This window comes from Methylobacterium sp. P5_C11 (genome assembly GCF_054049775.1).
Genome location: NZ_JBFULS010000046.1, coordinates 1 through 46,733, shown reverse-complemented (window position 1 = coordinate 46,733; position 46,733 = coordinate 1). Strand labels below are relative to the sequence as shown.

Here is a 46,733-nt window from a genome sequence, read left to right as displayed (position 1 = left end):
CGCTTACGCCACTTCGCGACTGTCTTGGGGTTCAGTCCATGCTGGGCGGCAAGATCTTTGAGCGGAGCTTTCGATCGCTGTAGCGTTGCTCTGACCGCGTGCGTGGTCGTGGCGCAGCCGTGAAGAACCTGTCCCATAACGCCTCCCGGTGTGCGGCGGTTACAGCTAAATTGATGCCACCACACCGCGGGACTGCACAGCTAGGCCCCATGCGGTCATCCGTGCTGAATTCCGCGTCGGCAGCCTCAACTGCCATTGGATCGGCCGGCTCGGCTGTCGGGGCCGAGGCCGGCCCAGCTCTGGCGAAAGCCGCGAGGAAGGCCACGCCGAGGGCGCGCTGCGGCCGCCTACTCATCGGCCGCCACGGCAAACGCCGCGTCGCTTGTAGCCCGCCGCGGCTCGTAGCGCGCTTCGCCATCCGCGAGCGCCGCGAGGCCGACGGGCCGCGCTGTCAGTGGGGCGATGCGGTCTAGGAATGAGCGGAGCGGTATCTGCAGCAGCCGGACACGCTTCGACGTAGCGGAACTCCCAAGGACGCCTGTCCGCGAAAGCACAGCAGCCAGTCTTGCCGTCTCTCGTCTGATGATGACAGTGCTTCCCGCGCATTAGGCTTATACGCAATCTCCGAGATAATTACCCCACCATCAAAATGAGTATATTGTTCAACTCACTGCCGCCGTCATCACAGTAGTAAAATATTTCGATATCTGGCGGAGGCTGGGAATGGCTTGGAGGTTGATATTATTTGCGGCATTTTGCGTCTTGAGTGCCAGGGCATATGCCAACGGTGAAATATCCGTAAACATGGCTTTGATCTCCAACGGCGATCTCACCGTGTTTGGGACTTTGAACCCGCCCCATGCTGCAAACGTCAGCTTGGACGATAAATATGATGCTCGTTCTGATCAGGATGGACGCTTCTCGTTTCGAATCCCCTACCATCCAGAAAAATGCGTCGTCACGCTCAAGTCCGATACTGTCAGCCGGCAGGCAGTCGTTGGTTATTGCTCCCAACCGCACTTCGTTCAGGTTGCGGCGGTCGCTGCGAAGCCTGCGCCTCTGACGCCTGCGGCCAACAGTCCGAAGGGAGAGGTCGGGCCGCGTGGTCCGCAGGGGGCCGCTGGCCAGCAGGGTCCGGAGGGTCCGCAGGGCGAGCGTGGCGCAAGGGGCGATCAAGGTCCGGCCGGCCCGGCTGGGCCTCCTGGTCAGGTTGGACAGGTGGGTCCGAAAGGGGAGAAGGGAGATAAGGGCGAGCGCGGGCCGGCGGGACCCGAAGGCAAAGCAGCCGCCGCTGCGGCGGGCCTTCGCGTCGAGACGGTAGAATGCGCAGCGGGCGGTCGCTGCGTCGCCAGTTGCGGGAGCGAGGAGTTCGCCGTGAATGGGACCTGCAGCGGCGGGGAGCGGCCTGCGATGGACGAAAGCAGTATCTACTGTTTCGCGATGGGGTCCGCGCCCGCCTCGCTCAAAGCGCGGGCCATCTGCGCAAGGCGTTGAACGAGGGCTTCTCGATCTCTTCGAGCTCAGCTGCGGGGTCGTGATGTCGGCGAGAGCGCATGAAAAAGCCCGCCGTCCTGAGGCGGCGGGTTGTTGCAGGGTCCACGCTCTTCAATCCGGCGGGCCTATTGCCGCTTGAAGAACCACTATCCCTGCCGGTCGCCGTTGGGTGGACTGTCCTGCTCCGCATCAGCAGTGCGCGACGTTCGGGGGCTGGTGCCGTGATGCATCATGGCTGACCTCCAATCCGGTGTCGGCGCCGCATTTGATGGGCGCCGAGAACCTCAGGCTAGGAGCGTCCGTCGGGGATAGCAAGGGCCGGCGAGACCGGCCTATTCGCTGACACGAACGCGGCGGATGTGCTCGACGCAGTAAAGGATCGTTGAAGCCGCGACGTTCGACGTGGCAGACCTCCTCGACATAGCGGGCGGCGGGGCGCAGTGGACCGTCTGGCCGGGGTAGTAGCCGTTGTTGGCCGAGGCGATGGCGCTGCCGACCTCGATGCTGCCGAGTACGCCGAGCGCGGCGGTCCCGCTGACGCCGATACCGTCACGGGCTTGCGCCCCGGCTGAGCGCCGCAGAGGATGAGAGTGGCCAGGGCGGCCGTGCTGCCGATCTGCCGGAACGAGCCACGCAAAGCTCACCTCGTTCGTGCGGACGGCCCCGCGCGCGTCGGCGCGCAGGACCCCAATCCACCGGATGCCCACGGTGCGGCCACCCATCTGGGGTCAGGGTCAGGGTGCGATGGGTCAGTTCACGAAGGTCGTCCACCTACCGATCAGTGACGAGCCGCGGCTTGATGCTCGGCTCGAGGACGTTCGCGAAGCGCAATGCCTTAGGCCTGCAGGAAGTCACGAGCGATAGTGAGCCCCAAGGCGCTCAGAATGTCGGTCCCCTGGTTAAGGACCCGAAGCCCCTCATCCGTGCCAGTGAGCGAGCGCGAGCAATTTTAATTGCCTGCCAGCATCGATGTGCGCCTGCAGAGCCCTGATGGCTCTCAAGAAGGGCCGCGACTCGTCTAGCATCTGATCGGTGTCGGGTTTTTTTTCTCGAAAGAACCCCGTTTCGGAGCGGATCGATTCCAATTGGTCGAGTGCAGCCCATTGCGCGGCTAGGCGTGGCTCGAATTGCTGACCGAAAGGGATGTACTCAGCGTGGACAAGAGAGCCAAAAGACAACTGGAGTTCGATCGCTAGATTTTCATAATGTTCAGTCGATGGAATATAAATAAGTGAGTTTGATGTGCGCGCCACCCCTCAGAAGGTGTAACAAGCATTTATTTTAGATCTTGAAGATAATTAACATGAAAAATATAAGCCAAGCTCGAGGAATGATTCGGAAAATGACTTAGGTTGAGGGACAAACCGTTCGGCTTGATTTCGGCAGATGAGGTCACAGGCGAGGGTCGTAACGGCGAGTGGACGGAAGCGCGCCAGCCACGCCGGGGTGCGCTCGACGATCCAGCGGTAGCGTCCCAGGTGCTCGCTGCTCTCAATGCCGCGGCGAGCGATGCGCGGCGTGATGCTGCGTGCCCGGCAYTCACACCGGCAACGGTGATGATCGTAGCCCTTGTCCGCGTGAAGCAATTCCGGCCTCGGCGCGCGCACTGCATCCGGCCTCCGGCACCGCAGCATCGACCTTGAGCAACAACCTTGGCGTCTGGCGGAACCCCCCGCGCCGCATCGGGTTGCCACCCCAACGCAACTGCGAAGGAGTCATCGATGCGGAAGCTCGCTCTCATCTCCGCCGTCACCCTGTCTCTCGGAGCCCTCGGCACGACCGGCGCGCAGGCGCAGGGCTACGGCTACGGCGGCCATCACGGTGGTTACGGCTATGGCCGGGGCTACGATCGCGGATACGGCCCGCGCCGCGACTTCGGGTATCGCCGTCACCGTGGCCTCTCGACCGGGGCCGCGATCGGTCTCGGCATCGCCGGCGCGGCAGCCGGGGCTGCGGCGGCGGGCGCGCTGGATCGGGGACCGGGTTACTACGGCCGGGGCTACTGAGCTAAGGTACGCCTCACGTGGATGGAGCCCTGCCGCCCCTGCGGCGGGGCTCGGCCTCTATCCGGCAACTGAAGGTCGCGACACAGACCTCGGTAGGCCCTTGATCCCCCGGACTCCGTCCACCAAGGATCGAGTTAAGGCGTAGGAGCCCCTCCGCTCCATCGGCGGCGTGGACGCAACCCCGTCAGCGCACCCAGCGAGCAATCTGTTCGCGGATTGTCGGCCGGACCGCGCGTCGCGCCCGTGCGCTCGCGAAGCGATCGATGCGGATCCTGTCCGTCGGAACCTGACGCAGAAACCGCTCCGCGATCTCGAAGATCAGGATGTCCGGCTGAACCGCCTCGATGTAGCGCCAGTCTAGATTGGCCGACCAGATCGCGTGAACCTCGCGGAAGGTTTCGGCCAGCATCGCGGTGAGGCGCGCACCGGGGCTGTAGATGTAGGAATCGCCGAACAGCACCACCCGCCGGGAATCGGGCGCCGCTACATTCTCGAACACCACCCGCGACCCTACGAACAGGCCCCGCGGCCGGATGGCCCGTCCCGATTCGCGCACATCGACCAGAGCATTCGCGTCGACTCGCGCCGCGCGCCGGGGGAAGTCGTAGGCGACATACGCCTCGTCGATCGGAGGAGCGAGCTTCTCGCCCAGATCGAAGGTGAAGCGCTCGGTTACGCAGGTCCCGCTGAAGACATGGGCGGCGACAGGTGCATCCAGGGCCTCGCAGAGCGCGCGGTAGGCGGTGAGGTAACCGCGATAGGTCCAGTGTGTGTCGGTCCGCAGATAGACCGGTTCGTCGACCCGCGCCGCAAGAAGGGGCGTCTGAAGGTCGACCATGGTGGCGCCGCTGTCCCGGGCGACCATGCGGGCGAGGCGGAGACCCGGCGGATCCGCGAGTCCGGGAAAGGGACGGCCGAGCAGGTCGGGGTAGATCGCCAGCTTGTCGGGGACGACGGTGTGCACGTGGCGGATCCCGAGACCGTCGAGGCGACGCGCGCGTCGGCCGATCAGCCGCATCCAGCGCGTCAGGATCCGGCGGGACGTGGCGGTGTCGCCGTAGAAGGCTTCCACCTCGCTGGCGCGTCCGACCCAGTACAACCAGCCTTCTTGCCCCACGGCCACGCCGCTGCCGCTTGCCTTCAAGGGTCCCAGCCTCCCGCCGCCGGTGACAATTCCGGCCGATGATATCGGGCTCACGCGTCGACGGATCCGCGATGAATTGCAACCCCCGCGCCGCCGCACGGCGCCGAGGGGCGATGGCGGGCCGGTGCGATTGGTCGCCGCGAGGCCGTACGCCGCTTCGGACCCAGTTTTTCGTTCGAGGGGGGCTGCGCGGCGAAACTTTATCGTCGTGCCGCGGGTACTGTCGTCAAACGCGCCGATGCGCGCGGTGTTGCGAGAAGGGCCGGGTCATGTCCGCGCTTGTCACGTTCGTCGGCTGCAGTCTCGTTCTGTCGGGCTTCGCGGCCGAGCAATTCGCCGAGCACCGCTGGCTCGCCGCGAGCCGCCCGGCGCCGCTCGATGCCCTGGCGGTGCTCGCCCTGGCGCTTCCGGCGGCCGGGCTCATGCTGATGGCGACGCTGGCGGTGTGATCCCGGTCGGTGCCCGTCTCACTCCGCGTCCACACAGAACAGGACCCCGACCGTCCGCTCCTTGCGCCAGATGAGCTTCACCGCGTACCGCATGTCAGCGTTGTTCAGGACGAGTTCGAACACGTTCTCGAGCCGCACCACCTGTGAGCCGAGGAATTCCAGCATCGCGCCACGATCGGAGATGTTCTTGACCTGACAGGGGTAGCGCGTCCCGTCCCGATGCTGCGCAAACGCCATAAGGGCGGTCGGCTTTCGCTCCATCGCCCGGCGCTCCACGATGGCGATGGACGGGCTGGTGTTGCGGGACACGGCGGTCGTTCCTGCCGATCTCGGCCGAAGCGGCGCGATATCAATAAAATTGCTCCGGATTTGCTAACATGTGATTGATGATCCGCGCGGTTGTCAGAAAACATCAGTTTCCGGGCTGTCTATTTCTCCGGCGCTGGATGTTCTTCACGGGCCTTCTTTGCGCGGCGGCGGACCCTCGCCAGCCTTGATGAACCGGCCGACCAGGAGGCCGAGCGGGATCGACGCGAGGAACCAGATGCGCAGGAATCGAACGGCCTTCATGGGTCTGCTCCACCGGCGTGATCGGACCTGCATCACACCACACTCCCCATCGGTTGCCGAGTCGGCTTCCGGGGCTGCCTGCGGGATGCGCTTCGTCGGCGGAAGGCGGTGGCCTATCTGAGGCCTTGGGCGGTGACTGCCGGTCCGGTTCCGGACCGGGCCTGCCCCACGGATATCCGGAGACGACCATGCGCAGCCGCCGAGGCCTGATGTTTCTGGCGGGATTCACCGTCGCCCTGCCGCTGTCCGGCGCGGCCGAGGCGCCTGGACATTTGCCCCCGGCCCCGCCGGCTCCGGATCTGCAGGGGCTGCCGAATTTCTCGCGCAGCGTCCAGGGAACCGGCTTGCCGGGCCTGGACGGCGGCCATGTCTTCCTCTGGAACCGGCCGCAGGGCTTCGACCCGGCCTCGACCCTGCGCGTCGACCGGCACGTGCCGGAGGGTTCTGGCGAGGCCACTCACACCTACAAGGCGATCTGGGCGCTCGGATCCACCGGACCGCAGAACGCCGGCTACGAGTGGACGATCACGGGAGAACTGCACAACCGCGCCCTCGCCAGCACAGGCGCGCAGAACGTCGCGGTCAACGGCACGGTCTTCAAGGAGCCGAATGGAGTGGGACCGGTCGGCCCGTCCTGGGCCGGCAATTTCAATTGCGTGGACATGACCGACGAGGCCGATCCCGTGGCCTCCTGCATCGGTGCCGAGATCGATGTCTCCGCCCAATCGCCGACCACGGATCGCAACCGTCAGCGCGTCGGCCTGCAGATCTCCACCGGCGGGGTGCCGGGCGCCCATACCGGTTACGGAATCCTCATGGGAAACCTCGCCGGATCCATCACCGACCGCGCGATCTCCTTCCAGGGGGAGGGCACCTACGGGATCGGGATCGATGCCGCCGCCGCCAGGTTCACGGGCGTGCCGATCCTCCTCGGCGCCGGTCAGGCGATCGGCCTCGACGGGAACCGCGACGGTGGGTTCATCCGCAGCCTCGGATTCGACGGGCGCGATCTCGTGTACGAGACGGGATCGGGACCGGTGGTCCGGATCAGCGACGCCGGACGCATCGAGGCGGCCTCGGTCCGCGAGACCCTGCCACGGCCGCCCGCCGACAGCCGTGCGCCCTGCACCCCGGGCGACCATGCCTGGGATGACGCCTTCGAATACCGCTGCGTCGCCCCCGACCGATGGAAGCGGGCGGCGCTCAGCGACTGGTGACCGGGGGCCGGATCCTCAGCGGTCGAGGATCCGCACCACGGCGCGGGTTTCGGGATCGACGACCACGATCTTGTCGCCCGGCGCCACGAAGTAACCGAAGCGGCGGAGGCGCGGGTTGGGCGCTTCCGTGAAGGGGGCCAGCCGCACGTCGGGCGGCACGATGCTGCCCGGACGAAGCGGAATCGACCCGACGATCGGTCCAGGCCCCACCGGACGACGTACGATGTAATCGCGCACGATGACGTCGTCGTCGGGGCCGAAATCGTCGGGCGCCACGATCACGGCCTGCGCGAAGGCGGAGCCGGTGAACAGCGCGGCGAACCCGAGGGATGCTGCGAGGCTGGCGCGTGTCGACATGGCGGGCTCCGTGATGGGCTAGGCCGCCGGAAACATCAGGGCCTGCACTTCGGTTCCCCCGGGGGCGGTCAGCGGCCCACCTGAGCGGCCTCGGCAAGGGGGACCGGCGACCAGCGGGTGAGCTGTACGTATCCGTCCGACGCCGCCACCACGACGTGGCGCCGGTGGCGATGCACGACCGTACCGGGGGTGTGCCCATGGCGCTCCTGCCAGCCATGGGCCTCCGCAACGAAGACCCGGGCGTCCCCGAGACGGGCGATCGTCTCGACGGTGCCGAAGGCCCGAACCCGGCGCAGGACCGTCTCCACCTCCTGCCGGAAATCGAGGGTTCGGTCGGCATCGCTCGCGCGGGGCCAGTAAGAGCCGTCGCCCTGCGGCTCGCATCGCCGCCAGTGGCCGGGAAGATCGCGTCCGAGCGGCCCCGCGGCGAGGCGGCGTGCGGCCATCTGGCACTTCGCGAGCAGCGTCTCGTGGGTCTCCTGGGGACTAAGCGCGAAGATGTCCTGAGCGAGGATATCGCCGGTGTCGAAGCCGTCGGCGAGCACGTGGGCGGTGACGCCCCAAGTCTCGTAGCGGTCGAGCACGGCCCGGAATAACGGGTAGGGTCCGCGCCCCGTCGGGAGCGGAGACGGATGGATGTTGAGGCCGTAGGCGGCGCGACCCTTCCACCCGCGGACCAGCCATGGATAGCCGGCCACCACGAGAGCCCACTCCCGGCCGTGCTCGACCTGGAGCGCCTCGATGTCCCGCTCCCGGATCCGCGAGAGCTGGATCGGCAGGCGCAGCGACCGAGCCCGTGCGACGATCACGTCGTTGTGGTCGTAGATGCCGTCGCAGGGCCGCGTGAACAGCTTCACCGGGGTCCAGCCGACGTCCAGCAGGCCCTCGAAGACCCCACCCAGGAAGTCGATGCCGGCGAACGCGAACTTCATGGTTGCCGCCTGCGACCTTGTGCACGTGGAGGGCCACGGTCCGCCGCCTGCCCGGGGGCGTCCCCAGCCTTACCTTGATCGGGTTCGTCAGGGTAGCAAGGGGTTTAAACGTGCGTCGGGTGATCATCTATGGCGGGACCGGCGGTATCGGCCTCGCCACCGCACGCGCCCTCCGGGTCCGTGGCTATGCCCTGCATCTCGCTGCCCGGGACGGGGATCGCCTGTCCCAGGCCGCCGCTGAGCTGGGCGAAACCAGCGTCACGGCGGGAGACGTCACCGATCCGGATTTCCTGTCCGCCGCGACCGAGGCCGCGGGGCCGCAACTCGCCGGCTTGGTCTACGCAGTCGGCACCATCAACCTGCGTCCCCTCGGCCGGCTGACCCGGGCTGACGTCGAGCGCGATTTCGCCGTCAACGCGCTGGGTGCCTTCTCGGCAGTGCAGGCCGCAGCCGGCGCGCTCAAGGCCGGGTCCGGCGAGGCCGGCTCCGGGGTCGTGCTGTTCTCGACCGTGGCCGTGGCGCAGGGATTCGCGGCGCATGCCTCCGTCGCGATGGCCAAGGGCGCCGTCGAGGGCCTAGCACTGTCCCTGGCCGCCGAACTCGCCCCCCAGATCCGCGTCAACGTCGTGGCGCCGTCCCTGACGCGGACGCCCCTCGCCGCCGGGATCACCGGCAACGAGACCCTCGCCCAGGGGATCGCCGCGATGCACGCGCTGCAGCGGCTCGGGCGCCCGGAGGATGTCGGCGCCCTGGCCGCGTTCCTCGTTTCGGACGAGGCGGCCTGGATCACGGGCCAGGTGATCGGCGTGGACGGCGGCCGCTCCGCCCTCCGCACCAAGGGCTGAGGCGGTGACCGCGAAACGCCGCGCCGCCGCCCCGCGGGGCACGCTCCGGTTCGTGCTCGGCGACCAGCTGACCCGCCGGGTGTCGAGCCTCGTCGACCTCGATCCCGAACGCGACGTCGTCCTGCTCGTCGAGGTTCGCGACGAAGCCACCTATGTCCGCCACCACAAGCAGAAGATCGCGTTCCTGTTCGCCGCCATGCGCCATTTCGCGGCCGAGCTGGAGGCCGAGGGGATCGCCGTCGACTACGTGCACCTCACGGATCGGGGCAACACCGGCAGCTTCACCGGCGAGCTGGAACGCGCGGTCGCGCGCCACAAGCCCGAACGGGTGGTGGTCACCGAGCCGGGCGAGTGGCGCGTCTGGGCGATGATGCAGGACTGGCGCGAGACCCTGCCCGCGCCGCTGGAGATCCGCGCCGACAACCGGTTCCTGTGCCCCCGCGAGGAATTCGCCGCCTGGGCCGAGGGCCGGCACCACCTGCGGATGGAGACCTTCTACCGGGGCATGCGGCGGCGCACCGGCCTTCTCATGGACGACGGCGAGCCTGCCGGCGGCCGCTGGAACTTCGACCCCGAGAACCGCAAGCGCTTGCCCAAGGGACATCGTCCGCCGGACCGGATCGGCTTCCAGCCCGATGCCGTGACGCGCGCGGTCATCGACTTGGTCGGGACGGAGTTCGGCGACCATTTCGGCGATCTCACCGGCTTCTCCTGGCCGGTGACCCGGGCCGACGCCCTCGCGGCGCTCCGACACTTCCTGGCGGAGTGCCTGCCGACCTTCGGCGACTACCAGGACGCCATGAAGACCGGGGCGCCCTTCCTGTATCACGCGCTCCTGTCGCCCGCCCTCAATGCCGGCCTGCTCACCGCCGAGGAGGTGTGCTGGGCCGCCGAGCGGGCCTATCGTGACGGTTCGGCCCCGCTCCACTGCGTCGAGGGCTTCATCCGGCAGATTCTCGGCTGGCGGGAATACGTGCGCGGCCTCTACTGGGCACGGATGCCTGCCTATCGGGACACCAATGCCCTCGGCGCCAGCCGCGACCTGCCGTGGTTCTACTGGTCGGGGGAGACCCGGCTCAACTGCGTCGCCCAGGTCGTCACGGAGACGCGCGCCCACGCCTACGCTCACCACATCCAGCGCCTGATGGTCACCGGCAACTTCGCCCTGATTGCCGGCCTCGACCCGGCCCAGGTCGAGGAATGGTACCTGATCGTCTTCGCCGATGCCTACGAATGGGTCGAACTGCCCAACGTCCACGGAATGGTCCTGTGGGCCGACGGGGGCGTGATGGGCTCCAAGCCCTACGCAGCCTCGGGTGCCTATATCGACCGCATGTCGGATTACTGCGCGTCCTGCTCCTACGACGTGAAGGTCAAATCCGGGCCGGACGCCTGTCCGTTCAACTATCTGTACTGGAACTTCCTGATCCAGAACGAGGAGCGACTGGCAGGGAATCAACGGATGGCCATGCCATACCGGACCCTGCGCGGCTTGGGCGACAAGCGCCGCGCGGAGATCCGCCGCGACGCCGCCGCGTTCCTCGATGCCCTCGACGTCGGACCGGACGATCAAAGCGGGGACCAGACCGACAGCGTCAGATAGGGAGAGGCTCGGGCGCGGCCGGTCTCGGACTGGAGGCCCGCCGACGCGCGGACGCTGTATCGGCCGAAGGAGAAGTCGGTCGCGTGGAGGCCGAGGCTCCATTTCGCGTATCCGGTTGCGTCCGTGTAGAGCGCGGCCTCAGGGCCGATATAGGTTTCCCAGAGCCGATAACCCCAGGCGAGCCGCGCCCAGAGGCTGTCGCGGGCCGATCCCGCGACCACGCTCGCCTGAAGCAGCGTCGCCTCCGTCGGGCGCGCCCAGACCTCGCCGTGYAGCCGTAGGCCGAAGCGAGTCGGCAGGGCATCGACCCTCGGCGCGGCGAGCAGCATCTCCTTCGTGATCTCCGGGCCGGCGAAGGCGGCGATCACGCCCCAGTCGAAGAACCACTGATAGCCGGCGACCGCGGCGGCGGCGACGGTATATCGCGCGCGGGGGCCGTCCGCGCCACGCTCCGCGCGTCGTCCTCCGCCGACGGTCGCCAGCGTGGCGAAACCCTCCTGCGCGAGGGCGCTGAGGCCGACCTTCGCTCCGAGGGTCAGGAAGGTATCGCCGCCGGCGTCGAGGCTGCCGAAGAGCAGCGTGTCGATTTCGCTGGCACGCGCTGGGACAGTAAAAAGCACGATGCTCGAGATCAGTGCAAATAGTCCGGATGCGAAGTCACCGATCTTTGAGGCGACGCGCAGACTTATCGTGCTCGATCCTCCGGAGCCGGAGGATCAGCTTAAGATAAAATTAACCGTTCTGCATGGATTCGTGGGTTGTAATCCCCGTATTTGTTGGGCGCTGGCATCAATCGATCGGCAGACGCGTGGCGATGCTGGCATGCGGCACGCTGCGACTTGGCGAAGGCAGGCCCAGCCAGCGAGCGCCCCCCGGGGCGCGGTTGCCCGCCGGACACCATCACGTTGTCGCGAATCTGCCGTGCTTGGCGTGCCAGATGAACTCGGCTAGAGCCCCCGCGGGAAAGCGAAGGTTGGCGGATCCTTGACCTCCGGTGCACGAACGTCGGACGTCCTCACCGTGCTGGCGAGCCAGGAGGGCGAGCGCCTCACCGTGGGCGACATCGTCGCGGTCCTGCGGGACCGCGCCTTCGCGCTGCTCGTGGTCCTGCTCGGGCTGCCGAACTGCCTGCCCATGCCGCCGCCGATCCCGCTGATCTGCGGCCTGCTCCTGCTGCTGGTGGCGATCCAGATCGCCGCCGGCATGTCGGCGCCGTGGCTGCCGCGGATGCTGTTGGGCCGGTCGATCGCCCTGGTGGATGTCCGGCGCGCGGTCACCCGTGCGGTTCCGATCCTGCGCCGGCTGGAGCGCTGGTCTCGCCCCCGCGTCAGCGTGTTCGAGACCGCGCTCGGCATGCGCGGCATGGGGATCGTCCTGCTGGCCCTCGCCCTCGCGCTGATCGTGGCCGCGCCGATCGTGGGGCAGATCCCCCTCGGTCTCGCGGTCTGCCTGGTCGGGCTCGGGCTCGTCGAGCGCGACGGTCTCGTCGTGTTGGGCGGCCTCGTGATCGGGATATTCGGCGTCGCCATCAATGCCGGCTTCGCCTACGCGGTCATTTCCGGGATCGTCGGTCTTCTCAACCTCTGAGCGCGGCTCAGAGGCGGTAGCGGATCTGGTCGGTCCAGAAGCGCTCCAGGCGGCCGAGGGCCTGGTTCAGGCGGTTGAAGTCGTCCTCCGAGATGCCGCCGATCGGCGCGATCGTCCGTGCGTGCTTGTCGTACAGACCCTGGATGATCTCGTGGACCTGGCGACCCTTGTCGGTCAGGCTGATCCGAACCGAGCGGCGATCCGTCTTCGAGCGGGCGTGATGGAGGTAGCCGGCCTCGACCAGCTTCTTCACGTTGTACGAGACGTTGGAGCCGAGATAGTAGCCCTTCGTCCGCAATTCGCTCGCGGTCAGCTCCTTGTCGCCGATGTTGTAGAGGAGGAGGGCCTGGACGCTGTTGACGTCCTCGCGGCCACGCCGCTCGAACTCGTCCTTGATCACGTCGAGGAGCCGGCGATGCAGCCGCTCCACCAGATGGAGCGCCTCGAGGTAGGACCCCTTGGCGGTCGAGGCTTCCTCGGGGGCTTCGATCTGCGTGATCCGCGCGTTCTGGGTCTTCATCTCTGCCTCGCCATCCGTTGGATGCGGCATCCGTTCGATGCTGTGCCGCTGCTGATGGATAAGCTAGGGCTCGGGAATGAAAGGCGATTTAAGCGACAGGATGAATTCGCGATTTACTCTTCGCGGTAAAGACAAACTGAAGCGAAGATAAGAACGGTTCGTTCACCGTGCTTCCTGTGCCGCCAGCCAGGACAGCAGGAAGTACAACGTCACAACGCTGATCCCGAATACGAGCAACGGAACCGGCAGCGGCAACAGTTGCGGTGTCAGGACCGCGAGCGTCATCGCCGACGTGACCGCAAGCAGCCAGATCACGCCGCCCCAGGCGCTCGTGAGCCAGAGGCCTATCGCTGCCGCGGCATCGATCACCGCGAAATAGACGATCGCGGACTGGCGGCCGAAGGGCTCGGCCTCGAAGGGGCGGATGCCCGGCAGAACGTCGAGGATCGTCGCCCAGGCGAGGACGCTCTTGAGGAGCCAGACGAGGGCGGTGAGCCGCATGAACCAGATCAGCGCCGTGTCCCAGGTGCCGGGCGCGGGTCCCTGAGCGCGCTCGATCCGGTCGCTCGGGATGCCGCCCGGCCTGGGCGCCTTGCGCCGGATCGGAAGGTAGCCGGGCACTACCGGTGACTCGCGGAGATGATGGGCCGGTTCATGGGCGAAGGGCCGGGATCCTGGTTTGTGGAGACGGAACGTGCCGGGTTGAAGCGGTTCCGCCGTCCTGCGTCAACGGTCGGGTTTCGCCGCCTCGGCGCGGTGTGGTAGTCGAACGCCTCCGGCGCATGAGCGCCGCGCGATCCGCGGCGTGGTCCGCGCGAACGGTAGCGAAGCCGCATGTCAGACACCCTGCCAGAGCCGCGCCCCCTCGCCGTGGAGGCCGCCCGCGAGGGCGCCCGCGTGGAGGGCCTGAAGATCACACAGCGTCCGCGCCGCAACCGGAAATCGGACTGGTCGCGCCGTCTCGTCCGCGAGCACACCCTCACGGTGGACGACCTGATCTGGCCGATGTTCGTGATCGAGGGTGAGAACCGGCGTGAGCCGATCGCCTCGATGCCGGGCGTCGAGCGGCTGTCCGTGGACGAGATCGTGCGCGACGCCGAGCGCGCGGCGCGGCTCGGCATCCCGGCGGTCGCCTTCTTCCCCTTTACCGAGGTGTCGCTGCGCGATCCGACCGGCTCGGAGGCGCTCAACGCCAACAACCTCGTCTGCCGGGCCGTGCGCGCCGTGAAGCGGGACGTGCCCGAGGTCGGGATCATGACCGATGTCGCCCTCGATCCCTATACCAGCCACGGCCATGACGGCCTGCTGAAGGACGGGGCGATCCTGAACGACGAGACCGTGGCGGTCCTCGTGGAGCAGAGCCTGATCCAGGCGGAGGCCGGGACCGACATCATCGCGCCCTCCGACATGATGGACGGGCGCGTCGGTGCGATCCGCGCCGGCCTCGACAAGGCCGGCTTCCTCGACGTGCAGATCATGGCGTACGCGGCCAAGTACGCCAGCGCCTTCTACGGACCGTTCCGCGACGCGATCGGCACCAAGGCGGCGCTCGTGGGCGACAAGCGCACCTACCAGATGGATCCGGGCAATTCGGCCGAGGCCCTGCGCGAGGTCCGGCTCGACCTCGACGAGGGCGCGGATTCCGTGATGGTGAAGCCCGGCCTGCCGTATCTCGACATCATCCGCCGGATCCGGGACGAGTTCCAGGTGCCGACCTTCGCCTATCAGGTGTCGGGCGAGTACGCGATGATCGAGGCCGCCGCCCGGAACGGCTGGCTCGACGGCGATCGCGCGATGGTCGAGGCGCTCCTCGCGTTCAAGCGGGCCGGGGCGGACGGCGTCCTCACCTATCATGCGCCGCGGGTCGCGGAGCGCCTGCGCAGCCATCCGTGAGGCACGGGCACCGCTGGCTGCTGGCAGCCGCCGTCGCGGCCGGATTCCTCGGCGGACTCGTGGCCTGCCAGGACACCCTCCGCCGGGATCGCGTCGCCACCTGCCGCCGAGCCCTCCCGGCGGTCGCGCCGGAGGCCGGGATCCGGTTGCTGCGTGCGGCGCCGGGACCGGCGGCGAACTCGGTGCGGGTCGACTACCTGCATGGCGACCGGCCGCACTGGTTGACCTGCCGCTTCGACGCCGGGACGACCCTCGTGGCGCTCGCCACGGAGGCGACCACCCTGTCCGGACCCGCGCTCTACATGCTGAAGCGCTTCTACCTCGACACGCCCGACGCCGCCGCCGGCGATCCGGCCGAGCGGTGAGCGGCGCGGCGGCCGCCGCATCCCCTTGCGGCACCCTCGGGACGCACCCACTTTGTCGTCCGCAGGCTCGCTTGCAGGACGCGACATGATCCAGAACCCTCAACCCGACTACGCTCAGCGCTTCGACGCGCCTGGTTACGCCACCGCGCTGCCGGTGCCGTTCGTGCGGGCGAGCCTCGGCGGCCGGACGGTCGCGTATCTTCTCGATATCCTGTTCATCTTCGGCTTCACGGTCGTGCTGACGCTGTTGATCACGGTCATCGGCGTCGTGACGTTCGGCCTCGGCTGGACGCTGTTCGCGATCCTGCCGGCGAGCGGCATCATCTACAGCGCGATCACCGTCGGGGGATCGAAGCAGAGCACGATCGGCCAGCGTCTGATGGGTCTGCGCACGGTCGCGCCCGAGAGCGGTGCGCGAGTCGACGTCATCACCGCGGCCGTCCACGCGCTGCTGTTCTACGTCGCGGTCTCGACCTTCCTGCTCTGGTGCGTCGATATCGCCTTCGGTCTGATGCGGTCGGACCGGCGGCTCGGCCACGATCTGCTCCTGGGCCTCGCCGTCGTCCATGCGCGCTGATCGCAGTTTCCCGCACTGAAAATCTGACGGTGCGACCGGCGGGGCCATTGAGCGCCGGCCGGTCGGCTGTACATTGGCATGCCGGCGCCGCGAGGATGAACCCGGCGCAGGGTCTGTGAGAAGCGTGACCAGCCATCCGCGCGACACACCGCAATTCTACCTGACCGCTCCTTCGCCCTGCCCCTATCTGCCGGGACAGGAAGAGCGGAAGGTCTTCACTCACCTCGTCGGGCGGCGCGCCCGGGACCTCAACGAGATCCTGACCCAGGGCGGTTTCCGTCGCTCCCAGACCATCGCGTACCGTCCGGCCTGCGAGACGTGCCGCGCCTGCATCTCGGTGCGCGTCGTGGTCGACGAGTTCGTGCCGACCGCGAGTCAGAAGCGCATCCTGGCGCGCGGCGCCGACTGGGTCGGAACCCCAGAGCCGAACCGGCCGGCCTCCGAGCAATATGCCCTGTTCCGACGCTACCTCGACGCCCGCCACGGCGACGGCGGGATGGTCGACATGACCGTGCTCGACTACGCGATGATGGTCGAGGACAGYCACGTCGACACCCATCTCGTCTCGTACCGGCGGCACGGTCCGGATACGGCGATCACGGGGCGCGGCTCCGGACCGCCGCTGGCGTTTTGCCTGACGGATGTCCTCGCCGACGGGCTGTCGATGGTCTATTCGTTCTACGATCCCGCGGAGGCTGCGCGATCGCCCGGGACCTTCATGATCCTGGACCACATCAGCCGCGCCCGTCGGCTGGGTCTGCCGTACCTCTACCTCGGCTACTGGGTCGAGGGCTCGCGCAAGATGGACTACAAGTCCCGCTTCCGCCCGCAGGAGCGGCTGATGGGCCAGGGCTGGGTGCGGGTCGACCGCGCCGGGCACGACTGACGGTCCCCGGCCGTCGCCGAGCGGGCATGCTCGATCCGCATTGAGTGGCCGGGCCGGCGCATGCTACCGGCGACGCACGCAGTCCGGACCGTGCCGAGGCCACCATGATCCCCCGCTACAGCCGCCCCGCAATGTCGGCGATCTGGTCGCCGGAGAGCCGCTTCCGGATCTGGTTCGAGATCGAGGCGCACGCGACCACCGCGCTCGCCGAGATTGGCGTGGTGCCGAAGGCCGCGGCCGAGACGGTCTGGGCGAAGGGTCGGGATGCGGTGTTCGACGTCGCCCGCATCGACGCGATCGAGGCGGTGACGAAGCACGACGTCATCGCGTTCCTCACCCATCTCGCCGAGATCGTCGGCCCCGACGCACGGTTCGTCCACCAGGGGATGACGTCCTCGGACGTGCTCGACACCTGCCTCAACGTCCAGTTGGTTCGCGCCGCCGACATCCTGATCGCGGACGTGGATGCCCTGCTCGACGCCCTGAAGGCCCGGGCCTTCGAGCACAAGCGCACCCCCACCATCGGCCGCTCGCACGGCATTCATGCCGAGCCGGTCACCTTCGGACTGAAACTCGCCCAGGCCCATGCCGAGTTCGCGCGCAACCGCGCGCGCCTCGTCGCGGCCCGGGAGGAGGTGGCCACCTGCGCGATCTCCGGGGCGGTGGGTACCTTCGCCAACATCGACCCGCGGGTGGAGCATTACGTCGCCGAGCAGATGGGCCTGACGCCCGAGCCGGTCTCAACCCAGGTCATCCCGCGCGACCGGCATGCGATGTTCTTCGCGACGCTCGGCGTCGTCGCCTCGTCCCTGGAGCGCCTGGCGATCGAGATCCGCCACCTCCAGCGGACCGAGGTGCTGGAGGCGGAAGAGTATTTCTCAGAGGGCCAGAAGGGCTCCTCGGCGATGCCGCACAAGCGCAACCCGGTGCTGACCGAGAACATCACTGGCCTTGCCCGCATGGTGCGCGGCTACGTGACTCCGGCGCTGGAGAACGTCGCCCTCTGGCATGAGCGCGACATCTCGCACTCCTCCGTGGAGCGGATGATCGGCCCCGACGCCACCGTCACCCTCGATTTTGCCCTCGCCCGCATGACCGGAGTGATCGATAAGCTGCTGGTCTACCCGGCCACCATGCAGAAGAACCTCGACCGGCTCGGCGGCCTCGTCCATTCGCAGCGCGTGCTGCTGGCGCTGACCCAGGCCGGCGTGTCGCGCGAGGAGGCCTACCGTCTCGTCCAGCGCAACGCGATGCCGGTCTGGCGGGGGGAGGGGGACTTCCTGGCGCTGCTCAAGGCCGATCCGGATGTCACCGCCGCGCTCACGCCGGGGCAGATCGAGGAATGTTTCGATCTCGGTTACCATTTCAAGCACGTGGATACGATCTTCGAGCGCGTCTTCGGCACGGCCTCCTGAGCCGGCCGGACGATCCCTGCGCGAGCCGATCGCCTCGCGATCGGGACCGGCTCGAGGTCCCCGTCGCGATTCCCGGTCCGGCTGATCAAAAACCGTTCCGGCGGATCGCGCGCCGGGGTCCGCGACGAACACAGGAAGGCTATCCGTGACCGCTCCCCGCATCGTCTACCTCAACGGCCAGTTCCTTCCCTTCGAGGAAGCCCGCGTACCGATCATGGATCGCGGCTTTCTGTTCGCGGACGGCATCTACGAGGTCTCGGCGATCATCGATGGCCGGCTCGTCGACAACGCCGCCCACCTCGCCCGTCTCGACCGGTCCCTCGGCGAGATCGGGATCCGCAACCCGCACGATGCGGCCGGCTGGGAGCGCCTGCAGACCGAACTCGTCGCCCGCAACGGCGTCACCGAAGGGCTCGTCTACATGCAGGTGACCCGGGGCGTCGCGGAACGCGACTTCGCGTTCCCGAAGGCCGGGACCGAGCCTACCGTGGTGATGTTCACGCAGGCCAAGACCGTGCTGGCCAACCCGCTCGCCGAGACCGGCGCCCGGGTGATCACCGTCGAGGATCTGCGCTGGAAGCGTCGGGACATCAAATCGGTCGCCCTGCTGGCGCAAGTGCTCGCCAAGCAGCAGGCCGCCGAAGCCGGGGTCGCCGAGGCCTGGATGGTCGAGGACGGGGCGGTGACAGAGGGCTCCTCCTCCACGGCCTTCATCGTCAGCCGTGACCGGGTGCTGGTGACCCGGCCGCTCTCCACGGCGCTGCTGCCCGGCATCACCCGCGCCTCGGTGCTGCGGCTCGCCGAGGAGGCCGATCTGCGGATCGAGGAACGGCTGATTCCCGTCGCCGAGGCCCACGACGCCCAGGAGGCGTTCTACACCAGCGCCTCGGCCTTCGTGATGCCGGTGATCGCGATCGACGGCCGGCAAATCGGCGAGGGTCGCCCCGGTCCGCTGACCCGCCGCCTGCGCGAGTTGTACATCGAGGCCGCCCGTCGGGGCTGAGCGGCGCTTCCGAACGGCCCGGTTCCGTCCACTGCTCGACCGGCCCGCATCCGGTAACGGCAGGAACGGATCCCGGCCCCGGCTGTTCCCCCCCGAATTCGTGTCCCGAAACGGGGAGGCCACCGTGCCGAAGAAGCTCCTGTTCACCGCCATCGTGGCGGCCCTGGCTGCGGCGCCCGCTTGCGCACAGACGACCGGTCCGGTGCAGACGCCGCCCGATCGCGTCCGCCCGAGCGCCGATGCGCCGCCCAACGATCAGTCGCTGAGCGACAAGCTCCAGAAGAACGACGGGGTGATCAAGCCGCCGGATTCCGCGACGACCGGGACCGTGGTGAAGCCGGACCAATCCGGTGCGATGCCCGTGATCAAGCCCCACGAACTCCCTGGCCAGGCACCCGGAACCGAGGCCAAATAGCCGTCGCGAACCGGCCGCACGGCCCGCAGCGCGGGTCCCTCATGCGGCCGCTTGCTTGATTTCGCTGCCCGGATCGCGGAAACGGCAGACGACGTGCGCCGCCTGCACCCGTGGGCGGCGGCGTCCCGGTTTCCGTCGCGGGTAAGCAGGCAGGCATGGCCAACGTCGTCGTTGTAGGCGCCCAGTGGGGCGACGAAGGCAAGGGCAAGATCGTCGACTGGCTCTCCGAGCAGGCCGACATCGTCGTCCGCTTCCAGGGCGGCCACAATGCCGGCCACACGCTCGTCATCGACGGCGTCACCTATAAGCTGGCGCTGCTTCCCTCGGGCGTCGTCCGCGGCGGCAAGCTGTCCGTGATCGGCAACGGCGTCGTGGTCGACCCGTGGCATCTCGTCGACGAGATCGACCGGATCAAGGCGCAGGGCGTCGAGGTCTCGCCGGCTTCCCTGCGGATCGCCGACAACGCCACCCTGATCCTACCGCTCCACCGGGAGCTGGACCATTTCCGGGAGACGGCCAATGCCGGTCTCAAGATCGGCACCACCAAGCGGGGCATCGGGCCGGCCTACGAGGACAAGGTCGGGCGCCGGGCGATCCGGGTGGTCGACCTCGCCGATCCCGACGCCCTTCCCGCCAAGATCGAGCGGGTGCTCACCCATCATAACGCCCTCCGGCGCGGCCTCGGCATCGACGAGGTCAACGCGGCGGCTCTGCTCGACGATTTGAAGGCGATCGCTCCGAAGATCCTGCCGTACGCCGACACCGTCTGGGCGCTCCTCGACGAGGAGCGCAGGGCCGGCAAGCGCATCCTGTTCGAGGGTGCGCAGGGCGCGCTGCTCGATGTCGACCACGGCACGTATCCGTTCGTGACCTCGTCCAACATCGTCGCCGCACAGGCGGCCACGGGCTCCGGCCTCGGCCCGGGGGCGATCGGCTACGTGCTGGGCATCGCCAAGGCCTACACCACCCGCGTGGGCGAGGGGCCGTTTCCCACCGAGCTGTTCGACGAGATCGGTGAGACCATCGGCAGCCGCGGCCGCGAATTCGGTGTGAACACCGGGCGCAAGCGCCGGTGCGGCTGGTTCGATGCCGTGCTGGTGCGGCAGACCGTCCGGACCTCCGGCATCCACGGGATCGCGTTGACGAAGCTCGACATCCTGGACGGCTTCGAGGAGATCCGGGTCTGCACGGGCTACCTGCTCGACGGCCAGCCGATCGACCACCTGCCGGCGAGCCAGGCCGCCCAGGCCCGGGTCGAGCCGGTCTACGAGGTGATCCCGGGGTGGTCGGAGACGACCGCAGGCGCACGATCCTGGGCGGATCTGCCGGCGCAGGCGATCAAGTACGTCCGTCGGATCGAGGAACTGATCGGGGCTCCGGTGGCGCTTCTGTCGACCTCGCCCGAGCGGGACGACACGATCCTGATGCACAATCCGTTCGAGGATTGAGGCGTCGCGCGCTATCCCGTTGACGACCCGCGTTTTCGGCGGCCCTGCCTGTATCCAGCCCGCGCGGGCTTGATCTAGAACGGGCGCAGGCGGCTCGATCATCGGTCTCGCGACCGTGCCGCCCTCATCATGCAGCCGACGGGCGGGCGCCGATCCGCGCGCCGGAACACGACAAACCGGCCGACGGCCGCGACCGGACCTGTCGGGTGGGCGCGGCCTTCGGTCCCCGGCCCTCGACCGGCGATGCCGGACGGCGGTCGAAGGGGCGGACCAGGGCATCATGGCCGATTACTACCCGCTTCTGGCGCGCGCGCTCGATGCGCTGCCGGATCGAACGCCCGCCCTGCGCAAGGCGGTCTACGACCGTGCGCGCAACGCGCTGATCAGCCAGCTGCGCTCGCTCGACCCGCCATTGTCGGAGGCGGATATCGATCTCGAGCGCCGGGCACTCGATACCGCGATCGAGCGGCTGGAGGTGGACCATGGCGGTCTGCCGGCGCCGGCGAACGACGCCGCGCAAGTCCCCGAGCCAGCCGCACCCCCACCGGTCGTGCCCGAGCCTCTCACACCCGCGCCTGTCGTCGCGGCGGCTGTGGAGCCGGGGTTTCCGGAGCCGTCGCCGCCCGAGCCGGGAACCGGCCCGACGACCGATCCGGTTCTTCCCGCCGCGAGACCGCCCTTCGAACCGATGGCCCGTGGGACCGGTCCGGATTCCGAAGCCGGTCCGCGCGAGGCACCGATCCCGATCGCGGCGCGCCGCCCGGGCACGGCGCCGCCGGTGACCCCCGAAGTCCTTGACTCGCCACTGGACGCTCCGGCCGCGGAGTTTCCGAGCGCGGATCCGCCCGCCGCGGAGGATCCAGACGCCCTGACGGCCGCTACGGAGGCAGGAAGCGGCCGCCAGCGGCCGCGCATCGAGGTGGTGCCGCCACGGACCGGACGGTCCCGCGTGCTGCGCAACGTCTTCGTCGGGAGCGTCCTTGCGGTGGTGATCGGGTTGATCGCCGTCGCAGCGTTCCTGTTGCGGGATCGGCCGCAGAACCTGCCGGCGAGCGGCGCGGAAACGGCGGATACGCAGCAGTCCGACGCCGAGACCAAATTCGGCGATCGGGTCGGCGCCGATGCGACACCGGCGCCGAAGGCCGCCGCGCGCGCCGAGGGCAGCGCCCCGCCGCGGACCAACACGGCCCCGGCCGATGCCGGCGTCCCCGTTGCTCAGAGGGCGGAACTGATCGAGGAAGTGTCGGGCGCCGAGAATGGGCAGCCGACGACGACGCCCGGCCGCGTGACCTGGAAGCTCGACACAGTGAACGGTGACCAGGGGCAGCCCCTGCAGAACGCCGTCGTCGCTACCGTGACCATCCCAGATGCAGGCCTCACCCTGGTGATGACCATCCAGCGCAATCTCGACACCACCCTGCCGGCGTCGCACACGGTGAGCCTGGCCTTCAGCCAGAGTGGAAGCGGCGCCGCGACGCGAACGGTGCAGGATGTCGGGCTGCTTCAGGCGAAGGACGAGCAGAGCGCCCGCGGGTCACCCTTCTCGGGTCTGCCCGTCCGGGTCCGCGACAACCTGTTCCTGATCGGCCTGTCGTCGCTGCAGAACGACGTCGAGCGCAACACCGACCTGCTCCTGCATCGAAACTGGTTCGATATCGCGCTCCGGTACACGTCCGGTCGCCGGGCGGTGCTGACCTTCGAGAAGGGGTCCGCGGGCGCTCAGGTGATGCAGAACGCCTTCGACGCCTGGCAGTGAGCCAACAGGTCGTCCCGGCGCACGCGCGTGCGCCGGGGGCCGTCAGTGAGCCTCGATTCCGGTCCGCGGCAACTCGCGGTTGGCGATGTTGCGCTTGACCGCTTCCTGCACCTTCTCGAAGGCCCGAACCTCGATCTGCCGGACGCGCTCGCGCGAGACGCCGAACTCACCGGAGAGATCTTCCAGCGTGATCGGATCCTCGGCGAGACGCCGCGCCTCGAAGATGCGGCGCTCGCGGGGATTGAGCACGCCGAGCGCGTCCTTCAGGGCGGACAGGCGGTTCTGCCCCTCCTGCTCGCGGGCCAGAACGGTCTCCTGGCTGGGGGCATTGTCCACGAGCCAGTCCTGCCATTCGCCCTCGCCCTCCTCGCGCAGGGGCGCGTTGAGCGACGTGTCGCCGGACAGGCGCCGGTTCATGTCGATCACATCCTGCTCAGGCACGCCGAGGCGGGTCGCGATCTGCTTGACCTGATCGGGCTTGAGGTCGCCTTCGTCGAGGGCCGAGATCTTGCCCTTCGCCTTGCGCAGGTTGAAGAACAGCTTCTTCTGGTTCGCCGTGGTGCCCATCTTCACGAGCGACCACGAGCGCAGGATGTACTCCTGGATCGCAGCCTTGATCCACCACATCGCGTAGGTGGCGAGGCGGAAGCCCTTGTCGGGATCGAAGCGCTTGACCGCCTGCATCAGGCCGACATTGCCCTCCGATACGACTTCGCCGATCGGCAGGCCGTAGCCGCGATAGCCCATGGCGATCTTGGCGACGAGTCGCAGGTGCGACGTCACGAGGCGATGCGCGGCCTCGCGGTCGCCTGCGTCGCGCCAGCTCTTGGCGAGCGTGAACTCCTCCGACGGCTCCAGCATCGGAAACTTGCGGATCTCGTCGAGGTAGCGTGACAGGCCACCTTCGTTGGCGAGCACGGGCAGCGTACCGGCCATGGCAATCTCCTGGACCTATGTCCCCCTGTCGGGCGGACGCGACGGACAACAGTGCCGTCCACTCGGGCCGCTCTTGAGCCGACCCTGCCGGCCACCCATCTCGGATGGACAGCCGGTGCGCCGGTTGCGGTCGATGACACCCACGTCGCCATCAACGCGCCACCGGCGAGTTTGGTCGTACCATGTCACGTTGTGACGCGGTACGGGGTGATCTTTCGCACGCCGTGGTGGTCCGGTTACAGGGGCGGCGCGGCGTCCGCGTCCGCCCTCAGGGCTTCGACCAGAGCCCTCAGGTCGGGCGGCAGAAGGCTCTCGAACCGGAGTGTCGCGCCGGTGCGCGGGTGGCTGAAACCGAGGAGTTCCGCGTGCAACGCCTGCCGGCCCAGGGCGGTGAGCGCGGCCCGCGCCTCCGGCGAGAGCCGCGCTGCCTTGGTGCGGAAGGCTCCGCCATAGGTGGCGTCCCCGAGGAGGGGATGGCCGCGATGGGCGAGGTGGACGCGGATCTGGTGGGTCCGCCCGGTCTCTAGTCGGCAACGCACCAGCGAGGCGTCGCGGTAGACCTCGGCGACGGCGTAATGCGTGACCGCATGGCGGCCGGTCTCGTCGGAGACGACGGCAATCTTCTCGCGATGGTGGCGCGAGCGGGCGAGGCTGGCCCGGATGGTCCCGGCGCGCGGCTGCGGCAGACCCCAGGCCACCGCCGCGTAGGCCCGTTCCAGCGGTCCGGTGCGGCCGTGGTCGGCGAACTGGGCGGTGAGCCCCTGATGCGCCCTGTCGTTCTTGGCGACGACGATCAGGCCGCTCGTGTCCTTGTCGAGACGATGGACGATACCGGGCCGGCGCACGCCGCCGATCCCGGACAGGCTCGCCCCGCAATGGGCGATCAGCGCGTTGACCAGCGTCCCGCTCTCGTGACCCGGGGCTGGGTGGACTACCAGCCCGGCCGGCTTGTCGATGACGATCAGGTCGTCGTCCTCGTAGACGATCGGCAGGTCCGCGGGTTCGGCCAAGGGTACGGCCGGCACCGGGGGCGGCACCGTGACGACGACGTGGGCGCCGGCCGCCACCTTGGAGGCCGGATCGCTGGCCGCAATGCCGTCCCGCTGTACCTGGCCGGTGCGGATCAGATCCTGAAGCCTTGCCCGGGACAGGTCCGGAAACAGGGCCACCAGCGCCCGGTCGAGCCGCACCCCGCCCTCGGCCACGATCCCGGCCCGCTCCTCCCGCTCTTTCTCCACGACGACCCTTATCCGACCCCGTTCCGACCCGCCGATGCGGATTTCCCGACGAAGGCTCTTGCTCCTCCGCCGGGTGGTGGCTATAGCACCCCCGCGCCGCCGGAAAGCTCCCATCGTCTAGCGGTCTAGGACGTCGCCCTCTCACGGCGAAAACAGGGGTTCGATTCCCCTTGGGAGCGCCAGTGGTCTTCTTTAAGCCACTGTAAGCGCAGTAGGAACAACCACTTAGCCTCTGTGGTGCCCCAAAACGGGGATACAAGCCGGGGCCTCAAGTGAGCCTCCTGTTCCGTCGAATGCCCTACATCGTTCAGTCCCGACACGGCGTGTGGAAGTACCGCCGGGTGATCCCTGAGCCGCTGAGAGGCCGTGCGGGGAAACGGGAGATTGTTGTCAGCCTTGGGACCAAGGACGAGCAGGAAGCTGAGCTTCGGTGCCTGCGGGTCCATGCGGACGCTGAGGCCCACCTGAAGGCCTGGAAGCTCCTGGAGCGTGACAAGCTGTCCCAGGGCACCGAGGAGCAGGGCAGGGGACTTACAGGCCTCACAGTCGCCTCTGTGGTCACCCAGGACCACTCCACTGTGGATGATTGGTACCGCGGCCTTGGGTTTCTGGAGGCTCACGGACTGCCCTATCGTCCCTACAAGAAGGGCATGGCTGACCACGAGTTTGAGGTCCGCGAGAACATCTGTGTGAAGCACCTCGGGATCGACCCGGGGAATCCTGACACCCGTGACCAAGAGCTTGAGAGGTCCCCTGAGGCCCGGGCGCTCCTTGGTGTCCTTAAGAAGCCAGATCCCACCCTGGATGAGGCTGTGACCGTCTACCTCCGACTGAAGGAGGGTGAGACCTCAGGCATGGGCGTGGTGGTCAAGCGTAAGTGGGTGGCCGAGAAGGTCCGCGTCATCGCCTACCTCAAGGAGGCTGTGGGTTCCGACCACACGGTTTCATCCCTCACCAGAGAGGACGTGCGGGCCTACGAGAAGCACCTGAGGGCCAAGGGGCATTCCCCAGGCAGCATCAGGAAGGCCTTCAAGCTCTCCAGGGCGATCATCGAGAAGTCGCTCCAGGAGTTCGACATCCAGAGGCGGAACCCCTTCGACCGCCACACCATCGCGGACCCAACGCCTGACCGGGAGAAGCGCCTACCGTTGACCAGGGAGGAGCTTGCGAAGGTGACCACCCTGTCTGTGAACCCGGAGCTTGGGGCCATCGCCAGGCTTCTGGTGGACACTGGAGCGCGGCTTCAGGAAATCACAGGTCTCGCTTGGCCTGATGTTAGGGACCTGGAAGGAGGCCTGCCGTTCCTGGAGATTCGCTCAAATGAGGTTCGTGGGCTGAAGACCCAAGCGAGCGTCCGCGTGGTCCCGTTGCTACATTCCGCCGTGGCAGCCCTTACAGAGCAGCGTCAGAGGCTACAGGATGGCTCAGGACAGCCTTCGATGACAGGCCCGGTGTTCCCGAGGTACGGCAGAGAGAACGGTCGGGATGCGGCCTCTGCGGCGCTCATGAAGGCTCTTAGAGCAGCCGGTATTGAGGATAAGAAGAAGACGGTCCACAGCATCCGCCACACTGTGAAGCAGCATCTGAGGGACTGCGGTTGCCCCAAGGATGTGCGGGACTTCATGCAGGGCCACAGCGCACCAAACATCGCTGAGAACTATGGGCTTGGAGTAGCCCTACAAACAATGCGAGGATGGCTTCTTAAAGCTCAGTCCGCTACCTAACCATCACCTTACAGGTGCCCGTCATCATCTTCCCCGAGAGTTCCGACATGGCCGTGCTGGTGTTCTGAGTAACAAGCAGTTTGCCTGACCGTGGGTATATCGTGTGGACCCAGGTGGCATCATCCAGCACACTCACAAAGCTCCAGTGACCCGTGAGCATCCGCTTCACGTAGACCTTCTCGGTGACCACGCGTCCACCAGCAGACCTGGAACTCTGGAGATCAGTAAGCCTTGTGACGTGTCGTCGTCTCCTGTGTAGGATCACGAGGAATACGTCCCCTGACGGCCGGCAGGTTTTTCCATGCCCGGGCTACTCAATCACCTCGTCAGCACTGGCCAAAACCAAGGGAGGAACGTCAACCCCGAGCTTTTTTGCTGCCACGAGATTGATAATCATTTCGTACCTCGTGGGTAAGTGTACTGGCAATTCCGCTGGGTTTGCGCCCTTGATGATGGCGTTCACATATGTGGCTGCCTGTCGAAGCTGCGCCGCTGGATTGACACCATAGGAAAGTAGGCCGCCACTGTAAGCGAAATACGCATCCCCATAAACGCCAGGAAGCTTGTAGCGTGTAGCCAGTCCAGTAATGATGTCACGGTATCCAAGCGTAAGCGCATGAGGCGCAACCACAATGGCCCCTTTTGAGCCTGATCCTGCAAAATTAGTCAATGAAATCTCGATATCCTCTAAGTTTTTAACGGGGATTCCTGTTAGCTCAAAACTTAGATGCGGGGCTGATGCTTGAGCCGAGTACAAGAATTCAACATGCGGCGAAGCGGCCGGGTGATAAATGAAGCCTACCCTTTTTGTGTCGGGGCTCAACTCTTTCAGCACTTCTAGCCATTTGCTGCCCATCGGTTTTTCGAAGTTCGCGAAGCCGGTCAAATTCCGTCCAGGTCGGCTAAGTGAATCAACGTACTTACTGCCGATTGGGTCGCCTATGAAAACAAATACAATAGGTATCGACTGTGTTTCCTGCATTGCGATTGTGGCAACTTGATTGGTGCCGGTAACGATCACATTCGGCTTGAGAGAGATCATTTCACGAACGTAAACTCTTGTCTTTTCGGCGTCGATACCGGGCCATCGATATTCAATGTGAACATTGCGCCCACTCTCAAGGCCAAGATCTTTGAGGCCTAGGGAGAGTGATTGGACGCAAAGACTGGTTAAGTGATCGTGTTCTGGGAAGCCCAATATGACACCAACTCGCCACTGTTTGGACTGAGCCCAGGTTCTATGTGGCCATGTAGCAGTTGCGGCGGTCAACAGACCCAAAACCTCGCGCCGTTTCACTCTTTGCCCTTCCCTGCTAGCTGCAAATCACATGACTGCTCAGCGCACTCTATCGTGACTTGGATACAATAACAGCCCTACAGGTCGGTCCGATAGGATCCTCGTATGGTGTCCGGCTCATTCCTTCTCTCCATCGGTGCCTATTGCGAAAGTGCTTCCGACCGGACCATTAATTCACGGCCACGCTAGGAGCTTCCAGGGCGCTCATCAGCCTCAAGCCGCCACTTCGCTGCTTTGAGAGTATTTGCGGCCGTCCTGGGGCTTCCGAGCGCATCCTAGAGGCTATCTCCGAGTGCTCTTGGTTGGCGCGGAGAGTTGGCGGCACTCCATGATCTCAATGGTTGCTCTGAAATCAGCAGCTAAGTCGGACCCTCAGCGCATTGCTTATGTCCACTGTTAGACATTAATCCGGGTTCCGCTTCTGTGTTGCATGAAAGCAACGTAAGGCCTGCGACAGACAAGCCCTCGAAGTATCACGATGACGCCTACTGCAGCATGGCGGGGGCCAGTGTGCACCAATCTAAGAACGGCCCCTTCCCACGCACTCCTATCCCGAGTGAGGGTCTTCAGGCAGCCTCCAGGTGGAGAGGCGCTACAATCGCCTGAGGAGCCTCAGGGACCGACTTGCACTTCACTGGCAGGTCGGTGCCCGTAATCCTCTGAGCGGTAAACTCCATGACATTCTGAGTGATTCGAGCTTTACTCTGAGCAACGAACAGCCCGTCATGGCTTGGTAGAGCCACGATGTTCATCTCCATCAGGTGCCAAAAGACATCCAAGAGAATGAGGCTCTCGGTGAACATGAGTTTGTACCCGAGGATCTCCTTGGATTGCTCTTTAGGCTCGATGATGGTCGCTAAGCCGGGATGCTTTGATATCAGTGCCTCTCGGAGCTTCTTAGCAGTGGTACCCCTTGGGAGGTCATCTAGGTGGCTTGGTTGGCCCGGAGCACGACCGCCGCGACCACCATTCAGGATCGAACACAAACCCTGCTTCACGGCATCTCGGTGGTGCTCATTGTTCCGGTCGTATCCGTCTAGGTGGCCCGTGAGGTCATAGAGGTCTCCATCAGGACACTTCCGGCCCAAGCGGCTGTAAGCCAATCTTGGGTGCAACGATACGAAATCTAGGTCGGCTATGGGCTCTCCTTGAAGCCTGATGCTCCCCCGGCGGTACTTCTTCAGGTTCATCCAAAAGCCGCCGTAGAGCCTGCCGACCTGGTCAAACCGAAGCCTCTGGTTCGGGAGGAGCTTGAAGCGCCGCGTGAGCTTCCGGTCCAAGGAGTTCACTGGTTCCAGGCCGTCACGAAGGAACTGAATGTCTGCCCTGCCGAGGTAGTCGTTGATGCTGGCCACTTGATCTGAGAGGGCTTGGGTCTCAGGGGTTGGCTGATAGTCAACGGGAGGATGCCTGGGCTCCAAGTGGTACCCACGGTCCTCCTTGGTGGACACAATAATCAGTGGCTCACCATCCAGCCTGCCGAAGCACGACAGGTCTACCCCGTGATCCTCGATAAGGCACATTAGACCCGGTGCGATGCGCATGGTGGATCGGAGACCTTTGATCGAGGAGCCCTCAGTCTGAAGGAGAAATCCAGCGGTCTGTAGGAGGTCCAGCGTTTTACCCAGAGTCCGCCTGAGAAGGTCGTGGTTGTTGTAGATGGTAAGAGGCTCTTTGTGGTCTCTACAGACGACAATAGGCTTCGGCTCGCGGTGAGTCAGGTAGGATTTAGCTAGATTGGCTACCACAACCTCCACCAAGAGCCTGTAGCGCTTCTCAACATCATCCTTGCGCCTCCGGTCTCTCTGTTCGACTTCACTTACCCTGGCAATCACATTATTGACCACAGCTATGAGGGGACCGGGCAGGGCACACAGGAACTCATCTATCCAGGGATCATCCTTCTTAGGACGTACAGCTTTGGGCCTATCAGCCTCCTGAGTGGCCTCTAGGTCTTCTTGGTTCTCTACCACTGATATATCCCTTATCATACCATCATAGGAGGACTAAAAGTCTCTATGTCCGTAGGAGGCCCTGTAGTATATCCATAAGGCCCCCACGTAAGAGATCCCCGAGAACACAGCAGCTCCCGGGAATGGACTAAGGGCATCGCTTCACTTGGTAGTCTGACGCCCTGTCGCCCTGACGATTACTGAGCAATCTGCTACGGTGCGCTATCGAGCAGTGCCCCGGCCCACACGGCCCAAACGGAGATACCCTCCGCGACCCGGTGACCTCGGTGTGCTCCTCTGGCTCGCTAAGGCCTGGAACTCAGCATCAGACTGCGCATCCCTCATCGCCCGCCTCTCGGCACTGGCCTGGTCCTCAGCGGCACTCCGGGCCTTCTTCAAGGCCACACCCTGAGAAATGCTGTCACTGAGCGCCTGACTCTCCTCCTCATCCGCAGCGTCCTGAGCGGCCAGCTTCTGAGCCCTGAAGGCCGTGTGCATCAGGTTCGTGACCAGAAGACCGTCCTCATTCTCCACCATGGCCGGAGGAGACCAGTTGTACCCTCGATGGAGCGTAATGAGGCCATCACCGTCTGAAGGCTGTCCGGAGAGCCCGGCATACCCTGATTGAAACGGTAGGCGCCCTGCGAAGTCAGGTTCCCCAGGGAGAGGCCCCGGAGTGCCTTGCGTGGGCTGTGGTGATGATGAGGGAGAGGAGTTCTGCGACCCGTCCCGGCCCAGGCCGAAGGTATCCAGGATCGCCCCCAGTCCATTCTGCCTGAGCTTGGAAATGGCTGAGATGAAGTCGAACGGTGATGATGATGAGGGTGGCATCAAATAGGGATTACTTTGTGTCCTGCCGCACAGGTCTACTTCGGAACACCCGAGCAACCCGCAGCCACAAAACGGTCTCACGTCATCAATTGGAAAGCAACCAGCAGGTTTCGGGGTGCAAGGATGTTTAGTCCTCTGCGTTTCACGCCATGACAGAAGCTTAGTGGTCACCCAAGACCACTTGCGGGGGGCCTGCGGGGGTCGAAAATTGTTTGCTTGACTTCACCGGCAGACTGGCGGGTGACACCTGGTCCCCGAGAATGGCCCCTCAGATCGCCTTAGAAGGCCGCACAGCCGCACCGCTGTTATCGAGCTTCGCCAGCACGAGACTGACCGCCATGGCGCTCCACGGGCCTCCACGGGCCGCTGTGATGCCCCGTTCGTTCAGCCCCGCAGCAATCTGACGGAGGGACGTAGCGCCTTCCTCACGGATGGCCTTGATGATCGGTCCAAGGTCTTGCGCCCGGCTCACAGCGTTCGCCTTCCTGACCTTCACGGATTCCTCAGTCCCGAGTGCCCGCACGGACGCGATGTTACCTCTGTCACCTCCAAGCTTCGTCCCACGAGCCTTCGCAGCAGCCAGGGCAGCTTTGGTTCGCGCCGAGATGAGCTTCCGTTCCGCCTGAGCCATCACAGCCATCAGGTGCACGACCATCTCGTTTGCCTCAGGCATGTCGGCCGCCACGAACCGTATCCCGGCCCGCTCCAAGCCAGTCAGGAAGTGAACGTCACGGGACAGGCGGTCCAGCTTAGCGATTACGAGAGTGGCCTTGTGGATGCGGCACAGCGCCAACGCCTCAGCCAGCTTCGGGCGATCATCCCGGCTCCCTGACTCCACCTCCACGAACTCGGCCAGCATCGTCCGTTGGCCACCGTTGAGGAAGTCCGACACAGCCTTCCGCTGAGCTTCCAGCCCTAGACCTGAGCGGCCCTGCTTGTCCGTGGAGACCCGAAGGTACGTGACGACCTTGCCTTCGATCATAGCCAGGCCGCCTGTCTAATGAAGCCCTACGTTCGTTGCTGTTAACTTGACACGCCTCGGGGGCACTGACAAGGGAGGCATCAAAGCAAAAAACAGGTCTCGTGCTAATTTCTAGCGTATATCCACATTAAGTAATGTCATGTTGACCGCTGAACTGCTATCAAAACAGCATAGCCCGCAATACAGTCGGAGTTGCGCCGTGGTTTGGTTTGCCATCCCGGGACTGTTGGCCTTGATGATGTGTGTTAGCGACAAGCTATGGGACAACCCTCTAACCATCTTCGGAGTCATATTCGCGGGTGGATGTATGTGGCTTTGCGTTGCTGTAGTCATTAAGGCTTTCAATCTCCCATGATCCCAGCCGAATGTCGCTCGGTGACTACCTAGATCCTGTGGATCACCGGGCACATCTCCGCTCATACTGATTACTCTACTCGCTTGAGCTTGTCCGCTTGCTGAGAAGTCCAGGGAAGAACTGAAGGGCAGCTTGGGACTCAGGCCGGGTCCCTTCTGGGCTCTCGATTTCAGAAGTTCCTACGGATCCCCACTTTCAAATATCCGGTAAAGCCTCTCGTTGTTGTTAGACTTTGCCGTGCCGCGTGCTCCGCTGAGACGGTATGGGGCCAGAGGATAGATACTCCTTGATCCACATACCAATTACATTGCTAAAGCAATTCATATGTAACGGATTTAGATAATGCCATCGAAACCACTTGTAATAATCAGAAACCCGTGAGATATGCCAAGCGTGACCGCAAGAGATGTGCTAAAGGCACGCGGCGGCCAGGGGCATAGCCTATGTTTCACGCGCTACATTACGATATCGCCTTCTATCCTCGGGGCCACCGAAGACATCCAGGGCCTCTGAGCCATCAGCATGTGTTTGCCGCACTAACACCCAGAGGACTGGAGCGACTCACAACTGCGCCGTTCGGCAACTGGACCGATGAACGCCTATGCGTCGCAGACGATGAAGATGCCTCAGATGTTATGGACCACATTGAAGGCCTAGAAGTTCACGTGTCCTCTTGAAGAGACTCAGGCCCTCTCGCGGGTATTCCTTCGTTACTGACACGAGCCAATCCAGATCCGTCAGGAGGCCGCATGAGTGGCGACATTATCGGGAACGATGGGCTCCCCTTGCGGACCCTGGGACGCCTCAAGGATGTCATAGGAGCATTCAGGAGCCTGCAGCCGGCTCTTCCGGCCTCATACATCGAGACTTTCTTGGCAGTGGCTCTGAGGCCCGGTCAGGGGCCTACTGACTACGCCGCGATGCTGGGGACGATCCAGCCGGTTGCCTCCAGGACCCTGATGGAAATTGGGGAGTCGGCCAGGACCCGTGCAAGCTCATTGCACTTGGTGGAGTCTCGGCCTCATCCCGAAAGCCGCAGACAGATCATGTACCACCTGACGCCAAAGGGTTTCGCTCTGGCCTACAGGGTCGGGAACATGCTGCAAGGCCGGTAGAGGCCAATCCTAACCTAAGCCGTTGAAGCCTTGGCTCCTCAAATCTGAGGGACCGGATGAGCTTCCCGGCTAAACCGGGGGTTACGCCTAGACGCTGACACCCCTACGGGACCCACGAGGCTGCCGGAAATCCAGGACATACCCTGAGCCGCCTAGCGAGACCGGGAGCACTCTGTGATCCTGACAGCCCTAAGGGGGGGTATGACAGGGAGCAACTACAGCCGGACAGATGCAACATCCTGACATTCCCTGATCACGAAGCGGAGGCCTTATCCTCAGGTCGCAACTGGTGGTAGCTTAGGAGCATCGTGCGAGGCATGGCTTGTTATGCGGTTCTTCCCGGATTCGAACTTCTTCTTCCAATGCAGGGACTCAAAAGAGATCGATTGGTCCAGCGTGACGGAAGATGATCTTATTGAGCTATTCCTAGCACGCACAATTCAACAAGAAATCGACAAACATAAGGCTGGCGGGAACAGTCGGAGAGCCGACCGCGCCCGCAGAGTTAATGCTCAGATTCGGTCAACTCTCCTTAGTCCAGACAAATTCTTCGTACTCCGTGAGTCGAACCCCCGGGTGCTTATGCGCTTGGCACCACGACTCAATCCGGAACGCTGGAAGAACTCTCACCTAGATTTATCTCAGCCAGACGACCGATTAGTAGACGAGGCCTTATCATTTCAAGTTGAACAACCTGAGCTTCCCGCCGCGCTCTTAACCAACGATACACCAGCGATGGTGACTGCGCATCACGTAGGCTTGCGTTACATACCCATTCCCGATGAGTGGCTGCTACCACCGGAGCCGAACGCGACTGAGAAGAAGATCGCGGGCCTAGAACGACGATTGGCTGATCTCGAAAAAAGCGTTCCGGTCTTGGTGCTTTCGACCTTGAGTGAGACAGGCAGTGCGGTGGGCCGTCTTGACCTGTCCATGTCACAATATGATTCCCTCACGAAAGATCAGATTGCACATCTCATGATGCAACTTGAGCTGAGCTTTCCGATGAAACGTGATTTTCCTGGTCCTCAGCGCCAGGACACAAGTGATAATGCATTTGGCGATCGATACGCGGGCATAATAGGGAGGACCGTTTGGCATCATCCATTAGAGCAGCATATCGCGCAGTATAAGGAGAATTATTCGCGCTGGAAAATCAGCACTAAGTCGGCCCTTGAGTCTTTTCATGAGTTCCTAAACGCAACCAACGACAGCGGCCGTTTTGCTGTTCGTCTGGCAAATGATGGTGCTCGCCCTGCGGAAGATCTTGTTGTCACGTTCGAGTGCGCCGGGTCTATAACCCTTGACTTGATAAGAGAGACTGAAATTACCAGTAGTGGACTCTCGGCTCCTCCCGCTCCGCCAGAAGGAGCGTATGGTCCCGCCTCTGGACTTGGCGCCGAGTTCTTCAATATGGCCCGCATGGTAAGCCGGTTCGATGGTATCGATAGCTTGCTGGGCTCGCCCTCGCGGAGAATTGCAGGGCCGCCGCCAAAACCAGATGAGGACCCTTACGCATTCTTCTTCTACCAGAAGCATCGAATACCATCAGACTCCTGGGAGTTACGATGCACCCAGTTTCGGCATCAACTTGAGCCTAAGGAGTTCAGATGGAAGGTAGTTGCCAAATCGGGTCCTGGTGAGGCGAAAGGTGTGATCCGAATACGAGCTTCGGCTTCCAATGTCTCAACCCCGGTGATGTTCAACCTTCCTGTGCGCTTAGAGCGGCGTGCGGTCAGCACATATGATGAAGCACGGGCGGCTCTTGATCCGATGGTTCTTAATGGTCAGTCCACGCTGAAGTGATTAAGGACGCTCAGGCGCGCTCCAAAGAAGATGCTGGGTGCCTCATACCCCAAGTCTAGGTGTTCGTTTCAGCAGGAGCACACAGCTAACGGGGATCGTCGGGACCGCCCTGCGCCTCCTGGTGAAACGGCTCGCCCCTTGGTGGCCTGGACCTCTGAGGGGGTACACAGCGGACCCACTCTGGTGATACAAATCCGAACCTCCCCGAGACTGCCGGTCAAATGCCTCAAGTCAGAAAACCCCGATATTCTAGCGGTTTATACGGCGTTGGCTCACGGCGAAAACAGGGGTTCGATTCCCCTTGGGAGCGCCAGCGCGCTGACGAACATCCGATCTTGCAGAGGTTCACGGCGGTCCGCCTGAACCGTCTCGGATGAACCTTCTCCCTCACTCGATTTCTGCTGACCGGAGCGCCGTCGATCAGTCGGCGGTCTTCACCGGCGCGTCGTCACTATCGTGGTTCAGGTTCCGAGACCGGTCGACGGAACCGCGTGAGGGTCATCCCGCTGCCCGCCATGATCGGCGTGGCGACATAGCCGCGCTGCTGCAGACAAGCCGCTGCCATGTCCGGGATGGCGGTATCGGTGAACAGCAAAAACTCCGGGTTGTCGGCCAGGAACGAATCGATCGGCCTGATCGGCAGCGCGGGATCGATATGCGTCCAGCGATCCACCTGATGCTCGTTCGTGGGATCCGGGTTCCGGCCCTGGTCGGTCACCTGCACAAACGTCAGACGGCGCGACGGCGCCCGGCCGAGCGCCTGGGTCATTTCGAAAAACCGCTGGGCATTGCCCGTGGCGATCGGGAGAGCGCCGGGAGCGTGGGACACCAGGGCGATCGCGTCTTCCCGGCGCAAGGTCCGCGTCGGCTCTCCGCCGGACAGGAATGCCATGGTTGCGACCGGGATCAGGACGCATGACAGCACGGCGCTGTGCCGATGAGCCGCGACGCTGCGGGCGACGGCGAGGCTGATCCCGAGCGCCGTCACGATCACGTAGCGCGGATTGAACGTCCCGGTCACCGCCAGGGCGAAGGCGTAGACGATGAGCGGAACCGCGCAGACCGCGCCGGTCACGAGATCGAGATCGTCACCGCTCGGTAGGGCGCGACGACCCGCACGCCACCGGAGGGCGAGGCCGGTCAGGACGATCGCCAGCGGAAAGGGTGGCAGCGGGTCGCCGCCTGCCGTCATCAGCAGGTACGTCGCGAGCAGCCGCGCGATTGTCGGCCGCGCATAGTAGCCGGGGGCGGCAGCATCGCCCTGATTGAAGGCGCTGACCGCCTGCATGATCGGGAGCCAGCACAGGAGCGAGGCCGCGGACGCGAACAGCGCCAGCACGATCGGCCATCGGATGCGGCGGTGACGGATCATCCAGCCGGCCTCCATCATGCCGAGGGCGACCGCGAGGAGGATGGCATAGAAGTGCATCCCGACGGCGAGGCTGAGAAGGATCGCGATCCCGGCGGCGCGAAGGGCCGAGACCGGCCGTTCCGCCGGCCCGTCCCACAGCGCGCAGGCCAGTGCGAAGCAGGCGGCCACGAGCGCATATTGCCGGACCTGCACCGCGTAGGAGAACAACGGTCCCGCCAGGCAGAAGACCAGGGCGAGGCAGGCCACCGGAATGGCGTAGCGTCGGCGCACGAGCACGAAGGCAGCCAGCGCGACGCCATAGATGGCCGCGATCGACGGCAGGCGCAGCATGACGGGGTCGTCGAGACCGAGAACCAAAAGCGCCCGCAGCAGGAGGTGATAGAGCGGAGGCGAGAACTCGGCGCCCTGACTCAACGCCTCCCATACCGCAGCGGCGCTGCCGCGGCGCGCGGTCCAGACGGCCAAGACCTCGTCCATCCAGTACGAGTGGCGCGCCGCCGCGAACGCCGCCCACAGGTAGGCCGCGGTGGCGATCGCCGTCAGGCCCAGAGCGATCCCGTCGCTCCGGCGCCGGGCGTGGGGTCTGGTCACGGTCGCGTGCGCTGTGCCTCGCAACCGGAGCCCGGGTCGCTCCGATTCGAGGCGCTTCGGGAAGATCGCATCCGTCATCGCGGTCGGTTCCCGGAACGCAGACGGCGGGCCAGGGCACGGCCGATCCGATCGGCGTTCGCCATGATCGTCAGGGTCGGATGCGAGGCCGGCAAACTCGGCAGGGCCGCACCATCGACCACGTACAGCCCGGGTGCGCGGATCAGTTCGCCCAACACCGTGGTCGCGGTCGCGCCACCGCCGCCCATGGGGAGTGTGCCCGCGTAATGCGCATCCGCTCCGGGTTCAAGGATCGCGGTCGAGCCCGGCAGCGGCAGCGCGCCGAGGCGCCGCAGGCCCCGTCGGAGACGGGACAGATCCGACCTCAGACGATCGCTGATTTCCCGGGTGGTCTCACCCTGGATCGCCAGCCGCGTCATCCCGCTCGACGTGGTCGCGGTCAGGGTGTTCCGGCTCGACGCGCCGGGCCGATAGCAGGTCGCCAGCAACAGCGCGGGTGCGAGTGCACGGGCGATCCGGAGGGCAAACGGTCGCCCGACCGGCAGTCGTGCGGCCAGCATGTCGAGGGGTAGCGTATCGGCGCCGTAGAGGACCCCGGCTGCATCGTCGAGGCGGTAAAAGACCTGGCCGAGTCCGAAGGCCTGTTCGGGGGCGTCGATCCCGACAAGTCGCGGCACGACGAAAGCCGTCGCCGCCGCCGGGTTGCTGAGGAGCCGCACCGGTTGGCCGAAGTATTCCAGACGCGACAGGGCAAGGCCGGTGGTTGCGATCGTGCCGGCGGCGAGCACCACGCACGCCGCCGGCATCGAAACCGGGCCGTTCCGGGTCTCAATGCGGAGGCGATGGCCGTCGCCCGTCGCCTCGACCGCGCGGACCAGATGTCCGGACCGGTACGAGAAGTTCGCGTGCCGGGCCAGCGCCGGCAATTCCAGGGTGCTGGTATAAATGCTGCCGCGATCGCAGCCATAGAGACAGAGCCCGCATCGATTGCACGCCTGCCGATCCGCCAGAGGTTCATCGAGCACGGCGTTCGGCGCCGGTTCCAGGCTTAGACCCTCGGTCTCCCGTTGGCGTGCCCGCTGCGCCAGGATGAAAAGGGCCGCTGGATTGGAGGGCTGCTGGGCCTGTTTGAGCCCGATCCTCCGGGCAACGCGCGCGTAGGCCTGGTCGAGGTCGGTAGCGGGAAACGGGAGATCCGCCCGCTCGGCGCCGGTATAGGGCACCGCGAGCGCCCCCCAGATCGTCGAGAGGCCGCCTTGTCCGAGGGTGCCGGCGGCGAAGAAGCCATCGGTCGTGAGCTGGAGCCGGTGGAGGTACGGGCTCAACGCGGCACGGGCACGCGGCGTGGCGAATTTCGGCGACCGGTCCGGCTGCGGTTCGACGGCGGCGAGATCGGAACCGAACCGGGTCTTCCAATGATCCGGATGCGCGCGGTGGACCGCCGGGGCGAGACCTTTGTCAGAACCCGGTTCCGAGGCATCCAGCATGAGGACGCGCAGGCCGGCCTCAACCAGCGGCCAGGCGGCGCTGACGCCCGCCGGCCCGCTGCCGATAACGACGACGTCGGCCTCGGGCGGGCTCATCGCACCAGGGCGCGTACCGCCCGCAACGGCAAGGCGACCGCTTCGATCATCCCGTCGGCGGCGAGCCCGGAGAGCCGTCGGACCCGGCCATGACCGCCCAAGGCAGCCTGTCCGGTGGGACTGGCCTCGACGAGGCTCACGGCCAGCGCCAGCCGTCTGGCGAGCGGCTTTCGTCCGTTGAAGGGTTCCACGAACCGCAGCAGGCCCGGCCTGTGCCGCACGAGCCACGGCAGCGGGAGCGGGGTGACGGGGCCTTCCCGGGTGAGCGCCCGGACGTAGCGTCGAGCGAGGGCGCCGTCCGGCTTCGCGCGCAGGACGTAGCCTTCGAGGGTTCGGCCTTCGGCGATCAGCGCCCGGCGGGCGGCCGGCTCGCCGCGAATCCCGTCCGCAAGGGGGCGCACGTCGAGGCCGAGACGAGCGAGATCGGCCCGGGTCGCCATCGGGTGCGTTCCGGCGAGGCCCAGGATGCGCTCGCGGTCGATACGGGGACCGAACGGCAGCGCGTTGACGAGGGCGCAACCGAACAGGGCGAGGCGCAGCGGGATCGGCACGATCCGGGGCAGGTGGCCGTCCAGCCCGATTCCCAGGATGGTCAGCACCTCTCCGAAGGCGATCGCCACCGGACCGGCGAGGCCAATGGTGCCGGATAACGGCCCATCGACACCGGCCAGGATGCCGCGCGCGACCTCCGAGCGGTGGATCGGCTGGACGGGGGTGTGGGGCGCGACCATCGGAATGACCGGCATCCGCGCCAATCGGCGCAGGAGGCCGTACATGGCCATCGGCGGACCGCCATAGACCAGGCCGATCCGCAGGGACAGCTCGGTGCGTGCATCGAACAGCTCCTCGATCGCCCACTTCGCGCGCCCGTAGGCGTTGGGCGCGTCCGCCCGCGCCGATTGCGACGAGGCGAACACGGTTCGAGCGAGGCCGAAGCCCCGCGCACCGTCCCGGAGCAGAAGGCTGCCGACGCGGTTCCGGTCGTCGCCGGGCGTCGGCTCACGCCAGTCATGCGCTAGGTGAACGAGCGCCTGCTCGTCGCCCGCCAAGGCTGGATCGAGACAGGCTCGGGGCAGCGGCTCACCGAGCCTCCAGTCCACGCGCCGGACGCCGGCCGGCAGCCCGCGCGAGCCGCGGCCCAGCGCGGTGACGCTACGTCCTTCGGCCAGCGCCGCCGCGACGAGACCGCGACCGAGGTAGCCGCCGGCGCCTGTGACGATGAGATGCCGGATCGCGGCCATCTCAGGTCTCGACCGCACCGATCGCCTCGCGCAGGCCGGTCAGGCGGGATCGGGCATCGCCGCCGGGCAGTTCGAGGATTCCGAGGAGGAAGGCCGAGAACGCCAGCTGCACGCTGGCCGCTACCGAGCAGGCGGACAGGATCATCGGCCGCAGGAGGGCGCCGTCCGCGAGGGGGCCGAAACCGGTTCGCCCCCACGCCAGCACCGACCAGCCGATCCCGGATCCGCCCGCCGCCAGCAGCAGCAGGGCGACGGCGAGGAGGGTCTCCAGGCTGAGTGCGCCGAGGACGCGGTCGTGCCGGCTGCCCGGGAGCAAACCCTGCCGCGCAGCGTAACGGCGGCCGATCATGCCGAAGGTCACGATCTGGATCCCGACGAGCATCGCGAAACATGCGACGACGAAGGTATGGACGTCGAAGGAGAGGTTCGGGGTGAGGTGGCGCGGGCCGCCGAGCAGCGCCAGGGCGGGCAGGGCGCCCCCGAGGAACAACGCCAAACCGGGGTACAGGAACATCCAGCGCGGGCTGTGCAGGAGCAGGAAGCGCAGGTGCCGCCAGCCGTCGCGCCACGTGCGCAGATGCGGCGGACGGCTGCGGCCGTCCTTGCGGAGGATCGTGGGGACCTCGCGGATGGCCAATCCGGTCAGACTTGCGCGCACGATCATCTCGCTGGCGAACTCCATGCCCGTGGTCCGCAGTCCGAGCCCGAGGATCAGGTCCCGGTCGAAGCCGCGCAACCCGCAATGGAAATCACGCACCGGGCTGCGGAACAGGAGGCGGCCGACCGCGGTCAGGGCCGGATTGCCCAGGTAGCGGTGCAGGAACGGCATGGCCCCGGCGCCGATTCCCCCGCGGAACCGGTTGCCCATGACGAGGTCGGCGCCGCCTCTCAGCTCGGCCAGGAAGGCATCGAGGTTGCGCAGATCGTAGCTGTCATCGGCATCGCCCATGATCACGTAGCGTCCGCGCGCCGCCGCGATACCGCCCGCCAGCGCACCGCCGTAGCCGCGTACGGAGATGGGAATGACCCGGGCGCCGAGGGCGGTCGCGATCGCCTGGGATCCATCGGTGCTGCCATTGTCGGCCACGAGGACCTCGCCCGCGACGCCTGCATCCGCGAGGAAGGCCAGGGCGTGATGGATGCAGCGCGCCAGCGTCTCCGCCTCGTTGAGGCAGGGAATCAGGATCGTTAGCAGGCAGTCGTCGGCCGCCGTCGGCGTCTGGCCGGCCAGCGGCTCGCCGAGGCGGCGTCTCAGGGCCGGCGAAGGGGCGCGTGCATGGGACAAGCGCGTCGTCTCGATGGTCTCGCTCGCCCGGACGAGGCGAGCCTTCTCGGACTCAGCAAGGACGACGAGCCTTAACAGGCAGTTCACCGCGTGGCGGGTCGGCGCTCTTACCTTGGCGGCCGTTCCGCCCGCGACCTGCGGCTGTCCAGCCCGCCAGCCGATGCGTGCACGCCGCCGGTCATCGTGCGTAGAGGGGCCTCATGAGGGCGTCGTCTCCGTCGAAAGACGTGTGGCGGAGACCGGCGGGCGGGTGGCCAACGACCATGCCTCCTTCCTTCCGTGACGCGATGACCCGTCACGACGTGGGCGGCGTGCCGCGTGCGGAGTCTCGAATGCCGGCGCTGTGGCGCGACCTACCAGAACCAGACGATCCGTCCGGCGACCGCACAGACCGCGACCCAGTTGCCGATGGCGAGGACGATCGATCCGACGACGACCGTGAGAGGGGGCCGCTTTCGGATGCGTTGGCGGCACACAGGAATGGTCTGGTCCATGGGCAACGGGCGTCCGAAACTCCTGCCGATCACGAGCCGGCATGTTCCTCGCCCTGCGGCCGGAATGCCCGCCGGATGCGGTCAGCAACATCGGATGCCTACCAGCAACATCCGCCGTCGCTGTCCTCATCAAAAGATGTACTGGCATCCGGAACGCCGTCGCCGAACGCCCCTGCGGCGAAGCGGCAACCCCACTTCGAGCCTGTGGTCTGCGGGGATATCGGGGATCGCCCCAGACTTTGCCGACACATGATGTTGCGCCGCTCAAGCCATTAACACGTCAGGCCTTTTCGCCGGGCATGATCGCGCGATGCTTCTACACGTGAGCCCGACATGCACTTCAAGATCCACGCGACCGGACAGCACCTCTGGACCTGGGTGCTGCTAGACGAGAGCGAGACCACCGTTGCGGAGTCCGACCGCTCGTTCCCATCCCAGACGCAGGCCTCCGCGGCGGCCCTCGCCTTCGCCAAGTTGGTGGTCCGCGCAAGCCGATCGATCAACGGCGGGACGCCCAGCGGCCTGTTGTAGGATCGCGCTTCTCGACCGGACGTGCAATCCGAGAGCCCGGAGCGGTCGCCGCGCCGTGCGCCGCCGAGCAGCGTCAGTGCTCCTTCATGCATGCGCGCAAGGAAGCGGCTTCCCTGCAGGTCTCTCGCCCCGATTGCGCGCGCGAATGTCCGCTATCGGCAATTCAGCCTCGGTCACTGACCGTCCACTGTACCCACCCAACGCACCGGCGGTATCGTCCAGGGTGTTGCGGCACACCGTCTCGAAACGATGCCGGATTGCCGCTTTCGGTCACATCGAAGCAATCTAGAGTAGCAGGTTCTCGCGCCACGCTTGATACGAGCGGGGTCGAACGTCCTCCGATCCATCGGAGGCCTGATACGTTTGCGTCTTTCCGCAACGAGAGACCAGGGCGGGTTTCGATCCAGCCGGACGCAAGGCGCGCTCGCATGCGGTCCCGGTGCGTCATCCTTGACGGATCCGCCGCGGTACGAGGTGACCTGATCGAGATCGTGGATCGGGCCAATCAGGCGCCCACCGTGCGGTGGGGGTCGCGGGTCGGAACCTGTCTTTCGCAACCGAGCAGAACAAGTCGCGCTGCGGCTGCTGGTCAAAAATCCGCCGGTATTTATTTTTCCGATTCGATGAAAGAAAACTTCTCAAGAAATCGCCCGGCGTCCATTGGATGCCAATTCTATAGATCACAGATTATTTTAGGACAGTATGCCATGATGCTCCCTGGCCGCCTCTGACGAGTTCGAAGTCCCGAACCTCGGGCCGACACTGATCGATGCCCCTCGGAATGAAAACCTCACGTTGCCGTCGGTTTTCGATCTCCGACTGATGACGGCCGAAGCGGGAGTCTATCCGCTACCCACTTGCGGGTTTTGATGTTGCACTATACCCCGGATTATGGAGCGGAAACGCAGTCGAGGGCCGGGGGGATGCCGCTCGTTATCATCTTGGCCGCGCTGTGCGGCGGCCTGCCTGTGCTTGTGTTCGGCTGGCAAACCTTCGGGTTGTACACACCGTTACTGGCAGCAGCCCTCGCCAGTACGGTTGGCCTTTTGGCCGGTATCGCACTGGCTGTTCTCAGGGTCGGCCGATTCCGGGCGCCGTCGGATCCGACGCGCATCTTTGACGTCGTCGGCCTGACCGCCCCCCGTGACCGAGATCTTCGGCTGGTCCCCATGCGCCTCTATTTCGATATCGAGCGCGGACCGGAGATCATCAAGGATGAGATCGGCATCGAGGCGCACAGTCTCGATGAGGCACTGGACGATGCCCGGAGCGTCATCCGCGAAATGGTCGTGGATCTCATCGACGACGGTTATGACGGGGACTGGGTTCTGGTCGTGCGCGACGCTCAGGGCGCCTCGGTCGCGCGCCTACCCATCGAGCGGACGCCACCGCAGATTCACTCGGATCGTCGATCTGCCTGATCGCGCAGTCGCGCGGCGGCAGATCGTGCGGGCTCCGGCGGTGGCCGGAGGGACATCGGCTCGCCCTGCCGCGCCGACAATCGCCGATCGAGACCGTGGGGCTTCGCGGTGGTCCGCATGCCGCGGGCGTACAGCCCCGGTCAGGCCTCGCCCAGGTCTCGCAGAAGCCGGTCGCGCGCCCGGCTGACCCGGCTCTTAACCGCGCCCGTCGGGCAGCCGATCACGGCGGCCACGGCTTCGTAGGATAGGCCGTCGACGGCCACCAGCATCAGCGTACCGCGATGGGTCGTCTTGAGACGGTCGCCGCCTGACCGTCCTTCAAGCCGAGGCGGTCGTCCTGCTCTGCCTGTTCCGCAAGGGCGACCGCGTGAATGCCGTCGGGATCCGGTACTTCGAGCCGGCGCTTGCGCCGCCCGTTGATGAAGCCGTTGCACAGGATCGTGCACAGCCACGCGATCAAGCTGGCGCCGGGCTGAAACTGCCCGCGATTTTTTAGGCTTTGAGCAGGGTGAACTGCACGAGATCGTCGGCCTCGACACCGTCGCAGGTCAGCGACAGGGCGTAGCGCCGCAGGGGCGGCCCCAGGGCGATCAATTCGTCCTTGAAGACGTCCGGGACTTCCTGACCTGTATCGGCCGCTTCTAGAGCGGCGGGCAATCGGCTCAGGACCGCGACCAGACGGGGGCTGATCTTAATCTCCGCAACTTCTGAATTGTATCGTCGCAGCTTCCGAACGAGCCGCGCATGGATATGGGAGAGGACGGGATCGGACATGGCGGCCGGAGCCCGCTGTTCGTCGGCAGGCCGCGCGGGAGAGCACTCGGGTCGATGTGGCGAGGATGCGCCCGGTTGATCTCGGATGCCTCGGCAGGGCAGGCGACAACTTATCTCTGGTTGGTAAAGATCGCGTCAATGATGCGTGTATACCAGGAAAAGAATGTAGATGAGGGAACCGCCTTGTGCGCAACCCGTTTGTGCCCCGCTGCCGATCGGGCAGTGACCGCACGAGGGGTAGAGCGAGCTGTGACGGTGGGGGTCGACAGACATGAGCTCCGGCAGATCATCGCCGGCCTGAGCGAGGGCGTGATCCTGGTCGAGCCCGACCAGACCATCGCGTATGCCAACGCGGCCGCCCTGGCGATGCACGGCGCCGAGAGCCTCGACGAGCTCGGGCCGACGGTCGACGCCTACCGCGACCGGTTCTCGCTCCGCTACCGCAACAACCGGACGCCGGAGCATTACCCGATCGCGCGCGTGATCGCCGGGGAAACCTTCCACGATGTCGTGGTCGAGGTCACCCGCACCGATCGCCCCGGTGCCGAATTCGTCCACTCGCTGCGTAGCCTCGTGGCCACCGACCACGACGGCAACCCGAGTTGCCTGGCGCTGATCCTCAAGGACGTCTCCGACCAGTTCGAGGCCGAGGAGCGGTTCGAGCGGACCTTCAACGCCAATCCGGCCCCCGCGGTGATCACGCGGCTGTCCGACCTGCGCCACGTCAAGGTCAATCACGGCTTCCTGGAGATGACCGGCCACACCCGCGACGGGGTGATCGGACGCAGCGTCTACGAGGTCGATGTCCTGGCGGGCGCGCGCAACCGCGACCTCGCCGTGTCCCGGCTCAAGGACGGCGGGACGATCCCGCAGATGGACGCCTGCCTCGACCTGCCCGATGGCGGCGGCCGCTGCGTGATCGTGGCCGGCCAGCCGATCGAGATGGGCGACGAGCCGTGCATGCTGTTCACCTTCGCGGATCTGGAGCTGCGCCGGAAGGCCGAGGCCGCCCTGCGCCAGAGTGAGGAGCGCTTCGCCAAGGCCTTCCGCCTGACGCCGATCCCGACCGTGCTGCTGAGGAGCGACGATTGTCAGGTGACCGGCATCAACGCGGCGTTCAGCCGGGTCTTCGGCCTGGGTGAGGACCGCATCGTCGGGCGGTCGCTGGCCGAGGCCGGGCTGTGGGTCGCGGATTCCCAGCGCGCGGCGTTCGAAACCACGCTCAGGCGCACCGGCTGCGTCCTCGCGGCCGAGGTCTGCCTGCGGCACGAGAACGGCGCCAGCCTGGACTGCCTGATCTCGGCCGAGCGCGTGACGCTCGACGATGCGGAGTTCGCGCTGCTGGTCCTCCAGGACATCACCGAGCGCAAGCACACCGAGCGGGAGCTGTTCGACGCCATCGAGACCGTGATGACCGACACATCGTGGTTCAGCCGCGGCCTGATCGAGAAGCTGGCCGCCCTGCGCCGCCCGGGCCGGGAGAGCCTGGACGGGTCGAGTCCGAACCTGACGGTGCGGGAACGCCAGATCCTCAACCTGATCTGCGCGGGGCTCGACGACGACGCGATCGCGCGCAAGCTCGGCCTGTCGCGCAACACCGTGCGCAACCACGGCGCCGCCCTCTACCGCAAGATCGGCATCCACAAGCGCAGCGAAGCCGTCATCTGGGGGCGCGAAAACGGGTTCCCCATGCATGGTCGAGGTCCGTGAATCTCATAATACTAGTATACTAGTACTATTGAAGCTCGGGGTTTGATCCTCATCTCGGATTTCATCGCATGTGTCCCGGAGCGGACGGCATATCCCCCAGCGAACGTGCGGAAACGGTTTGAGCCGGGGATCACATCGACCCGGCAAATGCGTCCGCCCCCACGCCGGCCTGGCCGGTTTCGGCCTCGGGCTGCTGGTCAGCGCCCGCCGCGACTGAGCCACCCTCGACGTTCGACGAACCACCACCCGGAGTGACAGCGTGACCATCCAGACCACCGCATCCCCTCTTTCCACCCCCGCCTCCCACCTCGCCGCCGCCGACACGCGCGCCGTCCTGCTCAACGAGGTCTCCTGGGGGGCGATCTTCGCCGGCGCCGTCACCGCCCTGGTGACCCAGGTCATCGTCAACCTCGTCGGCGTCGGCGTCGGCCTGGCCTCGGTGGGCACCACCGCCGCCGACAACCCAGCCGCCTCGACCGTGTCGATGGGGGCGGGCCTGTGGTTCGTCGCCTCGGGCATCGTCGCCTCGCTGGCCGGCGGCCTGATCGCCGGCCGGCTCTCGGGCAAGCCGCTGCCGGGCGCGGCCGCCCTGCACGGCCTGGTGTCCTGGGCGGTGACGACGCTCGTTGTCCTGTACCTGTTGACCTCGGCGGCGAGCGGCTTCGTGGGCGGCACGCTGAGCACGGTCTCCGGTGCGCTCGGGGGCGCCGGTAACCTCGTCGGCGGCACCGTGCAGACGGCCGCCCAGGCCGCGGCGCCGTCGCTGTCGAAGATCACCAACCCGCTGGACGGCATCGAGCAGACGGTCCGCCAGCAGGCCGCCGGCCAGGACCCGCAGGCCGCCCGCGACGCCGCCGTGGCGGCCATCAAGGCGCTGTTCACCGGGGATGCCGGGCAGAAGCAGCAGGCCGAGGCGCGCGCCGCCGACGCGCTGGCCAAGGCCCAGAACATCGCGCCCGACCAGGCCCGCCAGCAGGTCCAGGATTACGAGAAGC

Annotated in this window: 41 protein-coding genes, 1 tRNA gene and 3 pseudogenes; 22 read left to right on the top strand and 23 right to left on the bottom strand. The window is 65.9% G+C overall.

Annotation, left to right across the window (positions count from 1 at the left end):
* The 3 genes and pseudogenes from ACXJKQ_RS20770 to ACXJKQ_RS20760 form a co-directional block, all read right to left on the bottom strand.
* Window positions 1-137, bottom strand: a pseudogene (locus ACXJKQ_RS20770) (IS481 family transposase); the annotation flags it as partial.
* A gap of 1,689 nt (window positions 138-1,826) precedes the next feature.
* Window positions 1,827-2,216, bottom strand: coding sequence for a hypothetical protein (locus tag ACXJKQ_RS20765; RefSeq protein WP_457107610.1), 390 nt, complete (start codon window positions 2,214-2,216; stop codon window positions 1,827-1,829).
* A 576-nt stretch (window positions 2,217-2,792) separates the two neighbouring features.
* Window positions 2,793-3,089: pseudogene (locus ACXJKQ_RS20760) on the bottom strand (hypothetical protein); the annotation flags it as partial.
* A gap of 126 nt (window positions 3,090-3,215) precedes the next feature.
* Between ACXJKQ_RS20760 and ACXJKQ_RS20755 the strand changes: the two are divergent.
* A complete protein-coding gene (locus tag ACXJKQ_RS20755) occupies window positions 3,216-3,500 on the top strand; it encodes a hypothetical protein (RefSeq protein ID WP_457107609.1) in 285 nt (94 codons plus the stop codon).
* Window positions 3,501-3,684: 184 nt separating this feature from the next.
* Here ACXJKQ_RS20755 and ACXJKQ_RS20750 read toward each other — a convergent pair whose 3' ends face one another.
* Window positions 3,685-4,644 carry an alginate O-acetyltransferase AlgX-related protein gene (locus ACXJKQ_RS20750; RefSeq protein ID WP_457107608.1) on the bottom strand — a complete coding sequence of 320 codons (960 nt, stop codon included), beginning with the start codon at window positions 4,642-4,644 and terminating at the stop codon, window positions 3,685-3,687.
* Between the two features lie 269 nt (window positions 4,645-4,913).
* Here ACXJKQ_RS20750 and ACXJKQ_RS20745 point away from each other — a divergent pair, with 269 nt between their 5' ends.
* Window positions 4,914-5,093: a hypothetical protein gene (locus ACXJKQ_RS20745; RefSeq protein WP_457107607.1), complete on the top strand. Its 180-nt coding sequence runs from the start codon at window positions 4,914-4,916 to the stop codon at window positions 5,091-5,093.
* 18 nt (window positions 5,094-5,111) lie between these two features.
* On the opposite strand, the gene ACXJKQ_RS20740 is transcribed toward ACXJKQ_RS20745, so the two are convergent.
* Window positions 5,112-5,402 carry a PilZ domain-containing protein gene (locus tag ACXJKQ_RS20740; RefSeq protein ID WP_457107606.1) on the bottom strand — a complete coding sequence of 97 codons (291 nt, stop codon included), beginning with the start codon at window positions 5,400-5,402 and terminating at the stop codon, window positions 5,112-5,114.
* Between the two features lie 449 nt (window positions 5,403-5,851).
* Here ACXJKQ_RS20740 and ACXJKQ_RS20735 point away from each other — a divergent pair, with 449 nt between their 5' ends.
* The gene (locus ACXJKQ_RS20735; RefSeq protein ID WP_457107605.1) at window positions 5,852-6,880 is read left to right on the top strand and encodes a hypothetical protein; all 1,029 of its coding nucleotides are present in this window, start codon (window positions 5,852-5,854) and stop codon (window positions 6,878-6,880) included.
* 15 nt (window positions 6,881-6,895) lie between these two features.
* On the opposite strand, the gene ACXJKQ_RS20730 is transcribed toward ACXJKQ_RS20735, so the two are convergent.
* Both ACXJKQ_RS20730 and ACXJKQ_RS20725 read right to left on the bottom strand, forming a co-directional pair.
* The gene (locus tag ACXJKQ_RS20730) at window positions 6,896-7,237 is read right to left on the bottom strand and encodes a hypothetical protein (RefSeq protein WP_457107604.1); all 342 of its coding nucleotides are present in this window, start codon (window positions 7,235-7,237) and stop codon (window positions 6,896-6,898) included.
* 68 nt (window positions 7,238-7,305) lie between these two features.
* A complete protein-coding gene (locus ACXJKQ_RS20725; RefSeq protein ID WP_457107603.1) occupies window positions 7,306-8,169 on the bottom strand; it encodes a formyltransferase family protein in 864 nt (287 codons plus the stop codon).
* 110 nt (window positions 8,170-8,279) lie between these two features.
* On the opposite strand from ACXJKQ_RS20725, the gene ACXJKQ_RS20720 reads away from it, so the two are divergent.
* Together ACXJKQ_RS20720 and ACXJKQ_RS20715 are read left to right on the top strand one after the other, a co-directional pair.
* Entirely contained in the window at window positions 8,280-9,014 is a 735-nt protein-coding gene (locus ACXJKQ_RS20720) for an SDR family NAD(P)-dependent oxidoreductase (protein WP_457107602.1), read from the top strand.
* 4 nt (window positions 9,015-9,018) lie between these two features.
* Window positions 9,019-10,617 carry a cryptochrome/photolyase family protein gene (locus ACXJKQ_RS20715; RefSeq protein WP_457107601.1) on the top strand — a complete coding sequence of 533 codons (1,599 nt, stop codon included), beginning with the start codon at window positions 9,019-9,021 and terminating at the stop codon, window positions 10,615-10,617.
* Here ACXJKQ_RS20715 and bcsS read toward each other — a convergent pair.
* Window positions 10,584-11,237, bottom strand: coding sequence for a cellulose biosynthesis protein BcsS (gene bcsS, locus ACXJKQ_RS20710; protein ID WP_457107600.1), 654 nt, complete (start codon window positions 11,235-11,237; stop codon window positions 10,584-10,586). The genes ACXJKQ_RS20715 and bcsS overlap by 34 nt on opposite strands.
* 364 nt (window positions 11,238-11,601) lie before the next feature.
* On the opposite strand from bcsS, the gene ACXJKQ_RS20705 reads away from it, so the two are divergent.
* On the top strand, window positions 11,602-12,204 hold the full coding sequence (locus ACXJKQ_RS20705) for an exopolysaccharide biosynthesis protein (protein ID WP_457107599.1): 603 nt from the start codon (window positions 11,602-11,604) through the stop codon (window positions 12,202-12,204).
* A gap of 7 nt (window positions 12,205-12,211) precedes the next feature.
* Here the strand turns inward: ACXJKQ_RS20705 and ldtR are convergent, their stop codons facing one another.
* On the bottom strand, window positions 12,212-12,724 hold the full coding sequence (gene ldtR, locus ACXJKQ_RS20700; protein ID WP_457107598.1) for a transcriptional regulator LdtR: 513 nt from the start codon (window positions 12,722-12,724) through the stop codon (window positions 12,212-12,214).
* A gap of 162 nt (window positions 12,725-12,886) precedes the next feature.
* Entirely contained in the window at window positions 12,887-13,345 is a 459-nt protein-coding gene (locus tag ACXJKQ_RS20695) for a DUF6163 family protein (RefSeq protein ID WP_457107597.1), read from the bottom strand.
* Window positions 13,346-13,558: 213 nt separating this feature from the next.
* Between ACXJKQ_RS20695 and hemB the strand changes: the two genes are divergently transcribed.
* The 9 genes from hemB (at window position 13,559) to ACXJKQ_RS20650 (ending at window position 22,482) form a co-directional block, all read left to right on the top strand.
* Window positions 13,559-14,617, top strand: coding sequence for a porphobilinogen synthase (hemB, locus tag ACXJKQ_RS20690; RefSeq protein ID WP_457107596.1), 1,059 nt, complete (start codon window positions 13,559-13,561; stop codon window positions 14,615-14,617).
* Window positions 14,614-14,982 carry a hypothetical protein gene (locus ACXJKQ_RS20685; RefSeq protein ID WP_457107595.1) on the top strand — a complete coding sequence of 123 codons (369 nt, stop codon included), beginning with the start codon at window positions 14,614-14,616 and terminating at the stop codon, window positions 14,980-14,982. Before hemB ends, ACXJKQ_RS20685 begins: the two co-directional genes overlap by 4 nt.
* 88 nt (window positions 14,983-15,070) lie before the next feature.
* The gene (locus ACXJKQ_RS20680) at window positions 15,071-15,559 is read left to right on the top strand and encodes an RDD family protein (RefSeq protein WP_457107612.1); all 489 of its coding nucleotides are present in this window, start codon (window positions 15,071-15,073) and stop codon (window positions 15,557-15,559) included.
* A 124-nt stretch (window positions 15,560-15,683) separates the two neighbouring features.
* Window positions 15,684-16,445: an arginyltransferase gene (locus tag ACXJKQ_RS20675; RefSeq protein WP_457107594.1), complete on the top strand. Its 762-nt coding sequence runs from the start codon at window positions 15,684-15,686 to the stop codon at window positions 16,443-16,445.
* A 104-nt stretch (window positions 16,446-16,549) separates the two neighbouring features.
* Complete coding sequence (gene purB, locus ACXJKQ_RS20670; protein WP_457107593.1) at window positions 16,550-17,860, top strand: adenylosuccinate lyase; 1,311 nt, start codon at window positions 16,550-16,552, stop codon at window positions 17,858-17,860.
* A gap of 145 nt (window positions 17,861-18,005) precedes the next feature.
* Window positions 18,006-18,863 carry a D-amino-acid transaminase gene (locus ACXJKQ_RS20665; protein WP_457107592.1) on the top strand — a complete coding sequence of 286 codons (858 nt, stop codon included), beginning with the start codon at window positions 18,006-18,008 and terminating at the stop codon, window positions 18,861-18,863.
* Window positions 18,864-18,987: 124 nt separating this feature from the next.
* The gene (locus tag ACXJKQ_RS20660) at window positions 18,988-19,278 is read left to right on the top strand and encodes a hypothetical protein (RefSeq protein WP_457107591.1); all 291 of its coding nucleotides are present in this window, start codon (window positions 18,988-18,990) and stop codon (window positions 19,276-19,278) included.
* Between the two features lie 155 nt (window positions 19,279-19,433).
* Window positions 19,434-20,726: an adenylosuccinate synthase gene (locus tag ACXJKQ_RS20655; protein ID WP_457107590.1), complete on the top strand. Its 1,293-nt coding sequence runs from the start codon at window positions 19,434-19,436 to the stop codon at window positions 20,724-20,726.
* A gap of 280 nt (window positions 20,727-21,006) precedes the next feature.
* Window positions 21,007-22,482: a histidine kinase gene (locus ACXJKQ_RS20650; protein ID WP_457107589.1), complete on the top strand. Its 1,476-nt coding sequence runs from the start codon at window positions 21,007-21,009 to the stop codon at window positions 22,480-22,482.
* Between the two features lie 42 nt (window positions 22,483-22,524).
* Here ACXJKQ_RS20650 and rpoH read toward each other — a convergent pair whose 3' ends face one another.
* Both rpoH and ACXJKQ_RS20640 read right to left on the bottom strand, forming a co-directional pair.
* A complete protein-coding gene (gene rpoH, locus ACXJKQ_RS20645) occupies window positions 22,525-23,418 on the bottom strand; it encodes an RNA polymerase sigma factor RpoH (RefSeq protein ID WP_457107588.1) in 894 nt (297 codons plus the stop codon).
* A 236-nt stretch (window positions 23,419-23,654) separates the two neighbouring features.
* On the bottom strand, window positions 23,655-24,656 hold the full coding sequence (locus ACXJKQ_RS20640; protein ID WP_457107587.1) for an RluA family pseudouridine synthase: 1,002 nt from the start codon (window positions 24,654-24,656) through the stop codon (window positions 23,655-23,657).
* Between the two features lie 106 nt (window positions 24,657-24,762).
* Between ACXJKQ_RS20640 and ACXJKQ_RS20635 the strand changes: the two genes are divergently transcribed.
* Together ACXJKQ_RS20635 and ACXJKQ_RS20630 are read left to right on the top strand one after the other, a co-directional pair.
* Window positions 24,763-24,838: transfer RNA gene (locus tag ACXJKQ_RS20635), tRNA-Glu, on the top strand.
* A 90-nt stretch (window positions 24,839-24,928) separates the two neighbouring features.
* Window positions 24,929-26,380: a DUF6538 domain-containing protein gene (locus tag ACXJKQ_RS20630; RefSeq protein WP_457107586.1), complete on the top strand. Its 1,452-nt coding sequence runs from the start codon at window positions 24,929-24,931 to the stop codon at window positions 26,378-26,380.
* 310 nt (window positions 26,381-26,690) lie between these two features.
* Here the strand turns inward: ACXJKQ_RS20630 and ACXJKQ_RS20625 are convergent, their stop codons facing one another.
* The 3 genes from ACXJKQ_RS20625 to ACXJKQ_RS20615 all read right to left on the bottom strand — a co-directional run bounded on the left by ACXJKQ_RS20625 (window position 26,691) and on the right by ACXJKQ_RS20615 (window position 31,442).
* Complete coding sequence (locus ACXJKQ_RS20625; protein ID WP_457107585.1) at window positions 26,691-27,677, bottom strand: ABC transporter substrate-binding protein; 987 nt, start codon at window positions 27,675-27,677, stop codon at window positions 26,691-26,693.
* A 566-nt stretch (window positions 27,678-28,243) separates the two neighbouring features.
* Window positions 28,244-29,650 carry a hypothetical protein gene (locus tag ACXJKQ_RS20620; protein WP_457107584.1) on the bottom strand — a complete coding sequence of 469 codons (1,407 nt, stop codon included), beginning with the start codon at window positions 29,648-29,650 and terminating at the stop codon, window positions 28,244-28,246.
* Window positions 29,651-30,728: 1,078 nt separating this feature from the next.
* The gene (locus ACXJKQ_RS20615; RefSeq protein ID WP_457107583.1) at window positions 30,729-31,442 is read right to left on the bottom strand and encodes a recombinase family protein; all 714 of its coding nucleotides are present in this window, start codon (window positions 31,440-31,442) and stop codon (window positions 30,729-30,731) included.
* Between the two features lie 1,797 nt (window positions 31,443-33,239).
* Between ACXJKQ_RS20615 and ACXJKQ_RS20610 the strand changes: the two genes are divergently transcribed.
* Window positions 33,240-34,718 (top strand): PIN domain-containing protein, encoded by a 1,479-nt coding sequence (locus ACXJKQ_RS20610; protein ID WP_457107582.1) that lies wholly within the window; start codon window positions 33,240-33,242, stop codon window positions 34,716-34,718.
* A 451-nt stretch (window positions 34,719-35,169) separates the two neighbouring features.
* Here ACXJKQ_RS20610 and ACXJKQ_RS20605 read toward each other — a convergent pair whose 3' ends face one another.
* From ACXJKQ_RS20605 to ACXJKQ_RS20585, 5 genes and pseudogenes are all read right to left on the bottom strand, one after another.
* Window positions 35,170-36,681 carry a hypothetical protein gene (locus ACXJKQ_RS20605; protein WP_457107581.1) on the bottom strand — a complete coding sequence of 504 codons (1,512 nt, stop codon included), beginning with the start codon at window positions 36,679-36,681 and terminating at the stop codon, window positions 35,170-35,172.
* A 74-nt stretch (window positions 36,682-36,755) separates the two neighbouring features.
* Window positions 36,756-37,922 carry a GMC oxidoreductase gene (locus tag ACXJKQ_RS20600; protein WP_457107611.1) on the bottom strand — a complete coding sequence of 389 codons (1,167 nt, stop codon included), beginning with the start codon at window positions 37,920-37,922 and terminating at the stop codon, window positions 36,756-36,758.
* 243 nt (window positions 37,923-38,165) lie between these two features.
* A pseudogene (locus ACXJKQ_RS20595) lies at window positions 38,166-38,282 on the bottom strand (FAD-dependent oxidoreductase); the annotation flags it as partial.
* Window positions 38,279-39,523, bottom strand: a complete 1,245-nt coding sequence (locus ACXJKQ_RS20590; protein WP_457107580.1) for an SDR family oxidoreductase — start codon at window positions 39,521-39,523, stop codon at window positions 38,279-38,281. The gene ACXJKQ_RS20590 and the pseudogene ACXJKQ_RS20595, both read right to left, overlap by 4 nt.
* 1 nt (window position 39,524) lies before the next feature.
* Window positions 39,525-40,895 carry a glycosyltransferase family 2 protein gene (locus ACXJKQ_RS20585; RefSeq protein ID WP_457107579.1) on the bottom strand — a complete coding sequence of 457 codons (1,371 nt, stop codon included), beginning with the start codon at window positions 40,893-40,895 and terminating at the stop codon, window positions 39,525-39,527.
* A gap of 740 nt (window positions 40,896-41,635) precedes the next feature.
* Here ACXJKQ_RS20585 and ACXJKQ_RS20580 point away from each other — a divergent pair.
* Window positions 41,636-41,833 (top strand): hypothetical protein, encoded by a 198-nt coding sequence (locus tag ACXJKQ_RS20580; RefSeq protein WP_457107578.1) that lies wholly within the window; start codon window positions 41,636-41,638, stop codon window positions 41,831-41,833.
* A gap of 923 nt (window positions 41,834-42,756) precedes the next feature.
* Window positions 42,757-43,254, top strand: coding sequence for a DUF6894 family protein (locus ACXJKQ_RS20575; protein ID WP_457107577.1), 498 nt, complete (start codon window positions 42,757-42,759; stop codon window positions 43,252-43,254).
* 140 nt (window positions 43,255-43,394) lie between these two features.
* On the opposite strand, the gene ACXJKQ_RS20570 is transcribed toward ACXJKQ_RS20575, so the two are convergent.
* From ACXJKQ_RS20570 to ACXJKQ_RS20560, 3 genes are read right to left on the bottom strand one after another with little or no spacing between them, the layout of a single operon-like run.
* On the bottom strand, window positions 43,395-43,523 hold the full coding sequence (locus ACXJKQ_RS20570) for a sigma factor-like helix-turn-helix DNA-binding protein (protein WP_457107576.1): 129 nt from the start codon (window positions 43,521-43,523) through the stop codon (window positions 43,395-43,397).
* Complete coding sequence (locus ACXJKQ_RS20565) at window positions 43,523-43,714, bottom strand: hypothetical protein (RefSeq protein ID WP_457107575.1); 192 nt, start codon at window positions 43,712-43,714, stop codon at window positions 43,523-43,525. The genes ACXJKQ_RS20570 and ACXJKQ_RS20565 overlap by 1 nt, the downstream gene beginning before the upstream one ends.
* A 32-nt stretch (window positions 43,715-43,746) precedes the next feature.
* A complete protein-coding gene (locus ACXJKQ_RS20560) occupies window positions 43,747-44,028 on the bottom strand; it encodes a hypothetical protein (protein WP_457107574.1) in 282 nt (93 codons plus the stop codon).
* A gap of 249 nt (window positions 44,029-44,277) precedes the next feature.
* Between ACXJKQ_RS20560 and ACXJKQ_RS20555 the strand changes: the two genes are divergently transcribed.
* Both ACXJKQ_RS20555 and ACXJKQ_RS20550 read left to right on the top strand, forming a co-directional pair.
* A complete protein-coding gene (locus tag ACXJKQ_RS20555) occupies window positions 44,278-45,738 on the top strand; it encodes a helix-turn-helix transcriptional regulator (protein WP_457107573.1) in 1,461 nt (486 codons plus the stop codon).
* Window positions 45,739-45,997: 259 nt separating this feature from the next.
* Window positions 45,998-46,733 (top strand): PhnA-like protein (locus ACXJKQ_RS20550; RefSeq protein ID WP_457107572.1); only part of this gene is annotated, 736 nt, incomplete at its 3' end.

Excerpts from the sequence above, each read along its gene's own strand:
- ACXJKQ_RS20765 (WP_457107610.1), bottom strand. The coding sequence starts at position 2,216 with ATGGGTGGCCGCACCGTGGGCATCCGGTGGATTGGGGTCCTGCGCGCC.
- ACXJKQ_RS20755 (WP_457107609.1), top strand. The coding sequence starts at position 3,216 with ATGCGGAAGCTCGCTCTCATCTCCGCCGTCACCCTGTCTCTCGGAGCC.
- ACXJKQ_RS20745 (WP_457107607.1), top strand. The coding sequence starts at position 4,914 with ATGTCCGCGCTTGTCACGTTCGTCGGCTGCAGTCTCGTTCTGTCGGGC.
- ACXJKQ_RS20735 (WP_457107605.1), top strand. The coding sequence starts at position 5,852 with ATGCGCAGCCGCCGAGGCCTGATGTTTCTGGCGGGATTCACCGTCGCC.
- ACXJKQ_RS20730 (WP_457107604.1), bottom strand. The coding sequence starts at position 7,237 with ATGTCGACACGCGCCAGCCTCGCAGCATCCCTCGGGTTCGCCGCGCTG.
- ACXJKQ_RS20725 (WP_457107603.1), bottom strand. The coding sequence starts at position 8,169 with ATGAAGTTCGCGTTCGCCGGCATCGACTTCCTGGGTGGGGTCTTCGAG.
- ldtR (WP_457107598.1), bottom strand. The coding sequence starts at position 12,724 with ATGAAGACCCAGAACGCGCGGATCACGCAGATCGAAGCCCCCGAGGAA.
- hemB (WP_457107596.1), top strand. The coding sequence starts at position 13,559 with ATGTCAGACACCCTGCCAGAGCCGCGCCCCCTCGCCGTGGAGGCCGCC.
- purB (WP_457107593.1), top strand. The coding sequence starts at position 16,550 with ATGATCCCCCGCTACAGCCGCCCCGCAATGTCGGCGATCTGGTCGCCG.
- ACXJKQ_RS20655 (WP_457107590.1), top strand. The coding sequence starts at position 19,434 with ATGGCCAACGTCGTCGTTGTAGGCGCCCAGTGGGGCGACGAAGGCAAG.
- ACXJKQ_RS20650 (WP_457107589.1), top strand. The coding sequence starts at position 21,007 with ATGGCCGATTACTACCCGCTTCTGGCGCGCGCGCTCGATGCGCTGCCG.
- rpoH (WP_457107588.1), bottom strand. The coding sequence starts at position 23,418 with ATGGCCGGTACGCTGCCCGTGCTCGCCAACGAAGGTGGCCTGTCACGC.
- ACXJKQ_RS20615 (WP_457107583.1), bottom strand. The coding sequence starts at position 31,442 with ATGATCGAAGGCAAGGTCGTCACGTACCTTCGGGTCTCCACGGACAAG.
- ACXJKQ_RS20610 (WP_457107582.1), top strand. The coding sequence starts at position 33,240 with ATGCGGTTCTTCCCGGATTCGAACTTCTTCTTCCAATGCAGGGACTCA.
- ACXJKQ_RS20590 (WP_457107580.1), bottom strand. The coding sequence starts at position 39,523 with ATGGCCGCGATCCGGCATCTCATCGTCACAGGCGCCGGCGGCTACCTC.
- ACXJKQ_RS20580 (WP_457107578.1), top strand. The coding sequence starts at position 41,636 with ATGCACTTCAAGATCCACGCGACCGGACAGCACCTCTGGACCTGGGTG.
- ACXJKQ_RS20575 (WP_457107577.1), top strand. The coding sequence starts at position 42,757 with ATGCCGCTCGTTATCATCTTGGCCGCGCTGTGCGGCGGCCTGCCTGTG.
- ACXJKQ_RS20570 (WP_457107576.1), bottom strand. The coding sequence starts at position 43,523 with ATGCTGGTGGCCGTCGACGGCCTATCCTACGAAGCCGTGGCCGCCGTG.
- ACXJKQ_RS20560 (WP_457107574.1), bottom strand. The coding sequence starts at position 44,028 with ATGTCCGATCCCGTCCTCTCCCATATCCATGCGCGGCTCGTTCGGAAG.